At 73.1% G+C, this 57,671-nt stretch carries 45 protein-coding genes (2 of these 45 only partly in view); 11 read left to right on the top strand and 34 right to left on the bottom strand.

Translation table 11 applies throughout. The features are described from left to right. Both deoC and ACXJKF_RS07095 read right to left on the bottom strand, forming a co-directional pair. On the bottom strand, nt 1-630 hold the 5' portion of the coding sequence (gene deoC, locus ACXJKF_RS07100) for a deoxyribose-phosphate aldolase (RefSeq protein WP_456787027.1). Its footprint begins 375 nt before the window's first position; 630 of the gene's 1,005 nt are visible here — the first part of the coding sequence; the start codon lies at nt 628-630; the stop codon falls past the left edge of the window. Next, nucleotides 627-1,595 (bottom strand): sugar-binding transcriptional regulator, encoded by a 969-nt coding sequence (locus ACXJKF_RS07095; protein WP_456787026.1) that lies wholly within the window; start codon nt 1,593-1,595, stop codon nt 627-629. Before ACXJKF_RS07095 ends, deoC begins: the two co-directional genes overlap by 4 nt. A 223-nt stretch (nt 1,596-1,818) precedes the next feature. On the opposite strand from ACXJKF_RS07095, the gene ACXJKF_RS07090 reads away from it, so the two are divergent. Further along, entirely contained in the window at nt 1,819-4,134 is a 2,316-nt protein-coding gene (locus ACXJKF_RS07090) for a DUF6055 domain-containing protein (RefSeq protein ID WP_456787025.1), read from the top strand. On the opposite strand, the gene ACXJKF_RS07085 is transcribed toward ACXJKF_RS07090, so the two are convergent. The 5 genes from ACXJKF_RS07085 to ACXJKF_RS07065 all read right to left on the bottom strand — a co-directional run bounded on the left by ACXJKF_RS07085 (nt 4,131) and on the right by ACXJKF_RS07065 (nt 12,336). Continuing rightward, nucleotides 4,131-5,972 (bottom strand): phospho-sugar mutase, encoded by a 1,842-nt coding sequence (locus tag ACXJKF_RS07085; RefSeq protein ID WP_456787024.1) that lies wholly within the window; start codon nt 5,970-5,972, stop codon nt 4,131-4,133. The genes ACXJKF_RS07090 and ACXJKF_RS07085 overlap by 4 nt on opposite strands. A 13-nt stretch (nt 5,973-5,985) precedes the next feature. After that, on the bottom strand, nt 5,986-6,339 hold the full coding sequence (locus ACXJKF_RS07080; RefSeq protein WP_456787023.1) for a Rieske (2Fe-2S) protein: 354 nt from the start codon (nt 6,337-6,339) through the stop codon (nt 5,986-5,988). Continuing rightward, complete coding sequence (gene nirB, locus ACXJKF_RS07075) at nt 6,336-8,840, bottom strand: nitrite reductase large subunit NirB (RefSeq protein ID WP_456787022.1); 2,505 nt, start codon at nt 8,838-8,840, stop codon at nt 6,336-6,338. The genes ACXJKF_RS07080 and nirB overlap by 4 nt, the downstream gene beginning before the upstream one ends. Nucleotide 8,841: 1 nt before the next feature. Beyond that, nucleotides 8,842-11,430: a molybdopterin oxidoreductase family protein gene (locus ACXJKF_RS07070; protein WP_456787021.1), complete on the bottom strand. Its 2,589-nt coding sequence runs from the start codon at nt 11,428-11,430 to the stop codon at nt 8,842-8,844. A 66-nt stretch (nt 11,431-11,496) separates the two neighbouring features. Continuing rightward, the gene (locus ACXJKF_RS07065; RefSeq protein ID WP_456787020.1) at nt 11,497-12,336 is read right to left on the bottom strand and encodes a purine-nucleoside phosphorylase; all 840 of its coding nucleotides are present in this window, start codon (nt 12,334-12,336) and stop codon (nt 11,497-11,499) included. Nucleotides 12,337-12,390: 54 nt separating this feature from the next. Here ACXJKF_RS07065 and ACXJKF_RS07060 point away from each other — a divergent pair, with 54 nt between their 5' ends. The 4 genes from ACXJKF_RS07060 to ACXJKF_RS07045 all read left to right on the top strand — a co-directional run bounded on the left by ACXJKF_RS07060 (nt 12,391) and on the right by ACXJKF_RS07045 (nt 15,603). Next, the gene (locus tag ACXJKF_RS07060; protein ID WP_456787019.1) at nt 12,391-13,842 is read left to right on the top strand and encodes an NAD(P)H-quinone dehydrogenase; all 1,452 of its coding nucleotides are present in this window, start codon (nt 12,391-12,393) and stop codon (nt 13,840-13,842) included. Between the two features lie 126 nt (nt 13,843-13,968). After that, nucleotides 13,969-14,976 (top strand): S66 family peptidase, encoded by a 1,008-nt coding sequence (locus tag ACXJKF_RS07055; protein WP_456787018.1) that lies wholly within the window; start codon nt 13,969-13,971, stop codon nt 14,974-14,976. A 28-nt stretch (nt 14,977-15,004) separates the two neighbouring features. After that, entirely contained in the window at nt 15,005-15,274 is a 270-nt protein-coding gene (locus tag ACXJKF_RS07050) for a hypothetical protein (protein ID WP_456787017.1), read from the top strand. Beyond that, the gene (locus ACXJKF_RS07045; protein ID WP_456787016.1) at nt 15,271-15,603 is read left to right on the top strand and encodes a type II toxin-antitoxin system PemK/MazF family toxin; all 333 of its coding nucleotides are present in this window, start codon (nt 15,271-15,273) and stop codon (nt 15,601-15,603) included. The genes ACXJKF_RS07050 and ACXJKF_RS07045 overlap by 4 nt, the downstream gene beginning before the upstream one ends. A 103-nt stretch (nt 15,604-15,706) precedes the next feature. Here the strand turns inward: ACXJKF_RS07045 and ACXJKF_RS07040 are convergent, their stop codons facing one another. From ACXJKF_RS07040 to ACXJKF_RS07000, 9 genes are all read right to left on the bottom strand, one after another. Beyond that, nucleotides 15,707-18,046, bottom strand: a complete 2,340-nt coding sequence (locus ACXJKF_RS07040) for a TIM-barrel domain-containing protein (RefSeq protein WP_456787015.1) — start codon at nt 18,044-18,046, stop codon at nt 15,707-15,709. A 272-nt stretch (nt 18,047-18,318) separates the two neighbouring features. Further along, nucleotides 18,319-20,295, bottom strand: a complete 1,977-nt coding sequence (locus tag ACXJKF_RS07035) for an endonuclease/exonuclease/phosphatase family protein (protein ID WP_456787014.1) — start codon at nt 20,293-20,295, stop codon at nt 18,319-18,321. A gap of 23 nt (nt 20,296-20,318) precedes the next feature. Next, nucleotides 20,319-21,668 carry an iron uptake transporter deferrochelatase/peroxidase subunit gene (gene efeB, locus ACXJKF_RS07030; RefSeq protein WP_456787013.1) on the bottom strand — a complete coding sequence of 450 codons (1,350 nt, stop codon included), beginning with the start codon at nt 21,666-21,668 and terminating at the stop codon, nt 20,319-20,321. A 14-nt stretch (nt 21,669-21,682) separates the two neighbouring features. Continuing rightward, nucleotides 21,683-22,885 carry an iron uptake system protein EfeO gene (efeO, locus tag ACXJKF_RS07025; RefSeq protein WP_456787012.1) on the bottom strand — a complete coding sequence of 401 codons (1,203 nt, stop codon included), beginning with the start codon at nt 22,883-22,885 and terminating at the stop codon, nt 21,683-21,685. A gap of 31 nt (nt 22,886-22,916) precedes the next feature. Then, nucleotides 22,917-23,798 carry an iron uptake transporter permease EfeU gene (gene efeU, locus ACXJKF_RS07020; RefSeq protein ID WP_456787011.1) on the bottom strand — a complete coding sequence of 294 codons (882 nt, stop codon included), beginning with the start codon at nt 23,796-23,798 and terminating at the stop codon, nt 22,917-22,919. A 101-nt stretch (nt 23,799-23,899) separates the two neighbouring features. Then, nucleotides 23,900-24,406 carry an NUDIX domain-containing protein gene (locus tag ACXJKF_RS07015; RefSeq protein ID WP_456787010.1) on the bottom strand — a complete coding sequence of 169 codons (507 nt, stop codon included), beginning with the start codon at nt 24,404-24,406 and terminating at the stop codon, nt 23,900-23,902. A 7-nt stretch (nt 24,407-24,413) separates the two neighbouring features. Next, nucleotides 24,414-26,216 (bottom strand): acetyl/propionyl/methylcrotonyl-CoA carboxylase subunit alpha, encoded by a 1,803-nt coding sequence (locus ACXJKF_RS07010; protein WP_456787009.1) that lies wholly within the window; start codon nt 26,214-26,216, stop codon nt 24,414-24,416. Between the two features lie 207 nt (nt 26,217-26,423). Beyond that, nucleotides 26,424-26,900 carry an aromatic ring-opening dioxygenase LigA gene (locus ACXJKF_RS07005; RefSeq protein ID WP_456787008.1) on the bottom strand — a complete coding sequence of 159 codons (477 nt, stop codon included), beginning with the start codon at nt 26,898-26,900 and terminating at the stop codon, nt 26,424-26,426. 116 nt (nt 26,901-27,016) lie between these two features. Next, complete coding sequence (locus tag ACXJKF_RS07000) at nt 27,017-27,658, bottom strand: Maf family protein (protein ID WP_456787007.1); 642 nt, start codon at nt 27,656-27,658, stop codon at nt 27,017-27,019. 145 nt (nt 27,659-27,803) lie between these two features. On the opposite strand from ACXJKF_RS07000, the gene ACXJKF_RS06995 reads away from it, so the two are divergent. Next, nucleotides 27,804-28,499: a vitamin K epoxide reductase family protein gene (locus ACXJKF_RS06995; RefSeq protein ID WP_456787006.1), complete on the top strand. Its 696-nt coding sequence runs from the start codon at nt 27,804-27,806 to the stop codon at nt 28,497-28,499. Between the two features lie 49 nt (nt 28,500-28,548). Here the strand turns inward: ACXJKF_RS06995 and ACXJKF_RS06990 are convergent, their stop codons facing one another. From ACXJKF_RS06990 to ACXJKF_RS06975, 4 genes are all read right to left on the bottom strand, one after another. Then, the gene (locus ACXJKF_RS06990) at nt 28,549-30,201 is read right to left on the bottom strand and encodes a DUF885 domain-containing protein (RefSeq protein WP_456787036.1); all 1,653 of its coding nucleotides are present in this window, start codon (nt 30,199-30,201) and stop codon (nt 28,549-28,551) included. A gap of 117 nt (nt 30,202-30,318) precedes the next feature. Beyond that, on the bottom strand, nt 30,319-30,549 hold the full coding sequence (locus ACXJKF_RS06985) for an acyl-CoA carboxylase subunit epsilon (RefSeq protein WP_456787005.1): 231 nt from the start codon (nt 30,547-30,549) through the stop codon (nt 30,319-30,321). Beyond that, on the bottom strand, nt 30,546-31,130 hold the full coding sequence (locus ACXJKF_RS06980) for a hypothetical protein (protein ID WP_456787004.1): 585 nt from the start codon (nt 31,128-31,130) through the stop codon (nt 30,546-30,548). Before ACXJKF_RS06980 ends, ACXJKF_RS06985 begins: the two co-directional genes overlap by 4 nt. Then, nucleotides 31,127-32,728, bottom strand: a complete 1,602-nt coding sequence (locus ACXJKF_RS06975; protein WP_456787003.1) for an acyl-CoA carboxylase subunit beta — start codon at nt 32,726-32,728, stop codon at nt 31,127-31,129. The genes ACXJKF_RS06980 and ACXJKF_RS06975 overlap by 4 nt, the downstream gene beginning before the upstream one ends. Nucleotides 32,729-32,842: 114 nt before the next feature. Here ACXJKF_RS06975 and ACXJKF_RS06970 point away from each other — a divergent pair, with 114 nt between their 5' ends. From ACXJKF_RS06970 to ACXJKF_RS06960, 3 genes are read left to right on the top strand one after another with little or no spacing between them, the layout of a single operon-like run. After that, nucleotides 32,843-33,694: a biotin--[acetyl-CoA-carboxylase] ligase gene (locus ACXJKF_RS06970; RefSeq protein WP_456787002.1), complete on the top strand. Its 852-nt coding sequence runs from the start codon at nt 32,843-32,845 to the stop codon at nt 33,692-33,694. A 14-nt stretch (nt 33,695-33,708) separates the two neighbouring features. Next, on the top strand, nt 33,709-34,782 hold the full coding sequence (locus tag ACXJKF_RS06965) for an adenylate/guanylate cyclase domain-containing protein (protein ID WP_456787001.1): 1,074 nt from the start codon (nt 33,709-33,711) through the stop codon (nt 34,780-34,782). A 9-nt stretch (nt 34,783-34,791) separates the two neighbouring features. Then, on the top strand, nt 34,792-35,391 hold the full coding sequence (locus ACXJKF_RS06960) for a GrpB family protein (protein ID WP_456787000.1): 600 nt from the start codon (nt 34,792-34,794) through the stop codon (nt 35,389-35,391). Nucleotides 35,392-35,400: 9 nt separating this feature from the next. On the opposite strand, the gene ACXJKF_RS06955 is transcribed toward ACXJKF_RS06960, so the two are convergent. Further along, a complete protein-coding gene (locus ACXJKF_RS06955) occupies nt 35,401-36,150 on the bottom strand; it encodes an SOS response-associated peptidase (protein ID WP_456786999.1) in 750 nt (249 codons plus the stop codon). Between the two features lie 81 nt (nt 36,151-36,231). Between ACXJKF_RS06955 and ACXJKF_RS06950 the strand changes: the two genes are divergently transcribed. Next, nucleotides 36,232-37,533: a multidrug effflux MFS transporter gene (locus tag ACXJKF_RS06950; RefSeq protein WP_456786998.1), complete on the top strand. Its 1,302-nt coding sequence runs from the start codon at nt 36,232-36,234 to the stop codon at nt 37,531-37,533. A gap of 13 nt (nt 37,534-37,546) precedes the next feature. On the opposite strand, the gene ACXJKF_RS06945 is transcribed toward ACXJKF_RS06950, so the two are convergent. The 11 genes from ACXJKF_RS06945 to ACXJKF_RS06895 form a co-directional block, all read right to left on the bottom strand. Beyond that, nucleotides 37,547-38,770 (bottom strand): pyridoxal phosphate-dependent aminotransferase, encoded by a 1,224-nt coding sequence (locus ACXJKF_RS06945; RefSeq protein ID WP_456786997.1) that lies wholly within the window; start codon nt 38,768-38,770, stop codon nt 37,547-37,549. A 9-nt stretch (nt 38,771-38,779) separates the two neighbouring features. Further along, entirely contained in the window at nt 38,780-40,000 is a 1,221-nt protein-coding gene (locus ACXJKF_RS06940; RefSeq protein ID WP_456786996.1) for a glutathionylspermidine synthase family protein, read from the bottom strand. A gap of 2 nt (nt 40,001-40,002) precedes the next feature. After that, nucleotides 40,003-40,374: a hypothetical protein gene (locus tag ACXJKF_RS06935; protein WP_456786995.1), complete on the bottom strand. Its 372-nt coding sequence runs from the start codon at nt 40,372-40,374 to the stop codon at nt 40,003-40,005. A 106-nt stretch (nt 40,375-40,480) separates the two neighbouring features. Beyond that, the gene (locus ACXJKF_RS06930) at nt 40,481-40,609 is read right to left on the bottom strand and encodes a molybdopterin oxidoreductase (protein WP_456786994.1); all 129 of its coding nucleotides are present in this window, start codon (nt 40,607-40,609) and stop codon (nt 40,481-40,483) included. Nucleotides 40,610-40,750: 141 nt separating this feature from the next. Further along, nucleotides 40,751-41,266 carry a hypothetical protein gene (locus ACXJKF_RS06925; protein ID WP_456786993.1) on the bottom strand — a complete coding sequence of 172 codons (516 nt, stop codon included), beginning with the start codon at nt 41,264-41,266 and terminating at the stop codon, nt 40,751-40,753. Between the two features lie 128 nt (nt 41,267-41,394). After that, the gene (gene adhE, locus ACXJKF_RS06920; RefSeq protein ID WP_456786992.1) at nt 41,395-44,112 is read right to left on the bottom strand and encodes a bifunctional acetaldehyde-CoA/alcohol dehydrogenase; all 2,718 of its coding nucleotides are present in this window, start codon (nt 44,110-44,112) and stop codon (nt 41,395-41,397) included. A gap of 156 nt (nt 44,113-44,268) precedes the next feature. Then, nucleotides 44,269-46,689 carry a non-reducing end alpha-L-arabinofuranosidase family hydrolase gene (locus ACXJKF_RS06915; RefSeq protein ID WP_456786991.1) on the bottom strand — a complete coding sequence of 807 codons (2,421 nt, stop codon included), beginning with the start codon at nt 46,687-46,689 and terminating at the stop codon, nt 44,269-44,271. Between the two features lie 221 nt (nt 46,690-46,910). Further along, nucleotides 46,911-48,620, bottom strand: a complete 1,710-nt coding sequence (locus ACXJKF_RS06910) for a cation:proton antiporter (RefSeq protein ID WP_456786990.1) — start codon at nt 48,618-48,620, stop codon at nt 46,911-46,913. 40 nt (nt 48,621-48,660) lie between these two features. Continuing rightward, nucleotides 48,661-51,672 carry a hypothetical protein gene (locus ACXJKF_RS06905; protein ID WP_456786989.1) on the bottom strand — a complete coding sequence of 1,004 codons (3,012 nt, stop codon included), beginning with the start codon at nt 51,670-51,672 and terminating at the stop codon, nt 48,661-48,663. 218 nt (nt 51,673-51,890) lie between these two features. Then, complete coding sequence (locus ACXJKF_RS06900) at nt 51,891-53,156, bottom strand: serpin family protein (protein WP_456786988.1); 1,266 nt, start codon at nt 53,154-53,156, stop codon at nt 51,891-51,893. Between the two features lie 83 nt (nt 53,157-53,239). Next, nucleotides 53,240-54,166 carry a Ppx/GppA phosphatase family protein gene (locus ACXJKF_RS06895; RefSeq protein WP_456786987.1) on the bottom strand — a complete coding sequence of 309 codons (927 nt, stop codon included), beginning with the start codon at nt 54,164-54,166 and terminating at the stop codon, nt 53,240-53,242. Between the two features lie 98 nt (nt 54,167-54,264). Here ACXJKF_RS06895 and ACXJKF_RS06890 point away from each other — a divergent pair, with 98 nt between their 5' ends. Then, the gene (locus ACXJKF_RS06890; protein ID WP_456786986.1) at nt 54,265-56,487 is read left to right on the top strand and encodes an esterase-like activity of phytase family protein; all 2,223 of its coding nucleotides are present in this window, start codon (nt 54,265-54,267) and stop codon (nt 56,485-56,487) included. 48 nt (nt 56,488-56,535) lie between these two features. Here ACXJKF_RS06890 and ACXJKF_RS06885 read toward each other — a convergent pair whose 3' ends face one another. Both ACXJKF_RS06885 and ACXJKF_RS06880 read right to left on the bottom strand, forming a co-directional pair. Next, nucleotides 56,536-56,928 carry a hypothetical protein gene (locus ACXJKF_RS06885; RefSeq protein WP_456786985.1) on the bottom strand — a complete coding sequence of 131 codons (393 nt, stop codon included), beginning with the start codon at nt 56,926-56,928 and terminating at the stop codon, nt 56,536-56,538. 264 nt (nt 56,929-57,192) lie between these two features. Beyond that, nucleotides 57,193-57,671, bottom strand: partial view of a PhoX family protein gene (locus tag ACXJKF_RS06880; protein WP_456786984.1) — the end only. Its footprint extends 1,606 nt past the window's final position; 479 of the gene's 2,085 nt are visible here — the last part of the coding sequence; the start codon falls outside the window, past its right edge; it ends in the stop codon at nt 57,193-57,195.

Here is a 57,671-nt window from a genome sequence, read left to right as displayed (position 1 = left end):
GCCCGTCTCCAGGATGACCTTGAGGTGGGCGTAGGTGCCGTCCGCGCGGCGGCAGGCCTCCTTGACCGCGACGATCTCGTCGTAGACCTGGCCGTACCGGCCCGACAGGAACGCCCCGCGGTCGATGACCATGTCGATCTCGTCGGCGCCGGCGGCGACCGCGTCGGCGGTGTCCTCGAGCTTGATCGACCGCGAGGAGCGGCCGCTCGGGAACGCGGTGGCGACGGCGGCGACGGCGATCTTGCCCTGGTCGGGGTCGCCGTGCGCCGCGCCGAGCGCCTGGACCGCGTGCGGCACCATGTCGCCGTAGACGCAGACCGCGGCGACGCGCGGGCACGACGGGTCCGCGGCGTCGGGCGTCACCGCCTTGGCGACGAGCGAGCGCACCTTGCCAGGTGTGTCCGCGCCTTCCAGCGTCGTCAGGTCGATCAGCCCGATGATGCGGTCCAGCGCCCAGGCCTTCGAGGTGGTCTTGATCGAGCGCGTGCCGAGCCCGGCCGCCCGCTGCTCGAGCCCGACGGCGTCGACGCCGGGGATGCCGTGCAGGTAGCGACGCAGGTTGGCGTCGTTCGCCTCGCCGCCCAGGAGCGCGATCGCGCGCTCCCCGGGGACGATCTGGGTGCCTGTCATGAAGGGTCCTCGCTGTTCGTGTGCTTCTCGATGAGGTGCGTGGCGGTCTCCTCGTCGGTGACCAGCACCGTGCAGAGGCCGCTGGAGACGACCGCGTCGGCGACCGCGTGCTTCGCTGCGCCGGCGATGACCGCGATGCTGAGCCCTGCGGCGCGCAGGCTCTCCAGCGGGAGACCGATGGTCCGCTCGTCGAGCCGCTCGTCCACGATCGCACCGGCCGCGTCGACGTACCTCCCGACGACGTCCCCGACCGCGCCCCGGCGCACGAGCCCCGCGACGTCGTCGGAGGTCAGGTAGCCGCTGTCGACGAGCACCGAGCTCGCGTCTGCCGCGCCCGCGCTGAACAGGTAGGCGTCGGCGCCGGCCGCCAGGCCGAGCACCGCGGCGACGGCGCGGTCGGACTCGATGGCGCGCTTGGTCTCGAGCCGTTCGAGGATCGCCGGGCTGGGCAGCAGCGTGGCGTGCCCGCCGGCCTTCTGCGCGATGGCGACCGCGGTCGACGCCGCGGTGCCGGCCCGCCGGTTGAGGCTGACGCCGCCGTTGATCTGCACGACGTCGACGCCGCTCGCCCAATCGTCCTCGAGGTGCCGCGCGACGTCGTCCAGCGTGCGTCCCCAGCTGATCCCGAGCGTGCGCGGCACCGGGCGCAGCGTGGCGAGGTAGTCGGCGGCGGCCTGCGCGGTGCGCGACTGCAGCTCGTCCTGGTCCTCGACACCGGAGGTGGACACCACGACCGCGTCGGCCAGGCCGCAGGTCTCGCGCAGCCGGCGCTCGACGGGCAGCCGCCGTGCGCGGGGGTGCACGATCTCGATCCGGACGAAGCCGCTGGCCTTGGCCTGGGCCAGCAGCCGTCCGACCTTCCAGCGGGTGAGCGCGAGGATCGACCCGATCTCGTCCTGGGTCTTGTCCTCCTCGTAGTACAGCTCGGCGGCGCGGATGGACAGCAGCTCGTCCGACTCGATCATGCGGTTCCTCTCCCGTCCGTCCACTGTAGGCACCGCCCGCACGCGTAGCAACACTCGTTGCGATCTTTGCTCATATGAGCACGGAGGCTCTCGTGGACCCGAATCACCCGATTGGTGGTTGCGCTCGCGATTGACTCCCTCGGGACGGTCGGCGACAGTGGGGCAGCCATCCGGCGGAGCCGGAGCGCGCACCATGCGAGAGGCAGGCGAGGGGACAGCACGGATGGGACGGTGGGGACGCAGCGGGATCGCCGTCGTCGTCGTCCTCGGGTTCCTCGCCGCGGGGCTCGCCGCGGGCGCGGCCGTGCGGAACCTGCGGGCCGGAAAGGCCGTCGTGGTGCCGGCCGCGTGGGAGCAGCCCTGGCAGGACGCCCACGTGCGCGAGGGACAGGACGTGGTCCTGGCCTGGGGCGACCGGGCCGGCGCGGACCCCACGCGGGCGCCCGCCGAGCTGCGGTTCGACGCGGCCCGCGCCGTCGCCCAGCTCGACGCCCTGTACGCGCTCGACGTGCACGACCTCGACGTGGTGGACGAGGACGGCGCGATCGGCCGGCACAAGATCGTGGTCGTCGTCGACGGGACCTGGTCGACGGGTCCGGGTGCACCCGTGAGCACGGTGGTCGTCCCGGAGAGCGGAGGGCTGGCCGAGTCCGGGCGCGGGGCCACCGGTGCCGTGGTCGACGGGGTCGGTGTGCTGCGCGTGGACGTCCCGTCGCTGACCGCGCGCGGCCACGAGTCCGCGACCGCGCCCGTCACGGGGGAGCCCACCGTCGTCGGCGGCTCCGAGTTCGACCCGTCCTGGGAGCTGGCCCGCGGCTTCGCCGAGGTCGTGCAGGGCTTCGCCGTCCTCGATACGCCCGGCGGCTTCGCCTCGAACGACGCCGCGACGTTCTGGGCCGCGAGCGCCGCGTACCTGGCCACCGTGGCCGCGCCCGGGGGGATCGGGAACCCCGCGGACCTGGTGCGCAGCCCGCAGCTGCACTGGTCCAGCCCGCGCCTCGGCGACGGCAGCTGGCTGCTGCTGCAGTACCTGGCCGAGCGCGACGGCGAGCAGCTGCTCGGCAGCATGTGGCGCGAGGCCGAGGTCGGCGAGGACCCGCTCACCACGTACAAGCGGCTGACCGGCCTCACCCAGGAGGACCTCAACCGCCGCGTCGCGGAGTACGCCATGCGCACCGTGACGTGGGACTTCATGGACCGCAGCGCGATCGCCGCCGGGGTGGACCGGCTCGACCCCGTCCTGCTCGCGGACCGGACCACACCCGTCGAGGCCGTCGAGGGGGATCCCGGCCACTACCGGGTGCTCGACGCGTTCGCCCCGTCCGACTACGGCTTCACGATCGTGCGGCTCCAGCCCGACCCCGGCGTGCGGGACATCCGCGTGCGCGTGCGGGGGCACGACGACGTCCCCGACGCGGGGCTGAGCTTCGGGTTCGTCGCGATGAACGGGGACGTCCCCCGGTACAGCCCCGTCACCGAGAGCCTCGACGAGCAGGTCCAGCTCCGGCTGCGCACGGGGGAGAGCGAGGCGTACCTCGTGGTCGCGGGCACCCCGACGGTGAACCACAAGCACGGCGCCGGCGACGCGTACGGCGACCTTGCGCGCTACGCGTACGAGTTCCGGGTGTCGGGTGCGACCGTGGCCGACGAGCTGCCCGACCCGGCCACGATGGGCGGTCACTGGCACCCCAACGGCGGCGGGTTCGTGGACGACGCCGCGACGGTCGACGCCACCGCGTACGTCGGCCCCGACGCCGTGGTCCGCGGGGATGCGCAGGTCCTCGGGAACGCCCGCATCGAGGGCCGGGCGTGGGTCGAGGCCGGTGCCGTCGTCGAGGGCGACGCGGTGGTGCGGGACGTCGCCATCGTCAGGTCGGGTGCGCACCTGAGCGGCAGCACGGTGGTGGCCGGAGATGCCGTCGTCGGCTTCACGTGCGCGTCCGGGAGCTACACGACGCTCGACCCGGCGCGCTGGTGCGACGGCCGCCCGGAGCCCGTCGACCGCTTCCCGGCCCCCACCCCGTTCGCGGCGACCGACCTCCTGCTCAGCACCCTCGTCCCGCCGACCGCGGAGCCGACGCCCGAGCCGTCGACCCCGACCGAGACCCCCACGCCCACCCCCGCTCCGACTCCGACTTCGACGCCGACCCCGCAGCCGACCGTCGTCGTGCCGCCGCCCACCGCGGGTGGTGTCGAGCCCCCGGAGCCGCTCCCGGCGAGCGCGTGCACGGCGACCTACACGGTGACGAACCAGTGGGCCTCGGAGGGGCAGAACTGGTTCCAGGTGGAGGTGGTCGTCACCGCGGGCAGCACCGGCGTCGACGGGTGGGCCGTCTCCTGGGCGCTCCCGCAGGGCGTCCAGATCACCAACCAGTGGAGTGCCCGGATCGGGTCGAGCGGCTCCAACGCGACCGCCGAGAACATGAGCTACAACGGCACCCTGCGCGAGGGCGCCACCGCGACGTTCGGGTTCCACCAGACAGGGCCGGCAGACACCGGCGCGCTGGTCCCCGCGGTCAGCTGCAGCCGGACCCGCTAGATCCCCAGGGCCGCCCGCACGTCCGCCGCGACCGCGTCGAGCCGGGTGCGGGCGTCGTGCCGGGCACGTCCGACCGCACGGTGGTCGGCGGCCGGGTCGAGCGGGACGACGACCTCGAGGTAGCACTTGACCTTCGGCTCGGTCCCGCTGGGTCGCACGATGACGCGGGTCCCGTCCGAGGTGAGCAGCCGCAGGCCCTCGGTCGGCGGGAGCCCGTCGCGGTCGTCCTCGGACCCTGCGGCCAGGTCGACCACCTCGGTCACGCGCGACCCGCCCAGGGACGACGGCGGACGGCTACGGACCCGGTGGACGGTCTCGCCGATCTGCGCGAGGTCGGCGAACCGCGCGGAGACCTGGTCGGTCAGGTGCAGGCCGTGCTCGCGGGCGAGGTCGTCGAGGGCGTCGATGACGCTGCGGCCCTCCGCCTTGAGCCGCGCCGCCAGACCGGCGACCAGCAGCGCCGCCGAGATGCCGTCCTTGTCGCGCACGTGCGCGGGGTCGACGCAGTATCCGAGCGCCTCCTCGTAGCCGAACACCAGACCGTCGACGCGGGAGATCCACTTGAACCCCGTCAGCGTCTGCGCGTGCCGGTAGCCGCCGGCGGCGGCGATCTTGCCGAGCAGCCGTGAGGACACGATCGAGCTGGCGAACGCGGCCCCGTTCTGCGGCGCCTTCCCCGCCAGGCTCGCGCCCAGGAGCGACCCGGTCTCGTCACCGTGCAGGATGCGCCAGCCCTCGGCCTCCGCGGTGTCCGGCCCGCGGAACGAGCGGTGCCGCAGGTCCTGGATCCCGACGCCGCAGCGATCCGCGTCGGGGTCGAGGGCGATCACGAGGTCCGCGCCCTCGTCGCTGGCCAGCCCGATCGCGAGGTCGATCGCCCCCGGCTCCTCGGGGTTGGGGAACGCGACGCTCGGGAAGTCGCCGTCCGGCTCCGCCTGCTCCGGCACCACGAGCACGTCGGTGAACCCGGCCTGCTCGAGCACCCGTCGGGCGACCTCGCCGCCGACGCCGTGCAGCGGGGTCAGGACGATGCGCAGGCGCTTCGCGGCGGCGCGGGTGGCGTCGTCGGTGGGAGCCAGCGCGACGACCGACGCCACGTAGGCGTCGAGCACCTCGGGCCCGAGCACGGTCCACCCGTTCGCGGCACGCGGCACGGACGCGACCGACGGCACGTGCGCGATCTCGGCGGCGATCGCCGCGTCGGCAGGAGGCACGATCTGCGCGCCCTGGCCGGAGTCGGTGACCACGCGCCCGCCCAGGTAGACCTTGTAGCCGTTGTCCTGCGGAGGGTTGTGCGACGCGGTGACCATGATCCCGGCGTCGGCGGCGAGGTGGCGGACCGCGAACGCGAGGACGGGGGTGGGCAGGGGCGACGGCAGGACCAGCACCTCGATGCCCACCGCGGTCAGGACCGCCGCCGAGTCGCGCGCGAAGTCGACGGACTTGTGCCGGGCGTCGTACCCGATCACCACGCGCGGCCGCGGCTGCACCCCGTCCAGCTCGCCCAGCAGGTAGTCCGCCAGCCCCGACGCGGCACGGATGACGACCGCGCGGTTCATCCGGTGCGGGCCACCGCCCAGCCGTCCGCGCAGCCCCGCGGTGCCGAACTGCAGGAGGCCCGTGAAGCGGTCCGCGAGCTCGTCGCGCGCGGCGGTCCGGGCGTCGAGCGCCTGGCGCTGCGTCGGGTCGGGCTCGCGCCCCGGCGCGATCGTCGGCGGCGCGGCGCGGGCCACGTCCAGCAGGCCGCGCAGCTCGTCGGCCGTCTGCGGGTCCGGGTCGTCCTCGATCCACGTCTGTACCTGCGCCTCGAGGCCTGCCCATGCGTCGTCGCCGGTCATGGGGCCAACGTACTCAGCCGCTCGGGTCAGCGCTCCCCGACGTGCCCGGCACGACCACGACCACCCGGCCCTCCTCCACACGCACCGCGTAGGTCGCCACGTCGTCCTGCCCCGACCGGCACGCGCCGGTGCTCAGGTCGAACACGTGCGCGTGCAGCGGGCACACGACGACGTCGGCGTCGGTCTGCCCGTCGGCGAGGGGCCCTCCGCGGTGCGGGCACACGGCGTCGAGCGCCCGGACGGTGCCGTCGCGGAGCCGGAAGACGGCCACCTGGCGGTCCGCGACCGCGTACGCGCGGCCCTCGCCGGCGGGGATCTCGGACAGCGGCCCCAGCACGTGGGCCACGCCCAGCTCGACCGTGCTCATCGGACCGGCACCTGCGGCAGGACGGTCAGGGGCAGCGCGGTGCGGAACTGGCCGGGCTCGGCCGGGTCGTCGCGCTCCTTCCAGGGGTCCCGATAGGCGTCCACGGAGGCCTGCACGGCGGCGTCGAGCGCTGCCGCTATGCCCTCCGCGTCGTCGACGACGACCGCCCGGACGTGCTCGATCCCGAGGCGCGGCACCCACGCGTAGGTCCGCTCCAGCCAGTTCGCCGTCTCGCGGTAGTACTGGATGAACCGGCCGGTCAGGGTGGTGACCTCCTCGGGGGTGTCGACCGTGGTGAGCAGGTCGCCCTTGCGGATGTGCGCCCCGGCCGCGCCACCGACGTAGATCTCCCAGCGCCCGCCGTCGACGGCCACGACCCCGATGTCCTTGACGTAGGCCTCGGCGCAGTTGCGCGGGCAGCCCGTGACGGCGAGCTTGAGCTTCGCCGGGCTCTCCAGGCCCTGGTACCGGGTCTCGATGGCGATGCCCAGCGCCGTGGAGTCGCCGAGGCCGAACCGGCAGAAGTCGCTGCCGACGCACGTCTTGACGGTCCGGAACGACTTCCCGTACGCGTAGCCGGACGGCATGTCGAGGTCCGCCCACACCGTCGGCAGGTCCTCCTTGCGCACGCCCAGCAGGTCGATGCGCTGCCCGCCCGTGAGCTTGATCATCGGGATGCGGTGCTTGTCGGCCACATCGGCGATGCGGCGCAGCTGGTCGGCGGAGGTCACTCCGCCCTTCATCTGCGGGACGACGGAGAACGTCCCGTCACGCTGGATGTTGGCGTGCACGCGGTCGTTGATGAAGCGGCCGTCGCGCTCGTCGACGACGTCGGCGCCCCAGATCGTGCGCAGCAGCGACGTCAGCCCCATCTTCGAGCGTGCGTCCTCGACCCCGCCGGGCGCGAGGGCGGCGAACACGGCCGACACCGAGCGCAGCTCCTGCTCGCGGACGAGCGCCACGAGCTCGGCCTTGGCGTAGGGGACCCCGGGCACGTACCAGGACGCGGACTCGTCGACCACGAGGTCGCCGTCGGCGGCCCACTCGACGACCTGCGCGACGAGCGACTTGCACGACCCGCAGCCCTTGCCGGCGCGCGTCGCGTCCATGACGCCGGCCACCGAGGCGACGCCGCCGCGCACGCACGCCGCGATCGTGCCCTTGCTGACGCCGTTGCAGTTGCAGACCGTGGTCTCGTCGGGCAGCTCCGCGACGCCCACCGCGGCCGGCGCGGTGCCCAGGTCGAACAGCAGCGCGATCCGGTCCTCGGGCAGCGGCGAGCCCTGGTCGAACGCCTGGATCAGGGGTGCGACCTTCTCGAGGTCCCCGACGAGCGTCGCGCCGATGAGCCGGTCGTCCCGGACCACCACGCTCTTGTACAGCCCGCGGCGCGGCTCGGAGACGATGATGTGGTCGTCGTCGGGACGCTCGGGCGCCGTGACACCCATCGACGCGACGTCGATGCCCGCGACCTTGAGCTTCGTCGCGGTGCGGGAGCCGTGGTACTGCGCCGACGGGTCGGTGCCGGTGAGCACGTCGGCGAGCACCCGGGCCTGCTCCCACAGCGGCGCGACGAGGCCGTACACCTGGTCGCGGTGCTGCACGCACTCGCCGACGGCGAACACCGCGGGGTCGGGCGTGCCCTGGTCGTCGAGCGCGCGCATCTGGTCGTCGACGACGATGCCGCGCTCGACCAGGAACCCGCTCGTCGCGGCAACCGAGGAGTTGGCCCGGATGCCCGCGGCCACCACGACCATGTCGCACGGCAGCACGCGGCCGTCGGCGAGCTGCACGCCCGTGATCTCCGTGTCGCCGAGCACCCCGACGGTGCGCGCGGACGTCACGACCGCGATCCCGAGCGTCTCGACGCCGCGCCGCAGCACGTACCCGCCCGCGGCGTCGAGCTGCTGGTTCATGAGGTGCCCGGGACCGTGCACCACGGTGACGTCGACGCCGTGGGTCTGCAGCCCGCGCGCCGCCTCCAGCCCGAGCAGGCCGCCGCCGATGACCACGGCCCGCTTGTGGGTGCGGGCGTACCGGATCATGGCGCGCGTGTCGTCCAGCGTGCGGAACCGGAACACGCCCTGGTGGAAGCCGCGCCCGACCGTGCGCATCCCCGGGATGTCCGGGACGAACGCGCTGCTGCCGGTCGCGATCACGAGCGCGTCGTAGGGCGTGCGGCTGCCGTCGGTGGCGCGCACCGTGCGCGCGTGCCGGTCGATGCGACCCACCCGCACGCCCGCGTGCAGCGTGATCGCGTTCTCGTCGTACCAGGCCATCGAGTTGAGGAAGATCGCCTCCTCGCTCTCCAGCCCGGCCAGGACGTTGGACAGCATGATCCGGTTGTAGTTGCCGTACGGCTCCTCGCCGAACATCGTGATCCGGAACTGCTCGGCACCCCCGCGCTCGAGGATCTCCTCGACCGTGCGCGCACCCGCCATGCCGTTGCCGACGACGACGAGGTCGCGTCGCCCGTCGCCGTCGCGGGCCCGGCGCGCCACGTCACACCTCCACGAGACCGAGGTCGATGATGACGACACCCGAGACGCCCGCCGCACCGGCCGCGTGCACCTCGAGGGTGGTGCCCGGCTCCAGGTCCTCGACGACCCGCAGGGGGACGTGCACGTCGCTCTTGGCGCCGATGGGGAAGTACCGCATCGGCACCCCGTCGCGCACCAGCACCACCACGACGAGCTCGTCGGTGCTGTTCCCGCCACGGAAGTACACCGTCTGCGCGACCGCACCGTCGGGCACGGTGTAGCTCAGGCCCGGGTCCAGCAGCTCCGGGGCGGCGAGGCCCTTGCCGGTCAGCGCGTAGACGCCCTGCAGGAAGGTCGGGTGACTGTCCAAGGCAAGTCCCTTCGGTCGGGCCGGCGGCCACGGCGCACGGCTGCGCTCCGTGGTGGTGCCGGCCGGTGGCGTGCTGCGTGCGGGCAGAGGGGAGACGGCCACGGCGCAGGCCTTGAACGCCGGCATGCGGGACACCGGGTCCAGGGCGTCGCTCGTGAGGGTGTTCGCGCGGGACCGACCCGACCAGTGGAACGGGACGAACACGGTGTCGGTCCGGATGCCGGGGGTCAGCCGCGCCCGGAACACCGCGACGCCCCGGCGGGTGCGCAGCTGCACCGGCTCGCCCTCGACGACCCCGCAGACGCGGGCCAGGTCGGGGTGCAGCTCGGCGTGCGGCAGGACGGTGCCGTCGGTGCCCACCTCGTCTCCGGCGAGCGCGGCGACCCGACGGGTCTGCGTGCCGCTCTGGTACTGCCGCATGAGCCGTCCGGTGGTCAGGACGTAGGGGAACTCCGCGTCGGTCCGCTCCGCCGGCTCGCGGAACTCGGCCCGGGTGAACCGGGCGAGTCCGTCGGGACGCCCGAACCGGTCTACGAACAGCCGCGGCGTGCCCGGGTCCGCGGCGTCGGTGCACGGCCAGAACACGCCCTGCTCGTCGTCGATGCGGTCGTAGGTGATGCCGCCGTAGTCGGCCACGCCGCCCGCGCTGGCCCGGCCGAGCTCGTCGAACGCGGCCCCCGCGTCCGTCGTCATGAGGTGCCCGTGGCCCAGCCGGTCGGCGATGCCCGCGAGGACGTCGAGGTCCGTCCGCACGCCCGACGGTGGGTCGAGCGCGCGGCGGCGGCGCAGCACCCGGCCCTCCAGGTTCGTCATCGTGCCGTCCTCCTCGGCCCACATCGCCACGGGCAGCACGACGTCCGCGCGGGCGGCCGACTCGGAGAGGAACAGGTCGGCGACGACGAGGAAGTCGAGGGAGTCGACCCGGTCGGTCACCGTTCCGGCGTCGGGGGCCGAGACGGTGACGTTCGACGCGAGCAGCAGCAGCGTCCGCACCCCGCCGGGCGTGCCGAGCGCGCGCAGCATCTCCGTGGCGGACATCCCCGGACCCGGCAGCCGAGTGGGGTCCACGCCCCACACGCCCGCGACGTGCGCCCGGTGCGCGAGGTCGGTGATCTTGCGGTAGCCGGGCAGCTGGTCGGCCTTCTGCCCGTGCTCGCGGCCGCCCTGACCGTTGCCCTGGCCCGTGAGGGTCCCGTACCCCGACCCCGGCCGGCCCGGCAGCCCGAGCGCCAGCGCGAGGTTGATGAACGCCTGCGCCGTGGCCGTGCCCGACGCGTGCTGCTCCGCACCGCGGGCCGTGATCACCATCGCCGACGCCGCCGTGCCCAGCAGCTCCGCCACGGCTTCGAGGTCCGCCGCGGGGACGCCCGTGATGCGCTCGACCCGGTCCGGCCAGTACCCGGTGACCGCCTCGCGGACCACGTCGAACCCGGCCGTCCGGGCCGCGACGTACTCCTCGTCCACCCACCCCCGACGCACCACCAGGTGCAGCAGGCCGTTCGCGAGCGCGGCGTCGGTACCGGGCCGCGGCTGCAGGTGCACCTGCGCCGTCCGGGCCGTGGCCGTGGTGCGCGGGTCGACGACGACGTGGCGCGCACCGCGCTCGCGGCCCGCCTCCAGGTGGTGCATGAGCGGAGGCATCGTCTCCGCCGGGTTGGCGCCCACCAGCAGCAGCACGTCCGCGAGCGCCAGGTCCGCCACCGGGAACGGCAGCCCGCGGTCGATCCCGAACGTGCGCGTCGCCGCGGCGGCCGCCGACGACATGCACCACCGGCCGTTGTAGTCGATCGACCGCGTGCGCAGCACCGTCCGGGCGAACTTGCCCAGCAGGTACGCCTTCTCGTTGGTCAGCCCGCCGCCGCCGAAGCAGCCCACGGCGTCCCGCCCGTACCGGCGCTGCGTCGACCGGACGGCGGCGGCGACCGCGTCGAGCGCCTCGTCCCACGTCGCGGGCCGCAGCGGCGACGAGCGGTCACCGGCGACCGTCCGCACCAGGGGAGCGGTGAGCCGGTCGGGGTGGGTCAGCAGGTCCGCCGCCGACCAGCCCTTCGCGCACAGCCCGCCGCGGTTGGTCGGGAAGTCCGTCGGGGCCAGGCGCACGTCGGGCCGCTCCGCGTCCGTGCGCGGCGTGACCGACAGGGACATGCCGCACTGCAGCGCGCAGTACGGGCAGTGCGTCGCGACGGTCCGGGCCGCGGCCGAGCCCGGTCCGGCGGTCGGCGACGCGAGCTCCTGCCTCATCGCTCGATCGTGCGGTGCGCCCGTTACGTGCAGCCTGCCGCCGGGTTACCGCCGGGTTTCCCCTGGCTAGAGGCGTCGCACGATCTGGGCGAGCAGCGCGCTGATCCGCGGGCCCGCCGCGCGACCGGCCTCCAGGACCTCCGCGTGGGACAGCGGCTCGGGGCTGATGCCCGCGGCGAGGTTGGTGACCAGCGAGATGCCGAGCACCTCGATGCCCGCCTGACGTGCCGCGATCGCCTCCAGGGTGGTGGACATGCCGACGAGGTCGCCGCCGAGCGTGCCGGCCATCCGCACCTCGGCCGGTGTCTCGTAGTGCGGGCCGCGGAACTGCACGTAGACACCCTCGTCGAGCGTCGGGTCGACCTCGCGTGCGACAGCCCGCAGGCGGCTGGAGTACAGGTCGGTGAGGTCGACGAACGTCGCTCCCTCCAGCGGGGAGGTCGCGGTGAGGTTGAGGTGGTCGTTGATCAGCACCGGCGTCCCCGGGCCCCACGCCGGGTTGAGGCCGCCGCAGCCGTTGGTCAGGACGATCGTCGACGCGCCCGTCGCGGCCGCGGTCCGGACACCGTGCACCACGCGGCGCACCCCGCGGCCCTCGTACAGGTGGGTGCGGGAGCCGAGGACCAGCGCGTGCCGGTCGGTGCCCTCGATCCGGATGGACCGGATGGTGCCGACGTGCCCGACGACGGCCGGTGCGGCGAACCCGGGGACGTCGTGGCTGGGCAGCTCCGCGACCGTCTCGCCCAGCAGCTCCGCGGCGCCGCCCCATCCCGACCCGAGCACGAGGGCCACGTGGTGACGCTCCACGCCCGTGGCCTGCGCGATGTAGGCCGCCGCCTCGCGGGCGACGTCGAACGGGTCGGTCGCGGGGTCGTCGAGGTCAGGGGCAGGTGTGACGTCGCTCATGGACCGAGGCTAACGCGCTGGCCGTCGGCCGCCGGACGGGCAGAATGGATGCTCGTGAGCACCCCCGCAGCAGAATCGCCCGCCGCCCGCGTCGTCATCGTCGGCGGCGGACCCGGAGGCTACGAGGCGGCCCTCGTCGGCCGTCGGCTCGGGGCGGACGTCACCGTCGTCGAGGCCGCCGGGCTCGGCGGCGCCGCGGTGCTGACCGACGTGGTCCCCTCCAAGACGCTCATCGCCACCGCCGAGTGGATGACGATCGCGGACCGCGCGCCCGAGCTGGGCATCCGGCTCGACGGCACGCCGCTGTCGGGCGCCGTCGGCGGGACGCTCGAGCAGCTGCGTCACCGCATCGACCTGGCCGCCGTGAACACGCGCGTCAAGGCGCTCGCGGCCGCGCAGTCCGCCGACATCCGCGCGCGCCTGGAGCGCGAGGGCGTGAAGATCGTGATCGGCCGGGGGCGGCTCGACGGCCCGTCGCGCGTGGTCGTGACGCGGCAGGAGGGGGTCGAGGACCTCACGCTCGACGCCGACGTCGTGCTGGTCTCCACCGGGGCGACGCCGCGCACCCTGGACACCGCACGGCCCGACGGCGAGCGGATCCTCACCTGGACCCAGCTCTATGACCTCGACGCCCTGCCGAAGCGGCTGATCGTGGTCGGCTCGGGAGTCACGGGCGCCGAGTTCGCCGGGGCGTACACCTCGCTCGGCGCCGACGTCGTGCTCGTCTCCAGCCGTGACCGCGTGCTGCCGGGCGAGGACGCGGACGCCGCCCAGCTGCTGGAGGACGTGTTCAAGACCCGCGGCATGACGGTCATGTCCCAGTCCCGCGCCGCGGGCGCCCAGCGGACCGCCGACGGCGTCGAGGTCACCCTCGCCGACGGCCGCGTCGTCGAGGGGTCGCACGTCCTGTTCGCGGTCGGCTCCATCCCGACGACCGACGGGCTCGGTCTGGAGGAGGCCGGTGTCCGGCTCACCCCGTCCGGGCACATCGAGGTGGACAAGGTGTCCCGCACCAACGTCCGCGGGATCTACGCCGCCGGTGACGTGACCGGCGTGCTGCCCCTGGCGTCCGTCGCGGCCATGCAGGGCCGGCTCGCGATGGCCCACGCGCTCGGTGACGCCGTCAAGCCGCTGTCCCTGCGCGGGGTGTCCGCCAACATCTTCACGTCGCCCGAGATCGCGACCGTCGGCTCCTCCGAGGCGCGGCTGACGGAGCAGGGCGTGAAGTACTCGGTCAGCATGCTGCCGCTGGCCCGCAACCCGCGCGCCAAGATGCTCGGCGTGCGCGACGGGTTCATCAAGATCTTCGCCCACGCCGGCACCGGGACCGTGCTGGGTGCCGTGGTGGTCGGCCCCCGGGCCAGCGAGTCGATCTACCCGCTGACGCTCGCCGTGACGCACCGCCTCACCACCGACCAGCTGGCCGAGACCGCGACGGTCTACCCGTCGATGTCCGGCACGATCGCCGAGGTCGCCCGCATCCTCCACCACCGCATCGACGACTGACGAACCGCCGTCGCACTCGCCCGTTGTCGCGTTCGAACCGCCGATGAGTGCCGCGAGCCGGTAGGTTCGCGGCACTCATCGCCGGTTCGGCGCGGATGACCGGTCCGACAACGAGAGAGGTCACTGATGCGCTACCCCGCACCCCTGCGACCCGGTGACGTCATCGGCGTCACCTCGCCGTCGTCGGGGGTGCCCGACAGCCTGCGGCCGCGGCTCGACTTCTGCGTCGCGGACCTGCGCCGCCGCGGGTTCGAGGTCGAGGTCGGGCAGTGCATGGACGGGTCCGGGCCGACGAGCGCCCCGGCGCCCGAGCGTGCCGCCGAGCTGACGGCGATGCTCCTCGACCCCCGCATCCGCGCGGTCGTCCCGCCGTGGGGTGGTGTGCTCGCCATCGACCTGCTGCCGCTCCTCGACTTCGGCGCGATCGCGAGGGCGGAGCCGACGTGGCTCGTCGGCTACTCCGACACCAGCACGCTGATGGTCCCGCTGACGCTGCTCACCGGCTGGGCGACCCTGCACGGGCCGGGGCTGATGGACACCCCGTTCCGCGTGCCGTCGCCGCTGCTGCACTGGCTGGACGTGGCGACGGCCCCCGCCGGCGCGACGCTGACGCAGGGCTCCGCGAGCCACCGTCAGGAGCGGTGGCCGGACTTCGCGGCGGAGCCGGGGGTGACCGAGCAGGTGCTCTCGCAGCCCGCGCGCTGGCGCAGCCTGGGGGGCCGCGAGGTCGGCACCCTGCGCGGACGCCTGCTCGGCGGCTGCCTGGAGACGATCTCGATGCTGCCGGGCACGCCGTACGGGAACCTCGACGCGTTCGCTCCGGAGGACGACCTGCTCGTCTACGTCGAGGTCGGGGAGGTCGGCGCGTACGCCGCCGCACGGATGCTGCACCACCTGCGGCTCGCCGGCTGGTTCGACCGCGCGACCGGCGTCCTGGTCGGCCGGACAAGCGCGCCGGACGAGCCGGACTACACGCAGGTCGACGCCCTGCGGGACGCGCTCGGCGCGCTGGACGTGCCGGTGCTCTACGACGTGGACCTCGGCCACGTCCCCCCGCAGCTCGCCCTGGTCAACGGCGCCCCCACGGAGGTCACCCTCTCGGGCGCGGGCACGCTGGTCCAGCACCTGGTGTAGTCGGTATACCTCTGGGTACCCTCTCGGTATGTCCACGATGACTACCATCAAGGTGCCGAAGGACGTTCGTGACCGGCTGGCTGCGCTCGCGGCGCTGGAGGGCACCTCGCTGGCGGGGGCGCTGGTGCACGCGCTCGACCGGGCGGACGAGCAGACGTTCTGGCAGCAGGTGCACGAGGCGAACGCGTCTATGACCGACGAGCAGCGCTCGGTCCAGCGGGACGTCGGGATCGCCACGCTGCGCGAGAACCTCGCCGACGACGCCGACGAGCAGATCAGCGCTGCGGGCGACTGGTGAGGCGCGGCGACATCTACCTCGCTGACCTCGGACAGCCCGTCGGGCACGAGCAGGGCGGCACCAGGCCCGTCCTCGTGCTCAGCGCACAACCGTGGCTGGACTCGAACCCGCCCGTGGTCACGGTCGTCCCGATCACCAGGACGCCCTGGCTCTCCCCGACCCGGATCGAGATCGAACCAGGCAGCTCAGGGCTGAAGGCGACGAGCTACGCACGGTGCGAGGACGCCGCCGCGATCTCGCCGCAGCGCCTTGTGTCGCGCTTCGGGTCCGCCGACCCGCTCGTCGTCCTGGGCGTGGAGCAGGCCGTCCGGAGACTGCTCGGCCTCTGAGCCCGGGCGATGCACCTGACATGCGTGTCGCCATCAACCGCTGAACGGCACCCCGTCGGGTTCGACGGGCGAGCGAGCCCAGGGTGTCGCGTCCGGGTCGACGTCACGTGCGGGCCAGGAGGAGCTCGCCGACGGCGGTCGCGAGCGGGGTGGGCAGGTCGAGGGACTGCAGGTGGGAGACGCGGACCGACAGGGGCGCGTCCGACGTGGCGATCTGCTGGATGCGGGACTTCAGGTCGTAGCCGATCTGGGCGCGGTCCAGCAGCGTGAACAGGTGGCCGGCCACGTCGTTCGGGGCGAGCTGTGGGTCCGGTCCGAGCTCGACCGTGAGCGTGGCGTCGACCGGGACGTCCTCGACGGTCACCGACACGCGCCCGTCGTGACGCTCCAGCCGGGCGGCGAACCCGGGAACCACGGGTGTGCCGTCGAACGCCAGGAACGTCACGGTCCAGGAGCGCGTGGGGGGCAGGGCGCCGACGAGCCCGTCGGCCGGGTGCACCGTGAACACCCCCGCGGAGTACGTGAGCTCCGTACGGACGACCCCGTCGGCGGTGCCGTCGTCCTCGACCAGGGTGAACCACCCGTCGGCACCGACGACCACCAGGACCTCCAGCGACGACGGGTTCACCGGGTCGTTGCCGGGCACCGGGGCGCCGTCGAGCGGGACGATCGCGCCGGCCGCAGCCAGCACGGGGATGCTCGTCAGGTCACGGTGCAGCAGCAGCTCGCGGCCGCCGTCGTAGACCAGGCCGGTGAGCACGTCGACCCAGGTGCCCGCCGGCAGCCACGCCCGGACGGAGGCGAGCCGCGTGCGCAGGTCGGCGGGGGCCGTCACGGGCGCGACGACCAGCTGGCTGCCGAACAGGAACTGGTTCGGCTGGTCGTACGCCTCCTCCGCCGACGGCCACCGGTGGTAGAGCGGCTCGACCAGCGGGCGGCCGTCGGTCGCGGCCCGGTGGTTCATCGTGTGCAGGTAGGGCAGCAGGCGGTGGCGCAGACGCAGGTGCTCGGTCATCACCGCGCGTGCCGCCGGCTCGAACGTCCACGGCTCCTTGGCGGTGAACGGGTTGGCGCCGGAGTGCAGCCGCAGGATCGGCGAGAACACCCCGAGCTGGACCCAGCGGGTGGCCAGCTCGTCGTCCTTGCCGCCGAACATGTGCCCGCCGATGTCGTGGCTCCACCAGCCGTAGCCGATGTTCGACGCGGTCGAGGTGAAGTACGGCTGGAACGCCAGCGACGCCCACGAGATGACGGTGTCGCCGCTGAACCCGACGGGGTAGCGGTGGCTGCCGGGCCCGGCGTAGCGGGAGAACGTCAGGGGCCGTCGGCCGTCGCGCGCGCTGTCGAGGAAGTGGAAGTGGTTGAGCATCCACAGGGGGTCGATGCCGGCGACGCGCGAGTGCGGCCCGGACTGCCAGTCGAGCCACCAGAAGTCGACGCCGTCGTCCTCCAGGCCGCGGTGCAGCACGTCGAAGTACGCGTCGAGGAACGCGCGGTCGGTCACGTCGAACGGGATGGGGTCTCCGTCCTGCGTCCCGAGCGCCGCGGCCATCGCCGGGTAGGCGTCCTCGTGGGGGCGGACCCCGTCGGCGGGGTGCACGTTGAGCGTGACGCGCAGCCCGCGCTCGTGGACGGAGGCCAGGAACGCCGCCGGGTCGGGGAACAGCGACCGGTTCCAGGTGTAGCCGGTCCAGCCGCTGCCGAGGGCCGGGTCCACGTCGGTGACGTGCCAGTCCATGTCGATCACGGCGACGGAGAACGGGATCCCCTCGGCGTCGAACCGGTCCAGGAGCGCCGCGTAGCTGTCGGCGGTGTAGCGGTGGAACCGGCTCCACCAGTTGCCGAGCGCGAACCGGGGGAGCAGGGGCGTCGGGCCGGAGACCGCGTAGAACGCCTGGACTGCCGCCGGGTAGTCGTGGCCGTAGGCGAAGACGTAGAGGTCGGTCCGGGACCCGTCGCGGGGGGAGACCCAGCCCTCGTCGCCGAAGACCATCGAGCGGGAGTCGTCGAGGACGGCGAAGCCCTCCCGCGACACGACGCCGGGCTCCAGCGGGATCGCGCCGTCGGCCAGGTCGAGGGTGCGCGCCGTCCCGCCCAGTCCGGCCGGCTCCTCGCCGTACCGCCACACGGAGTGGTAGGAGCTGACGCCGCCGAGCACGGAGAGGCTGAGGCCGCTGGTGCTGAACGGGCGGCGGTCGTAGACGAGGTGGAACCGGTCCGTGACCACCTCGACGTGCGTCGCCGTCTCGATGACCCGGAAGTCGGGCACGGGCAGGTCACGGTGCAGCGCGAACGTCGACGCCCGGTCCTCGAACACCCCGTCCGCCGAGTGCTCGAGCCGCACCAGCCCGTCGGTGAGCACAGTGATCCGGTACGTCGGCCCGACGACGACGGCGCGCGGGTCGGCGACCGGACGGGAGGGCAGGGGCTGGCGTGACGTCATGCGATCGAGTGTCCTCTCGGGTGTGCTGCAGGGCGCGGCCGGCCGGCGGGGGAGTGATTACCCCCGACCGGCCGCGCCGGTCCGGGGTGGGCGTCAGCCCTGGTCGAGCAGGCTCTGCACCTGGGTCTGGGCGGCGGCGAGCAGCGCGTCGACGTCCGCGTCCTCGATGGTCAGGATGCTCTGCACCACGGGGTCCAGGGCGGCGTACAGGTCCTGGGTGGCCCGGGCGGGCTCGGCCAGCAGCGGCTCGCACGTCGGAGTAGGTCGGACGGTCAGTCGTCGACCTCGAAGGTCGCGACCAGCGGAAGGTGGTCGGACTGCTGCGGTCGGGTGAGCACCGTCGCCTGATCGAACGTCACGCCCTGACCGAACACCCAGTCGATGCGGTACTCGGGGGCGTCGGCGGGTGACGTGGGCGTCGCGGGGTCGCCCGCGGGGACCCAGCCGGCCGCCTCCAGCAGCTCGATCTCCGGCCAGCCCGGCTCGGCGTTGACGTCGCCGGCGAGGATCGCGGGCGGGGTGACGGGCTCCGCCGCGGCGAGTGCCTCGAGCTGCTCCAGCCGGGTCGGGGTGTTCGACTCGCGGTGCTGGGTGTGGATCGACGTCACGCGCAGCGGCGTCCCGTCGGCCGTGGTCAGGGTGGTCGACAGGGCGGACCGGCTCTGCGGGCCGGCACCGTACGGGAGGGGATGGACGACGACGTCGGTCAGCTCCGAGCGCGCGAGCACGGCGTTGCCGAACTGGTGGTCCGCCGCGGGCGCGAAGTGGATGGTCATGCCCAGCCGGTGGGCCAGCCACGTCGCCATGTCGGAGCCGCCGCCGAACACCCAGCCGCGCTGGACCTCCTGCAGCGTGACGACGTCGGGGTCCTCCGCCTCGATGGTCGCCGCGATGCCCTCCAGGTCCACCGCGGTCAGGGGCGAGACGCCGTAGTGCAGGTTCCAGTCGACGAGCGTCAGGGGCTCGTCGGCCGCGCGCGCGGGGACGTCGGACCCGGTCGTGCTCGTGGTCGACGGCACCAGCCCGATCACCGCGAGGACGACCGCGGGCAGGATCAGGAGACGCACGGAGCTGGTGCGGGCGGGCAGCCGGTCGGGGCTGGTGAGCGCGGGGACGGCCCCGGGGGTGCGGCGGCGCAGGCCGGACAGCGCGAGGCCGAGCGCGGCGAGGACGATCACCCAGACGTTGTCGACGGGCAGCGGGACGTCGTAGTCGAGCATGTAGAGCAGGAGCGGGCCGATGGTGCCGAGCCCCACGACGAGCGTCGCCGCGCCCGTCCGCGGGATCCCGCGCGGGGCGGGCCGGTGCGCGCTGAACGCCGTGGACAGCACGATGCCGAGCGTCAGCTGGAGCACCACCACGGCCGCCAGCGCGGCGATCCCGGTGAGCCACAGTGCGCACCCGACCCCGGCGACCAGCAGCACCGCGGCACCCACGCGCACCCCGCCGGGCCACGGGTCCGGGCGCAGCAGGGACCAGGCGCCGAGCGCGTTCGCCACGACGACCACGAGCCCCGCCCAGCCGAGCGCGACCCCGGACTGCGAGGCCACGAAGGCGGGGTTGGCGACGATCATCGCGGCGAGCGCCAGGAACAGCCCGAGCACCCAGAGCCGGCGGGGGCGGCCGGTCGCCTCCGACGACGACGCGGCGGTGAACGCGACGAGCCCGCGCGCGGTCACGACGACGCCGAGTGCGAGGACCACGGCGACCACCCAGCCGGTCCAGCCGTCCCGCCACACCGCGTCCCAGGTCCCCAGGACCAGCTGGAGCCCGACCGACAGGCCGCAGCCGACCATCAGCCCGATCGCGGCCTGACGTCCCCCGGCGGGGCGGCCGGCGACGAACGCGACCGCCAGGGTCAGGACACCGACGGCCACGGCGACGGTGACGAGGCCGACGACGAACAGCGCACCACCGTCGAGGGCCTGGATCACCAGGCGGAGGGTCCCCAGCACGGCGGCGCCGATCAGCAGCGTGCGGGCGTCGGGGGTCCCCGACGTGCGACGAGCCGCGAGCAGGAGGAGCGCCGCGACGAGCCCGGCGGCCGCGTAGGTGCCCAGCGCGGTCAGCGCGGCGTTCACGACGCCCGCCGCGAACGCCCGGTCCAGCAGCGGGCCGCTCGCGCGGATCATCTCGATGCACATCACGGTCAGCAGCGCGACGAGCCAGACCCGGGTCGGGGTGCCGGCGTCGGGGGGCGTCCGGACGGCAGTGACGTCGGGGGGAGCAGCGGGCGGGGTGGACGTCACGCGCGCGAGATTACCCCGCGGGGTCAGGCGAACAGCTGCTGCCCCACGAACGGGCTCTCGTCGGTGGTCACCGGCGTGCCGTCCTCGCCGGTGACCAGCGCGCCGTCCGGCACGCCGGGCGGCACCGCGAACAGCCCGGAGCCGGTGTGCGTGAGGTACTCCATGAGGACGTCGTCGCGCGACAGCATCGCCTGCACGGGGATGTAGTGGGTGCGCGGGTCGCGCACGAACGCGAGGAAGAACAGCCCGGCGTCGAGCCGGCCGAGCGCGTCGTTCCCGTCGGTGAAGTTGTAGCCGCGGCGCAGCATCCGGGCGCCGTCGTGGGTCGACGGGTGCGCCAGGCGGACGTGCGAGTCGACGGCGATGAGCGGTGCACCGTCGCGACCCTCCTTCGCGAAGTCCGGCTCGGTGAACTCGGTCCCGCCGGACAGCGGCGCGCCCTCGCCCTTGGTGCGGCCGACGAGGTTCTCCTGCTCGCGCAGCGAGGTGCGGTCCCACGTCTCGATCCGCATCCGGATCCGGCGGGCGACCAGGTACGAGCCGCCGGCGAGCCAGCCCTGGTCGGACGACGCCGGAACCCAGATGTGCTCCTCCAGCGCGTCGGTCTCCTCCGCCTTGACGTTCGCGGTGCCGTCCTTGAACCCGAACAGGTTGCGCGGGGTCTTCTGCGCGGTGCTCGTCGACGACGTGCGGCCGTAGCCGAGCTGCGTCCAGCGGATCGTCGCGGACCCGAACGCGGCCCGGGACAGGTTGCGGATCGCGTGCACCGCCACCTGCGGGTCGTCCGCGCACGCCTGGACCACCAGGTCGCCGTCGCTGCGGGCGGGATCGAGGTCGTCGGCGGCGAAGTGCGGGAGCGCGACGAGCCCGTCGGGCAGCCGGTCCGCGAGGCCGAACCGGTCCTCGCCGGGGGTCCCGTCGGGTCCGGGGGTGCCGACGAACATCGACCGGCCGAACCCGAACGTGATCGTCAGGCCCGCCGGGGGGAGGTCCGCGGCCTCGCCGGTGTCGTCCGGGGGAGCGTCGTACGGTCCCGACGCCGGCCCGAACGGTCCGGCGGACAGACCCTGCGTGAGCCGCGCGGCGATCGTGGTCCAGCGCCGGAGCAGCGCGACCAGCTCGTCGCGCGACGTCGTCGTGAGGTCGAACGCCGCGAGGTACAGCCGGTCCTGCGCAGGCGTGACGATGCCGGCCTGGTGCACGCCCGTGAACGGGTACGTCCCGGCGGCCGTGCTCGCCACCGCCGGCTCGGGCGCGGTCGCGCGACCGACGCCGAAGCCCGCGACGACCCCGGCGGCGGCGAGGCCGCCACCGAGGCCGAGCACGGCGCGCCGCGAGATGCCACTGCTCCCGGGGCCTGTCCCGTCCTGCACGTGCGCTCCTTCGGTCAGGCGCCCGTCACCGTGGTGGTGAGCTGGGACAGGGGCTCGGACAGCGCGTCGACCGCGGCGGCGAGCTCCTTGACCTGCGCGTCCGTGAGCTCGTCGTAGTACGTGAAGCCGGTCTCCAGCGACCCCTGCTCGGCCAGCAGCGCGTCGATCTCCTCGAACCGGGTGGCCAGTGTGTCAGCCAGCTCGGGGTTCTCGGCCTCGACCACGTCCGCGAGCACCTCGTAGCCCACGCGCGCGCCGTCGACGTTGGCCTGGAAGTCCCACAGGTCGGTGTGCGACCAGATCTCCTCCTCGCCGGTGACCTTGCCGGTGGCGACCTCGTCGAGCAGCTCCTTGGCGCCGTTGGCGATCTGGAAGGCCTCGAACGTGAAGTCGGGGGAGGTGACCTCGTCGACCAGCTGCTGCGTGTACGTCACCAGGTCGGCTGCGGCGGCCTCGCGCTGCTCCGGCGTCAGCGGCACGTAGGCCACCCCGCCGTTGGCGTCGGGCGCCGGCTGCCACAGGTCCTTCTCGATGAGGTGCCAGCCGCTCCAGGTGGCGCCCTCCTCGACGTCCGCCTCGCGCAGGTCGAGCAGCGGGTCCAGGTCGCCGAACGACTCCGCGACGGGCTCGACCCGCTCCCAGTGCGCGCGGGTGTCGGCGTACAGCGACCTGGCGGTCTCGTCGTCGCCCGCGGTGTACGCGGCGGCGAACTCCTCCGTGCCGGCGATGAGCGAGCCCACCTGGTCCTTCACGTACGCGACGTACGACGCCTCGGCGGCCGCGAGCTGGTCGGCGGTGTCACCGGTGGGCCCCACGTCGGCACCGCTGTCGTTCACGGTGAACTCCGCGCGGATGCCGTCACCGACCATGCCGGGCTTGCACGCCGTGTAGTACGTGCCGGGCTTGACCTGGACGACGAGGTCCCGGGTCAGGCCGGGGCCGACGTTCTCGACCTCGGAGATCACGCGCAGCCCGTCCTCGCCGAGCAGGTAGAACTCGGTGACGTCGTCGCCGTCGTTGGTCACCGCGAACCGCACGGTGCCGGAGTCGACCTCGGCCGCGGACACCTCGCACGCGTCCGCCGTGGAGGTCACCGTCAGCACGCCCGCACCGCCGGATGCGCTGGCCGCCGCCGGGTCGTTGGGGACGCACGCCGCGACCAGCGGCAGGACGAGCGCGGCCAGGGCGGCAGCGACGAACGTGGGGCGGCGGGACATGGGTCTCCTCGGAGAACGGTGCTGGTGGGGGTCAGGCGGCGGAGGCGCGCACGGCGGGCTGCACGGCGGGGGCCGTCGGCCGAGCGGGCGCGGAGCCCCACGTGGTGCGGATGAAGAAGTACATGGTCGGGACGAGGTAGGCCGTCCAGGCGACCAGCTGGAGCCACGTCGTGGCCGGCGAGAAGTTGAAGACGCCCTTGAGCACGGTGCCGTACCAGCTGCTCGGGGGGACGGTCGCGGAGACGTCGAACGCGAGGTTGTTCAGGCCGGGCAGGATCCCGGCCTCCTGCAGGTCGTGGACGCCGTACGCGAGCACGCCCGCGGCGATGACCACGAGGAACAGGCCGGTCCAGGCGAAGAACACGCGCATGTTGAGGCGCAGCGCGCCCCGGTAGATGAGCCAGCCGAACAGCACCGCGGTGCCGAGGCCGAGGGCCGCACCGACCAGCGGGGCGAGGTTCGGGCTCGCGTTCACGGCCGTGCCGCTGGTGGCCTGCGCGCTCGCCCACAGGAACAGCGCGGTCTCCAGGCCCTCCCGCCCCACGGCGAGCATCGCGACGACGACGACGGCCTTCTTGCCGGCGGAGAGGGCGTCGTCCAGCCTGTGGTGCAGGTCGGACTTCATGTGCCGGGCCGTGCGCGCCATCCAGAAGATCATCCACGTGACCAGTCCGACCGCGACGATCGACAACGTCCCGCCGATGGCCTCCTGCGCCTCGAACGACAGCCCCGAGGGGCCGAAGGTCAGCAGCGCACCGAACCCGAGCGAGACGGCGATCGCGATGCCGATGCCGGCCCACAGTGCGGGCAGGTGGTCGCGGCGACCGGTCTTGACCAGGTAGGCGACGAGGATGCTGACGACCAGCGCGGCCTCGAGGCCTTCGCGCAGACCGATCAGGTAGTTCGCGAGCATGGGGGGCTTTCGGCTGGGGATGATGAGGCGAGCCTTACCTCACCAGCGGACAGTACTCCCCAGGACGAGTCGGGCGCGAGACGGTCCCAGGGTGACGCGGGTCACCGGTCGCCGAGGGCCACGATCCGGGTGAGCAGCATCGGCCACGCCGCGGCGAACGCGGGGAGCAGCGGGAGGTCGACCACCTCGCCGACCGGCACCCAGCGCAGCTCGACGCTCTCGGCGTCGGTGACGGTGGGGGAGACGGGGCCGACCTCGTCGGCGATCACGGTCGTGTAGGACCAGTCGTCGTGCTGCAGCACGCGCGACTCGCACAGCCGGACGCTCGCGCGGTCGATGCCGGCCTCTTCCTCGGCCTCTCGCAGCGCCGCGTGCTCCGGGGACTCGTCGGGCATCCGGGCGCCGCCCGGCACGCCCCAGGTGCCGCCCTGGTCGCTCCACAGCGCCCGGTGCTGCAGGACGACGGCGACCGGGGTGCCGTCGGGGTCGCGGCGCACCAGCAGCAGCCCCGCGGCGCCGTGCAGACCCCAGTGCCGACGGCCGCACGCGCACTCGACCCAGCCGTCGCCGGGCTGGCGCTGGCGGTGGGCGGGGGGCGCGTCGCTCACGCGCGGGTCAGCCGACGATCTCGCAGATGGCCGTGCCGGCGCTCACGCTGGAACCGACGCCCGCGGACAGCGCGGTGACCGTTCCGGCGCGGTGCGCCACCAGCGGCTGCTCCATCTTCATGGCCTCGAGCACCACGACCAGGTCGCCCTCGGCCACGGTGGCACCCTCGGCGACGGCGACCTTGACGATCGTGCCCTGCATCGGCGAGCTCAGCGTCGTGCCGTTGCCGTTGCTCGCGGCGCGCGCCACCCGGCGGACGGGCCGGCGCGCGGACGGACCGGACGAGCCGCGACCGGCGTTCCCGGGTCCACGGCCGAGACCCGCCAGCGCGGCGGGCAGGACGACCTCGAGCCGCTTGCCGCCGACCTCCACGACCACGCGCTCGAGCGCGGCGGGCTCGTCGTCCTCGTCCTGCTCCGACTCGGGGGCCGCACTGAGCGCCGCGACGGTCTCGGCGAACTCCGTCTCGATCCAGCGCGTGTGCACCGAGAACGGCTGCGCGGGGTCGCTCGGGGCGAACGCCTCGGCGTCGAGCACCGCGCGGTGGAACGGGACCACGGTCGGGATGCCGACGACCTCGAGCTCGGCCAGCGCGCGACGGGCGCGCGCGAGGGCCTGCGGGCGGTCGGCGCCCGTCACGATCACCTTCGCGATCATCGAGTCGAACAGGCCGGAGACGCTGTCGCCCTCGACCACGCCGGAGTCGACGCGCACCCCGGGACCCGACGGGAACCGCAGCCGCGTGATGCGGCCCGGCGCGGGCAGGAAGCCCTTGCCCGGGTCCTCGCCGTTGATGCGGAACTCGATCGAGTGGCCCCGGGACTGCACGTGGTCGTAGCCGAGCGGCTCGCCCGACGCGATGCGCAGCTGCTCGCGGACCAGGTCCACGCCGCTGATCTCCTCGGTGACCGGGTGCTCGACCTGCAGCCGCGTGTTGACCTCGAGGAACGAGATGATCCCGTCGGCGGAGACCAGGAACTCGCACGTCCCGGCGCCGACGTAGCCGGCCTCGCGCAGGATCGCCTTCGACGACTCGACCAGCTGCGTGTTCTGGGCGTCGGTGAGGAACGGTGCCGGGGCCTCCTCGACCAGCTTCTGGTGCCGGCGCTGCAGCGAGCAGTCGCGGGTGGACACCACGACGACCGTGCCGTGCTGGTCCGCGAGGCACTGCGTCTCGACGTGCCGCGGACGGTCGAGGTACCGCTCGACGAAGCACTCGCCGCGCCCGAACGCCGCCACGGCCTCCCGCGTCGCCGACTCGAACATCTCGTCGATCTCGCTGGACTCGCGGGCCACCTTCAGGCCGCGGCCGCCGCCGCCGAACGCCGCCTTGATGGCGACGGGCAGGCCGTGCTCCGCGACGAACGCGTGGATCTCCTCGACGCCCTGGACGGGGTCCGGAGTGCCGGCGACCAGGGGCGCTCCGGCCCGCTGCGCGATGTGCCGTGCGCTGACCTTGTCCCCGAGCGCGTCGATGGCCGCGGGCGGGGGACCGATCCAGACCAGCCCGGCGTCGATGACGGCCTGCGCGAAGCCGGCGTTCTCGGCGAGGAAGCCGTAGCCGGGGTGCACGGCGTCGGCTCCGGAGCGCCGCGCGACGTCGAGCAGCTTGGGGATGTCGAGGTACGTCTCCGCCGCGCGGGCGCCGTTCAGGGCGAACGCCTCGTCGGCGACGCGGACGTGCAGCGCCTCCCGGTCGGTGTCGGCGTAGACGGCGACGGAGCCGATCCCGGCGTCGCGACAGGCACGGGCGATGCGGACGGCGATCTCACCGCGGTTGGCGACGAGGACCTTGGAGATGGCGGGCACGGCTCACCGTAACGCCCTCGACGATTCCCACCGACGCGCGCGCGGCGTGCCCGCACAAGATTGTCGATCCGGCCAAGGCCGTCGGTGCCTCCTTGTAGGGATCCTCAGACGGCGTGTCCGTCACGAGCGTTCTGCGCGCGCCGGGTTGTCCGGTCACCACAAGTGACGAGCCCGGTCCCGCGCGGGACCGGGCTCGTGGAGCGTGCGTCAGACGCGTGCGAGAAGGTTCTCGTCGGCCGGTGCGGGGGCCGGTGCCGTCGCGGGCGCCAGGCGCCGCAGGGCGAACCCGATCATGCCGAAGACCACGCCGATGCCCATGACGAGGGCGGCGACACCGAAGGCCACCACCGACGTGAACAGCGAGGCCCGCAGGAAGGAGCCGTTCATCGCGACGGCGCGCAGCGGGTCGTCCTTCTCGAGCTCGGCGTACGTCTTGCCGTCCGTGGCCTCGAGGGCGTGGTGGTTGATGATCTCGGCCTGCGCGTACGCCTCCCACGGCGTGTCGACGGTCTGCCCGCCGAAGGCCGCGGCGTCCTCAGAGACCGTGATGTTCTCGGCCGCGAGGTGGGACGAGACCGCACCCCACGTCACGCCCCCGGCGATGACGAACACGGCGCCGGCGATGATCGCCAGGAGGCCGGAGATGCGGACGAAGCGGTTGGTCGGTGCAGGGAGAGTCGACATGAGGTGTCCTCGGGCGCCCAGAGCGGGCCCGGCCTACCCGGGCTCCGATGGGCCTCTCGGGCTGGCCCACGACTTGATCGTTCCGTGTGGACCAGGCCTCCCATCAGGGACTTTGGTCACTGATCCCGCCAGAGGTCGGGGATGCTCACGCCCACCTCGCCGAGCAGCTCGCGCAGCAGGGGCAGGCTCAGGCCGACGACCCCGTGGTGGTCGCCCTCGATCCGCTCCACGAACGGGCCACCCAGACCGTCGACCGTGAACGCACCCGCTACCGCGAGCGGCTCACCCGTCGCGACGTACGCGTCGATCTCCGCGTCGGACAGGTCCGCGAACCGGACCGTCGTCGACGACGTCGCCCCGAGCATCGCGGGCACGTCGCGCTCGTCCATCAGCCAGTGCCCGGTGTGCAGCACACCCGTCCGCCCGCGCATCGCACGCCAGCGGGCCGTCGCGTCGGCGGCGTCCACGGGCTTGCCGTAGATCTGACCGTCCAGCTCCAGCATCGAGTCGCAGCCCAGCAGGAGCAGGTCGTCGGCGTCCTCGAGCTCCTCGGGCAGGGTGCGGGAGACGTCCTCCACCTTGGCCTGCGCCAGCAGGAGCACGGCATCGGCCGGGTCCAGCTCCCCGAACCGCTCGCGGGCCGCGGCGAGGACGGCCTCCTCGTCGACGCCCGACACGGCGACGAGGGGCTCGATCCCCGCGGCGACGAGGGTGGCGCGACGGGCGGGCGAGGCGGAGGCGAGCAGGAGACGGGTCACGGAGGGGCAGCCTAGTTCGACGGGACCTCCCGGGACCTCCGACCCGTGCCCACGGCACAGGGCGTCAGGGCACAATGGGCGCGCTGTGTCCGGGTGCGGCGGGCGGTACCGCCGGTCCGGGTCACGAGGGACGCGAGGAGACACCGTGGGTGACGCGACGAGGTCGTCGGCGAACGAGCTGGACGGCGACGACCTGGACGACTTCGACGAGGTCGACCCCGACCCCGACCCCGACCTGCTGGAGCCGCCGTCGCAGGCGTGGCGGGCGCGGACCGCGATCGAGATGATCATCTCCGGTGCGCTGGGGCTGCTGGCGTCGTTCGTGCTCTCGATCGAGGCGCTCACGCTCGCGGCGGACCCGGACGCGACGTTGGGCTGCGACCTCAACTCGGTCATCAGCTGCGGCGTCGTGGCGAAGAGCTGGCAGGCGGAGCTGTTCGGGTTCCCCAACGCGTTCCTCGGCATCGCCGCCGAGGCGGTGGTCATCACGGTCGCCGTGGCCGTCCTCGGACGGGTCGTGTTCCCGCGCTGGTTCATGCTCGGCGCGCAGGCGATCTACACGCTCGGCTTCCTGTTCGCGTGGTGGCTGTTCTTCGAGGCGTACTTCGTCATCAAGGCGCTGTGCCCCTGGTGCCTGCTCATCACCGTCACGACGACCCTCGTCTGGGCCGGACTCACGCGCCTGAACGTGCGCGAAGGTGTCATCACGTTCCCCGGCCGATGGGGTCCCGCCGCCCGCCGGTTCGTGGACCACGGCAACGACTGGTTCGTCACCATCGCGCTCATCGTGCTGCTGGCCGTCGCGATCCTGGTCAAGTACGGCTCGATCATCCTCGCCTGACGCGCACGTGCACGACGGGCCGGTGGCAGCAGCCACCGGCCCGTCGTCGTCAGCCGGCGAACGCCGTCCGCAGCACGTCCAGCGGCAGGGCGCCCATGCTCAGCGCGCGGGCGTGGAAGGCGCGCAGGTCGAACTCCTCGCCCTTCGCCTCCGCCTCGGCGGCCGCGGCGTCGCGCGTCTGCTCCCAGAGCCGCTGGCCGATCTTGTACGAGGGCGCCTGGCCCGGCCAGCCCAGGTACCGGTTCCACTCGAACCGGATGAACGCCTCGGGCATGTTGATGTTGGCGATGAGGAACTCCCAGCCCTTGTCGGCGTCCCACGTCCCGCCGCCCCACTCGTCGGGCGCCTCCAGGCCGAGGTGGACGCCGATGTCGAACACCACCCGGGCGGCCCGCATCCGCTGGCCGTCGAGCATGCCCAGCCGGTCGCCCGGGTCGTCGAGGAAGCCCAGGTCGGCCATGAGGCGCTCGGCGTACAGCGCCCAGCCCTCGCCGTAGCCCGACGTCCAGCACGCCAGCCGGCGCCACGTGTTCAGCGTCGCCCGCTGGAACACCGCCTGGCCGATCTGCAGGTGATGGCCAGGGACGCCCTCGTGGTAGACCGTCGTCTTCTCGCGCCACGTGTTGAAGGTGGTGACCTCCGGGGGGACCGACCACCACATGCGGCCCGGACGGCTGAAGTCGTCGCTGGGCCCCGTGTAGTAGATGCCGCCGTTCTGCGTCGGGGCGATGCGGCACTCGAGGGTCAGCACCGGGACCGGGATGTCGAAGTGCGTGCCGTCCAGGGCCTCGATCGCCGCGTCCGACGTCTCCTGCATCCACGCCTGCAGCGCGTCGGTGCCGTGCAGGGTGCCGGCCGGGTTCTCGTCGAGCTTGGCGACGGCGTCCGCGACCGTGGCACCGGGTCCGGCGATCTGCGCGGCGACGGCCTCCTGCTCGGCGACGACCCGGGCGAGCTCCTCGAGCCCCCACCGGTACGTCTCCTCCAGGTCGACCGTGGCGCCCAGGAACGCGCGTGACCACAGGGCGTACCGCTCGCGGCCGGCCGCGTCCGCCTGCGGGGCCTGCGGCGACAGCTCGTCGCGCAGGAACGCCGCCAGGGTCGCGTACGCGCCGCGGGCCGCGGTGGCGCCGTGCTCGAGCTCGGCGCGGACCAGGGAGCACGCGGCCGACTCGTCCAGGACCGCGTCCACGTCGGCACCGGTGATGAAGGTCGTGAAGAACGACGTCGCCGGGTCGGCCAGCTCGGCGGCCTGGCGGGCGGCCTCGTCGACCTGGCGGACCGCGGCGATCCCACCCGTGCTCGCGGCGAGGCGCAGCGACTCGATGTAGCCGTCGACCGCGAACGGCAGCGCGTTCAGGCGGGCGGCGATGTTGGACCAGGCCTCGACGTCCCCGGTCGGCATGACGTCGAAGACGTCGCGCAGGTTCTGGACCGGGGACGCGATGTTGTTCAGGTCCCGCAGGAACTCGCCGGCCTCGTGCAGCTCGAGCTCCAGGCCGAGCCGCTCCCGCATCGCGGCCAGCGTGATCTGGTCGATCTCGTCCGTCGGAGAGGCGCCGTCCAGGGCCTGCAGGGTGCTCCGGGTGAGCTCCGCACGGGCCTCGAGACCGGCCGGGGAGTGGTCGGTCATCTCGTGGTCGTGCCCGGCGATCCCCATGCTGGTCGCCGCCAGCGGGTCGAGGGTCGCGTACTGGGTCATGTACGCCTCGGCGATCGTGTCGATCGGGGAGGGCGGGCGCTCGGTGAGCGCGTCCGGGGTGGTGGGCGTCGTCGTCACCCGCTCGACCCTACTCGCGGGTACCCACGAGTCGAGCGCTCAGGCGCGCAGGCTCCAGCGCCACGCGTCCGGGCCGGGACGCAGGCCCACGCGGGTGCCGCGCATCGTTCGGCGCCGGTCCGCCCAGGGTGCCGAGACCGCATGGTCCCGCTCCTCGGCGAGCCGGGCGCGCTCGGAGGCCGCCGCCATCAGGCCCGCCACCAGGGCGGCCAGCTCCAGGTCGTCCGGGGTGCCGCGGACCACCTGCACGTCCGCGTCGCGCGTGCTCATGAGCTCCCCGTCACGTCGTCGCCGTCGTCGTCCTCGTCGTCGTCCTCCTCGAACGCGACCGCCGCTCCGCGCGACGCACCCCACTCGCCGACCTCGAAACCGGCGTCCACGAGCCGCTGCGCCAGGTCCGCGCCGCCCTGCTCGACGACGTCCAGCACGGACTCCAGGGACAGGTCCGACGTCCCCGGCGGCGGCCCGACGACGAACCCGAGGTGGAACGTGTCGAGCTCGGCGTCGCTGCGGGGTCCGTCGGCGTCGCCGTGCTCGTCGTCGCCCCACGACATGCCGGTGAGATCGGCGTGCAGGCCGAGCCGCTCGTGCAGCAGGTCGTACAGCTGCGCGTTCAGGCCGCCGATCTCCGACTCCAGCACGAGGATCCGGGGGTCCTCGTCGGCCTCCCGCGACCCGAACTCGGCGCGAACGCCCACCGCGGCGTCGACGTACCCGTGCAGTGCGGTCGCCAGGGCGGCGACGGCGGCGTGCAGGTCGGTCGCGTCGACGCCGACCAACGGCTCCGGGCCGTGCGAGAGCGGATCATGACCGCTCTGCTCGTCATGCTCGTCGTGCTCGTGGTCGCTCACAGCGGGATGTTCCCGTGCTTCTTGGGCGGCAGGCTCGCGCGCTTGGTGCGCAGCAGGCGCAAGGCCTTCGTGATCTCGGTGCGGGTCTGCGACGGCGGGATCACCGCGTCGACGTAGCCCCGGTCCGCCGCGTCCCACGGGTTCACGATCGCCTCCTCGTACTCGGCCGTCAGGCGCCGGCGCTCGGCCTCGACGTCGCCACCCTCGGCCGCGACGGACTTCAGGGCGCCGCGCTGCAGGATGTTCACGGCGCCACCGGCACCCATGACGGCGATCTGCGCGGTGGGCCAGGCCAGGTTCACGTCGGCGCCGAGCTGCTTGGAGCCCATGACGATGTAGGCGCCACCGTACGCCTTGCGGGTGATGACGGTGACGAGCGGGACGGTCGCCTCGGCGTACGCGTAGATGAGCTTGGCGCCGCGCCGGATGATGCCGTTCCACTCCTGGTCGGTGCCCGGCAGAAAGCCCGGCACGTCGACGAACGTGAGGACCGGGATGTTGAACGCGTCGCACGTCCGCACGAAGCGCGCGGCCTTCTCGGCGGCGTTGATGTCGAGCGTGCCGGCCATCGCCAGGGGCTGGTTGGCGACGATCCCGACCGGGTGCCCCTCGACGTGCCCGAAGCCGATCAGCACGTTCTTCGCGTACAGCGGCTGGACCTCCAGCAGGACCCCGTCGTCCAGCACGTGCTCCAGGACGGTGCGCATGTCGTACGGCTGGTTGTCCGAGTCGGGCAGGAGCGTGTCGAGCTCCTCGTCGGCCTCGCTGACCTCCAGGTCGGCCTCGTGGTCGAACGTCACCGGGTCGGTGAGGTTGTTCTGCGGGAGGTAGATCAGCAGGGAGCGCACGTAGTCGAGCGCGTCGTCCTCGTCGGACGCCATGTAGTGGGCGACCCCGGACCGGGTGTTGTGCGTCGTCGCGCCACCGAGCTCCTCGAACCCGACGTCCTCGCCGGTGACCGCGCGGATGACGTCGGGGCCCGTGATGAACATGTTGGAGGTGCCGTCGGCCATGACGATGAAGTCCGTCAGCGCGGGGGAGTACACCGCCCCGCCCGCCGACGGGCCCAGGATGAGGCTGATCTGCGGGATCACCCCGGACGCGGCGACGTTGCGACGGAAGATCTCCGCGAACTGCGTCAGCCCCGCGACACCCTCCTGGATCCGGGCGCCGCCGCCGTCGCTGATCCCGATCAGGGGGACGCCCGTGCGCAGCGCCAGGTCCATCACCTTCGTGATCTTCTGGCCGTGCACCTCGCCCAGGCTGCCGCCGAAGACCGTGAAGTCCTGCGAGTAGATGCACACCGGGCGGCCGTCGACCGTGCCGTGCCCGACGACCACGCCGTCGCCGGGGATGCGCTTCTTGTCGAGGCCGAAGTTCTGGGACCGGTGCCGGACGAACGCGTCCAGCTCGGTGAACGAGCCCGGGTCGAGGAGCTGCTCGATGCGCTCGCGGGCGGACCGCTTGCCGCGCGCGTGCTGCTTGTCGACGGCTCCCTGCTCGGCGGCCTCGGCCGCCTCGTAGCGGTCGGCGAGGTCGGCCAGCTTGGCGGCCGTGGTGCGCGGGGCCGTCTCGACGGGCTGTTGCGTGTCAGTCACTCGACCGAGGCTAGTTGTCGGAGCCCGACATGCACGTGCAGGCCGATCACGGTTCTGGTCGCGTCGGGGTGTCGGGTTCCCACAACGCGCGCCATCATGGGCGCTGTGTCTTTCATGCCCTCCCTCCGCGTCGCCGAGCTCCGCGACCTCCTCCTCGCCCCCGCCGGCCCGCTCACCCGGGTCGAGGTGGTCGACAGCACCGGGTCCACCAACACCGACCTGGCCGACGCCCTGCGCGCCGACCCGGCCTCGTGGCCGGACGCCAGCGTGCTCGTCGCAGAGCACCAGACCGGCGGCCGCGGCCGTGCCGGACGCTCGTGGGAGACGCCGCGCGGGACCGCGCTGACCTGCAGCTTCGTGGTCCGCCCGCCCGTCCCCGCCGCGTCGTTCGGCTGGATCTCGCTGCTCGCCGGGCTCGGCGCCGTCAACGCGCTGCGGGCCACCGCGGGCGTCCCCGCGACCCTGAAGTGGCCCAACGACCTGCTCGTGCCCGCCGGGACCGAGGTCGAGGGCTGGGGGGCCGCGCGCAAGGTCGGCGGGATCCTCACCGAGGTCGTCGCACTGCCGGCCGGGCAGCCGCCCGCGGTCGTCATCGGGATCGGGATCAACGTCCTGCAGGGTGCCGACGAGCTGCCCGTGGACAGCGCGACGTCACTCGCGCTCGCGGGCGCGCAGCACGTCGACCGGGAGGGGATGCTCGTCGCCCTCGTCGCCGCGCAGCTCGAGGTGGCCCAGCGGTGGCGCGACTCCGGCGGGGACGCCGTCGGCTCCGGGCTCGCCGACGAGGTCGCCGCCGTGTGCAGCACCCTCGGCACGCGGGTCCGGGTGGAGCTGCCGGGGGACGGGACCGTCAGCGGCCTCGCGGCGCGGCTCGACGACGACGGCGCCCTCGTGGTCGTCGACGACGACGGGGTGACCCACCGCGTGCTCGCGGGTGACGTACGCCACGTCCGCTCGGCCCGGTGAACTACCCTCGTCCCGTGCCGGACGATCGATCGCAGGACCTCGACTTCCTCGAGTCGACGGTGGGGGAGCTCGACGCCGAGCTGCTCGGCGGCCCCCGCACCCTCAGCGCGCACGACCTGGCCGAGCGCGCCGGCATCGACATCGACGTCGTCCGCGGCTTCTGGACCACGATGGGCCTGCCGCACGCCGACCCGGACGACCCGATCTACACCGAGCGCGACGCGGAGGCCATCGACCGCGCCGCGGCCCTGGTCCGCGAGCACGGGCTCGACCTGCGCACCGTCATCACCGTCACGCGCGCGCTGGGCCACACCTCCGACCGGCTCGCCCTGTGGCAGGTCGAGGCCCTCGTGGAGGACATGGCCGGCCGGTACGAGCTCGACGACACCTCCGCACGGCTGCTCGTCCTCGACCGCCTCGCGTCCCTCGCGCCCGTCCTCGAGGCGCAGCTGGTGCACTCCTACCGGCGCCAGCTCGCCGCGATCGCCGGCCGCTACGCCGGGGAGTTCGGCCAGCTCCGCGACCCCGGGCCCGACCGGACCGCCCTGCCCCTGGCCCGTGCCGTCGGGTTCGCCGACATGGTCTCGTTCACCCGCCGCACCGCAGGCCTCGGCTCCACCGACCTCTCGCAGTTCGTCCAGCGCTTCGAGGCGGCCGCCCGGGACATCGTCTCGGCCAACGGCGGCCGCGTGGTCAAGACCATCGGCGACGCGATCCTGTTCGTCGCGGACAGTGCCGCGACCGGTGCCCTGATCGCCCTCGACCTCGCGGACACCCTGGGCAAGGAGCTGGACGTCGACCGCGAGACCACGACCGGCGGGCTGTTCGAGGGTGCGCGTGGCGTGACGCCCGTGCGGGTCGGGCTCGTGTGGGGGCGGGTGCTGTCGCGGTTCGGCGACGTCTTCGGTCCGGATGTGAACCTGGCCGCGCGGCTCACCGACATCGCGGACCCCAGCACCGTGCTCGTCGACGAGGCGACCGCGGCCGTCCTGTCGGCCGACCCGCGCTTCGCGCTCGAGCCGCGCCCTGCCCGGCGGCTGGCCGGGATCGGGTCGGTGGCGCCGGTGCGGCTGCGGGCCGCGGACTAGTTTCGGACGGTGGCCAGCGCCGAGGAGATCGTCCGCTCCTACCCGTTCGACCCCGACGTCGCCGAGTGGCTCGTGCCACCGCAGTCGGGCGCCATCGTCGTCGCCGAGTACGACCCTGCCTGGCCCGACGCGTACGCGCGGCTCGCCGGCCTCGTCACGCAGGCGCTCGGCGACGAGGTGCTCGCACTGGAGCACGTCGGGTCGACGTCGGTCCCGGGCCTGGCCGCCAAGCCGGTGATCGACCTCGACCTGACCGTGGCCGACTCGGCCGACGAGGACCGGTACCGGCCGCAGCTGGAGGCCGCCGGCTTCACGCTCAGCCTGCGCGAGCGCGCCTGGCACCAGCACCGCCTGCTCACCCACGACGTGCCGCGCGCGAATCTGCACGTCTGGAGCCCGGGCTGTCCCGAGGTGGTCCGGCACGCCCTCCTGCGCGACTGGCTGCGCGAGCACCCCGAGGACCGCGCGGCCTACGCGGAGGCCAAGCGCGCGGCCGCGGACCGGCTGCGGACCGGTGGCGGTGGCCTGGTGTCGGACTACAACGACCTCAAGGCGCCGGTGATCCACCAGATCCTGGACCGCGTCTTCCGGGCCAACGGCCTGCTCTGACCCCGACCCCTACCGGGTGTCGTCCTGCGGGTCGACCTCGTCGACCAGCGACGTGCCGTTGTTGGCCACGCTGTTGACGGCCGTGGACACCGGGGTGGCGACGATGTCCGGTCCGGGCGTCTCCAGCAGCTCGCGGGCACCGTCGGCGCCGACGGCCGGGTCGAGCCAGGCCGACCAGGCGTCCGACCGCAGCATCAGCGGCTGGCGGTCGTGGATGTGGGCGAGCTCGGCAGAGGCGGGCCGCGTGATGACGGTGGCGCTGACCACCCAGCGGGCGGGGTCGTCGTCGGCCTTGGTGGGGTCCTTCCAGAACTCGTACAGGCCCGCGAGCGCGACGACGTCGCCGTCGGCGGGGTGCAGGTAGAAGGGCTGCTTGCGCTTGCCTGCAGGCCCGGGCGCGCCGGGTGCAGCCTTCTTCCACTCGTAGTAGCCGTCGGCGGGCAGGAGGGCGCGGCGGACGGCGAACGGACGGGCGAACGACGACTTCTCCTCGATCGACTCCACGCGGGCGTTGATCATCCGGCTGCCGACGGAGATGTCCTTCGCCCACGACGGCACCAGGCCCCAGCGGGCGACGCGCAGCTGCCGGGTGATCTCCCCGGTCTCCTTGTCCGCGCGCTCCACCACCATGCGGACGCCGTCGGTGGGCGCGACGTTCCAGGACGGGCCCAGCAGCCGGACGTCGTCGGCGACGGTCGCGATGGCGAACTCGTCGGCCAGCGCCTGGTCCTCACGGAAGGAGGCGTATCGACCACACATGGGGGCCAGCCTGCCAGGTGCGTGTGACATCACACCGCGCTGAGATCGAATCGATTCGTTATCTGTGGGAGAATCGTGCCAATGAGCTCGCGCACCACCTCCACCGCCCCGACCGGCCACGCGCCGGCCGCAGGCGTCGTACCCCCCGGGGTCGTGCCGGTGGTCGACGCCGCACCCGCCCCGCAGTACCGGCCGAACGCCAAGTACGTGCTGCTGCTGGGGCTGATGTGCGCCCTGCCGGCCATCTCCACGGACATCTACCTGCCGTCGCTGCCGGACGTCGCGAAGGACCTGAACACCTCCGCCACGGCGGCGCAGCTCACGATGACGGCGATGCTCATCGGCGGCGCCGTGGGTCAGCTGGTGATCGGGCCGCTGTCGGACCGGTTCGGGCGTCGCAAGCCCGTGCTGGTCGGTGTCTCGCTGCACGTCGTGACGTCGCTGCTGTGCGCGGTCGCCCCCGCGATCGTGCCGCTGATCGCGCTGCGCACCATGCAGGGGTTCTTCAACGCGTCGGCCACGGTCGTGGCCATGGCGGTCATCCGGGACCGGTTCGTCGGCTCGGACGCGTCGCGCCTGATGTCCCGGCTGATGCTCGTGATCGGGGTGGCGCCGCTGTTCGCGCCGTCGATCGGCGGCGTCATCGCAGGTCAGTGGGGCTGGCGCGGGGTGTTCGCGGCGCTCGCCGTGTTCGGGGTCGTGCTGTGGGTCGTGGTCTGGCGCCGGCTGCCCGAGACGCTCCCTCCGGGACGGCGTCGCGAGGGCGGGCTGGGCACCGCGCTGGCGGGCTACAGGAACCTGCTGCGCGACCGCCACTTCGTCGCCCTCGCGATCCTGCCGGGTCTCGGGGTCGCGGTGCTCATGAGCTACGTGGTGGCGTCCCCGTTCGTGCTGCGCGAGGGCTACGGGCTGTCCGCGCAGCAGTTCTCGCTGCTGTTCGCCGTCAACGGGATCGGTCTGGTCGCGGGCGCGCAGGTGAACGCCTCGCTGGTGCGGCGGGTGGCTCCGATCCGGATCGTGCGCGTGGTCCTGCCCGTCTCGGTGGTGCTCACGCTCGTGCTGCTGGCCATCGCGATCACCGGCTGGGGCGGGCTCGTCGCGCTGCTGGTGGTGCTCTGGCTCATCCTCGCGATGGTCAACTTCGTGCCGCCCAACGCCTCCGCGCTGGCCCTGAGCCGGCACGGGGAGGTCGCCGGCACGGCCGCCGCCGTCATCGGCGCGACGCAGGCCGGCGTGTCCGGCATCGTGAGCCCGCTGTCGGGCCTGCTGGGTGGCGACGCGGTCGCGATGGCGGCCGTCATGGTCGGCGCGTCCGTCGCGGCCCTGCTCGTGCTCGCGCTCGCGACGCCCGCGTACCACCGCGACGGCGCCTGGTCGGGCTGACCAGAGGCCCGGGTCAGCCCCGGTGCAGCCGGTGCAGGCCGGTCACGGCCTGCGTCAGCACCTCGTCGCGCTTGACGAACGTGAACCGCACCCAGGACCGCAGCGCGCGGTCGACGTCGGAGCCCGCGTGCGTGAACGCGGTGACGGGCACCCCGACCACGCCGGCCAGCCTGGGCAGGTCCCGGCACAGCGCGGCACCGTCGGTGTACCCGAGGGGCGCCGCGTCGGCGAGCACGAAGTAGGTGCCCTGCGGCCGGACGACCGCGAAGCCCGCATCCTCGAGCCCCGCGCAGAGCAGGTCCCGACGCCGGGACAGCGAGTGCGCCAGCTCGACCACCCAGGCGGCGACGTCCGGGTCCCGGAGGGCGAACGCGACCGCGGGCTGGAACGGCGCGCCGTTGACGTAGGTGAGGAACTGCTTGACGGTGCGGACCGCGGTGACCAGCGGCTCCGGCCCGGTCACCCAGCCGATCTTCCAGCCCGTGAACGAGAACGTCTTGCCGGCTGAGGAGATGGTCAGCGTGCGCTCGGCCATGCCGGGCAGCGTGGCGATGGGCACGTGCACGGCGCCCGACCCGTCCAGCACCAGGTGCTCGTACACCTCGTCGGTGACGACGAGGGCGTCGTGCTCGACGGCGAGCCGGGCGATCGCGGAGAGCTCGTCGCGGGTCAGCACCGTGCCGGTGGGGTTGTGCGGGGTGTTCACCAGGACCAGGCGGGTCCGCGGGGTGAACGCGGCGGCCAGGGCGTCGAGGTCGAGGCGGAAGCCGCTGTCGGTGGCGACCAGCGGGGCGGTCGTGTGGGTGGCACCCGCGAGCGCGACGACGGCCGCGTACGAGTCGTAGAAGGGTTCGAGGGTGAGCACCTCGTCGCCCGGTCCGGCGAGCGCGAGCACGGTGGCCGCGAGGGCCTCCGTCGCGCCGGCGGTGACCAGCACCTCCCGGTCGGGGTCCCAGGTCAGCCCGTACCGCGACGACTGGTGCTCGGCCACCGCCGCACGAAGCTCGGGGATCCCCGGGCCGGGCGGGTACTGGTTGGCGCCCGCCGCGATCGCGTCCGCGGCGGCCCGGGCGACCGACGCCGGTCCGTCCACGTCGGGGAAGCCCTGACCGAGGTTGACCGCCCCGGTACGGGCGGCGAGCGCGGACATCTCGGCGAACACCGTGGCCCGCGGGACGCCGTCGTCGCCCATCAGCCCGGTCGCGCGCGCGACGTCCTGCCAGCGGGGTGGGGTCATGGGTGAAGGCTAACGACGCGCGACTGTCAGGTCCTCGACGAGCCACTCCTCCCGCTGGGCGAGGGTCGGTGCCGGGGTGGTCATGGCGTGCGGGACGAACCGTGCGTAGAAGTCGGTGACCCAGCCGTCGGACTCCCGGATGCCGACACCCGCGGCGTGCTCACCGACGACCCAGGACCCGACGACGGCCTTGTTCCCGTCGAAGTCGGGCAGCGGGCACCACTGCTGGTAGAGGTAGCCCTCTCCGCCGTAGGGACCGGGCTGCGTGGACTCGATGCCGGCTGCGTGGATGCGGATGGCGTCGCCCTCGCGGCCGTGCAGCGGCTTGGCCACCCAGTCCACGAGGGTGCCGGGTGAGCCCAGGTACGACGGCAGCAGGTTCTCGTGGTGCGGGTAGAGGTGCCACAGCGCCGCCAGGAGCGCCTTGTTCGACAGGACGACCTTCCAGAGCGGCTCGATCCACGTGACCCTGCCCGGGTCGGCCGCGACGTGCCTGCCGAACTCCTCGCGCAGCATGTTCTCCCACGGGTAGAGCTTGAAGCAGGTCTCGATGCGCTCGTCGGCGAGGTCGACGAAGTCACCGGTGGCCGCGGCGAACCCGATGTCGCCGACGGTCAGGCCCACGGTCTCCAGACCGGCCTGCTGGGCCGTGTCCATGACGTACACGATCGTCATCCACTCCTCGTAGGCGGTGTCGTGGTCGATGTGCGCGAAGTGCACCCGGTTCGACGGGAGATCGGGACCGAGGAGCTGCCACCGGCGCACGAGCCGCTCGTGCAGCGAGTTGAACTGGTCGCGCTCGGGCAGCACGTCCTGCAACCAGAACCACTGCACGACGGACGACTCGATCAGGCCGGTCGGGGTGTCCGCGTTGTACTCGAGGAGCTTGGCCGGGCCGGTCCCGTCGTACGCGAGGTCGAACCGCCCGTACAGCGACGGGGGCCGCGCGGCGAGGCTCTCCCTGACCAGGTCGAACGTCCCCGCCGGCAGGCCCAGGGTGCCCATCGCACCCGTGGCCAGGAAGCGGGCCGCCTCCACGCACATCTGGTGCAGCTGCTCCGTGACGCTCTCCAGGTGCTCCACCTCGGGACCCGTGAGCTCGTAGTAGGCGCCCTCGAACCAGTACGGCACCTCGCCGCCGTCCTCGAGCCGCGTCGTCGGGTACGTCAGGCCCTGCGAGCGGACCGCGTCGAGGAACCCCGCACGGGGAGTGCACGCCAGTCGACGCACGGTCAGCCTCCGACGTGGCCGCTGGAGTGGAAGCCGAAGCCGCCGCGGGTGGTCGAGCCGGAGACCGTCCCCCCGTCGGCCGACACGCCACCCCTCACGGACGACGTCCCCACCGGCGGGATGCCCGAGCCGCTGGCCACGGTGTCGCCGACGGCGGGCGCGCTCGTGCCGCGCGCGAGGAAGAACCAGCCGTGCGAGCCGCCGACGTAGCCGGGGTCGGAGTCGTCGCAGCTCTCGTCGTCCAGCCGCGTCTGGGTGTCCTTGTCGATGCACACGCCCTGGTAGTCGGTGTTCGAGGCGCAGCCGGACAGCAGGAGGGCGACCGCGCTGGTGACGCCGAGAGTGATCGCCGTGGAGCGGCGGGGTGCGTGCATGGCGCACATCGTGCACGATCCGGCGGCCGTCGCGGAGGTCGTCGTCGAGAGACGGACGGCGTCGCCCCGACCGGGCCGGTCGATGACCGGCCCGACGTGCGTCCGCTCAGACCACGAGTCCGGCCGCGGCGCTCAGGCCCGCGACCACGACCAGTGCGAGGGACGCCCAGGCTCCGACGATCCACCACTCCACGTGGTGTCGCCGCAGAACCCGCTGCGCCTGTCGTTCGGCCATGCTCTGAAGATCGGCACGGGACCGCTCAGGTACAACATCCCGCGCCGACGAGCGTGGAATTCACCCGATCACCACGCAACGGATCGCCGTCCGGGCACAACCGGACGGCGATCGTTGCTGTGACGGGCCTGCCGCCCGCCGTCAGCTGTTCGCGGCGCTCTCGAGCTTGTCGCCGAGCGTGGTCAGCTGCTGCGCGAGCTGGTCGAGGGAGTCGGCGGCCTCGCCGGCGGCGTTCGACTTGGCGGCCTCGAGCTCGGCCTGGGCGTCGGCCACCTGTGCCTCGGCGTCGGCCAGCGCCTGCTTCGACGCGGCGTCTCCCTGGGCCCCGGCCTGCTCCAGCGCGGCCTGCGCGTCCGCCACGGCGGTCTGCGCGTCCGCGACGGCCTGGTCGGCCTGCGCCTTGGCCGTGTCGTCGAGGGAGCCGAGCTGCTCCTTGACGTCGGCGATCTTCTGCTCGGCGGCATCGGCCTCCGCCTTGGCGTCGTCGACCTGTGCCTTGAGGTCGTCGATCGCGCTGCGGGCCTCGCTCGCGGCGTCCTTGGCCTGCTGCGCGGCGTCGTCGATGTCCGCGTCGGAGCACGCGGCGAGGCCGAGGGCGAGGAGGGCGGCGACGACGGGGGCGCCGACTCGGGCCAGTCGAGGGCGGGTCGAGCTCATGTGTCCTCCGGGTGGGTCGTCGGGAGCGGGGTTCGGGCCCACAGTCTGCCCGGGGTCACGCCGACGCGCCCATCGGAGACGCGCCGACGCCCCGCCCGATGTCGTGGCGGGGCGTCGGGGGCGAGCAGCTACGCGACGGGGGAGGGGACCCGGTCGGTCGTGGGCTGCTCGCTGCGGCGGCTGCGGACGTCGGTCAGCGACGTGCCGTAGTAGGCCGCGGTCATCAGGTCCTTCATGTCCTCGATCATCGGCATCCGCGGGTTCGCGGGGGCGCACTGGTCCTCGTAGGCGCCCATCGCGACCTCGTCGAGCCGGGCGAGGAACTCCTGCTCGTCGACGCCCTGCGCGTGGAAGGACGCGGGGATGCCGACGCGGGCCCGCAGGGACTCCACGGCCAGCGCGTACGACTCGACGCCCTCCGCCGGCGTGGACGCGGGGAGCCCGAGCATCGCGGCGAGCTGCTGGAACCGCTCGGGTGCGACGTAGTGCTCGTACTTGGGCCAGCTGGTGAGCTTGGTGGGGACCGTGCCGTTGTAGCGGATGACGTGCGGCAGCAGGGTCGCGTTCGTGCGGCCGTGCACCAGGTGGTACGTCGAGCCGACGACGTGGGCCATCGCGTGCACGATGCCGAGGAACGAGTTGCCGAAGGCCATCCCGGCGATCGTGCCGGCGTTGTGCATGGTCTCGCGGGCGTCCTGGGTGGCCGGGTCGGCCGGGTCGCCGTTCACCGACGTGGCGAGGTTCTCGAAGATCAGGCGCACGGCCTGCATCGCCATGCCGTCCGTGAAGTCGTTGGCGTAGACGCTGACGTACGCCTCGGTGGCGTGCGTGAGGGCGTCGAACCCGGAGTCGGCGGCCAGCGACGGCGGCATCTTCGACGTGAGGACGGGGTCGATGATGGCGACCGACGGGGTCAGCGCGTAGTCGGCCAGCGGGTACTTCTTCCCGGTGGACGGGTCGCTGATCACCGCGAAGGGCGTCACCTCCGCGCCCGTGCCCGAGGTCGTCGGGATGCACACGAGCTGCGCCAGCTCGCCCAGCACGGGGAACTTGAAGGCGCGCTTGCGGACGTCGAAGAACTTCTGCTTGAGGTCGGAGAAGTGGATCTCCGGGTGCTCGTACAGCAGCCACATGACCTTCGCGGCGTCCATCGGCGAGCCACCGCCGAGCGCGATGATCGTGTCGGGCCGGAAGTGGCGCATCTGCGCGGCGCCCGCCTGGACGGTCTGCACGGACGGCTCGGGCTCGACCTGGTCGATGATCTGCAGCGCGACCTTGGACGACCGGCGGTTCAGGACGTCGATGATCTTGTCGACGAACCCGAGGGTCGTCATGGTCGCGTCGGTCACGATGGTCACGCGCTCGACGTCGGGCATGTCCGCGAGGTAGCGGATGGCGTTCGGCTCGAAGTACGTCTTGGCCGGCACCTTGAACCACTGCAGGTTGTTGTTCCGGCGGCCGATCCGCTTGATGTTCACCAGGTTCACCGCCGAGACGTTGTTGGACACCGAGTTGTGGCCGTAGGAGCCGCAGCCGAGCGTGAGCGACGGGATGAACGCGTTGTAGATGTCGCCGATGCCGCCCAGCGACGAGGGCGCGTTCGCGATGACCCGGACGGCCTTGACGCGGCTGCCGAACTCCTCGGTGAGGGCGTCGTCCTGCGTGTGGATGGCGGCGGAGTGGCCGAGGCCGTCGAACTCGACCATCTGCTCGGCCAGGCGGATGCCGTGCTCGGTGGACTCGGCGCGCAGCACGGCCAGCACCGGGGCCAGCTTCTCGCGCGTCAGCGGCTCCTGGGGGCCGACGCCGCTGACCTCGACCAGGATGATCGAGGTGTCCGCGGGGACCGTGAAGCCCGCCTGCTGCGCGATCCACTGCGGGGTCTGTCCGACGACGGACGCGTTGAGCCTGGCCTCGCCGCAGTTCTTGCCGTTGGCCTTGACCCCGAAGATGAACGACTCGAGCAGCGCCTTCTCCTTGGCGTTCGCCCGGTAGGCGTGCAGGACGGCGAACTCCGCGAGCGCGGCGTCGTAGATGACGTCGTCGAGGATCACGGCCTGCTCGGACGCGCAGACCATGCCGTTGTCGAACGCCTTGGACAGCACGACGTCGTTGACGGCCCGCTTGAGCTTCGCGGTCTTCTCGATGTACGCAGGCACGTTGCCCGCCCCGACGCCGAGCGCTGGCTTGCCGCACGAGTAGGCCGCGCGGACCATGGCGTTGCCGCCGGTGGCCAGGATGAGCGCGACGCCGGGGTGGTTCATGAGGGCCGTGGTCGCCTCGATCGACGGCGTCTCGACCCACTGGATGCAGTGCTCGGGCGCCCCGGCGGCCACGGCCGCGTCGCGCACCACGCGGGCGGCGGCGACGGAGGACTCCTGGGCGCTCGGGTGGAACGCGAACACGATCGGGTTGCGGGTCTTGAGCGCGATGAGCGACTTGAAGATGGTCGTCGAGGTCGGGTTGGTCACCGGGGTGACGCCGCAGACGACGCCGACGGGCTCCGCGATCTCGGTGATGCCGGTGAGGTCGTCACGGGAGATGACCCCGACCGACTTGAGGTTCGCCATCGAGTTGGTGACGTGCTCGCACGCGAAGATGTTCTTCACGGCCTTATCCTCGAACACGCCCCGGCCGGTCTCGTTCACGGCGAGAAGCGCCAGCTCGCCGTGCTTGTCCAGCGCGGCGACGGACGCCTTCTTGACCAGGTGGTCGACGTCCTCCTGCGTGAAGCGCGCGTACTCGTTCAGCGCCTTCGCGGCCTGGGCCACGAGCTGGTCGATCGCCGTGTCGATGTCGCTGCCTGTCGTGCTGACGGTCGTGCTGACGGTCCTGCTGGAGGTCACCGTTCATCTCCCTGTCGAGGCTGTCGGGCCCCCTTCGACCCGCTGACCTCGACGTTACGGAACGCGTGTGGCGCCCGTGATGGGCCGAAGGTCCTCGGGACGCACGACGGGCCGGTCCCCGGGTGGGGGCCGGCCCGTCGTACGCGAGCGTGCTGGTTACCGCTGGAGGGTCAGCAGACCTGGGCGGTAGGGCAGGTCGTTGTAGGCGGGGTTCTGGTTGGGGTCACGACCCTGGTAGAGCAGCTGCAGGTTGCAGGGGTCGATCGTCTTGGTCTGGTCAGGGTTGGACCGGACCAGGTCACCGTGGCTGATGTCGTTGGTCCACGTCGCACCGCTGTTGGCCTTGCCCGCGAACGGGTTGCTCTCGCTGGCGGCCTGCGGCGTCCAGGTGCCGTCGAGGCTGGAGGACGTGAACGAGCGGAAGTACCGCCCGCCCGAGCCCATCGCCTCGACGATCATCAGGTACTGGTTCTGACCGGCGACCTTGTAGACCTCCACGCCCTCGAACAGGTTGGCCTGGGTGTCGCTCATGATCGTCGTGTAGTTCGACCCGAAGCTGCTCGGGAAGTTCCCGATCGGCATGCTCGCCCGGTAGATCTTCCCGTTGTCGCCGGCGAAGAACAGGTACATGTTCTGCCCGTCACCGATGAGCGTCTGGTCGATCGGACCGGTCCCGGACCCGGAGATGCTGCCCGTGAACAGCGGCTGCGGCGACGACCACGAGTTCACGTTCGTCGGGTCGGTCGAGGTCCGGTAGATGAACGGCCACTGACCCCACTGGTAGGCCAGCACCCAGATGTTCTTGGGCGCGAAGTAGAACAGCGTGGGAGCGACCGTGCCCGACGGGAGCGCGTTCTGGCTCGCGCTGGCCATGTCCGACCAGTTCGTGAACGGGCTGAACGCCATCGAGCCGTAGTTTCCGTTCGCGACGTTCGACGCGTACACGATGTGCTTGCCGTTGTAGACGACGTTCGTGAAGTCCTTCAGCGACGTCCAGCCCGACTTCGGCTGGGCCAGGACGCCGGAGGAGGTCCACCGGTAGCTCGACGGCAGGGAGCACGTCGGGGTGCTGGTGGGTGTCGGGGTCGGGGTGACGGTCGGGGTCGGCGTCGGGTTGGTGGTCGGGCTCGTCGTCGGAGTCGGAGTCGGGGTGGGTGTGACACCCCCGTTGCACACGGTTCCGTTCAGGCTGAAGCTCGTCGGCGACGGGTTGGTGCCGCTGTACGCGCCGTTGAACCCGAACTCGATGGTCCCGCCCGCGGGGATCTGCGGGTTGTAGCCGACGTTCTTCGCCGTGACCTGGTTGCCGCTCTGCGTCGCGGTCGTGCTCCACGCCTGCGTGATGGTCTGGTTGCCGGGGAAGGCCCAGGTGAGCGTCCACCCGTTGATCGCCGACCCCAGGTTGGTGATCTTGACGCTGGCGGTGAAGCCGGTGCTCCACGAGGTCGCGGTGTAGCCGACCGAGCAGCCCGTGCCGGGTCCCGAGGTCGGGGTCGGTGTGGGGGTGGTCGGCGTCGGGTCGGGTGTGGTGGGAGTCGGGTTCGGCGTCGTCGGGTTCTGGGTCGGCGTCGCCGCGTTCAGGGCGTTCAGGACCGAGGTGTAGGCGGCCTTCTTGTTGCCCGAGGAGTCGAACAGCAGGGGGTTGGCGCCGGTGCGCCACGAGTCGTTGTCCCGGACGCCCCACACGGTGATGCCGGTGCAGCGGGCGACGGCCAGGCACGCGCGGGTGACGGTCTGGTAGATGTTCGCCTGGTTGCCACCCTGCTCGACGTCGAGCTCGGTGATCTGCACGTCCACGCCGAGGTCCGCGAACCGCTGGATGTTCGCCTGGTAGTCGCTCGCGATGGTGGTGCCCAGGTGGCTCTGCAGACCGACGCAGTCGATCGGGACGCCACGGGACTTGAAGTCCTTGACCATGTTGTAGATGCCGGTGGACTTCGCGTTGATGCCGTCGGTGTTGTAGTCGTTGTAGCAGAGCTTGGCGCCGGGGTCGGCGGCACGGGCGGCGCGGAACGCGGCCTCGATCCAGTCGTTGCCGGTGCGCTGCAGGGCGGAGTCACGACGCCCGCCGGAGCCTCCGTCGGCGAACGCCTCGTTGACCACGTCCCAGGCGTAGACCTTGCCCTTGTAGTACGTCGCGACCTTGGTCACGTGGTTGATCGCGGCGTTGCGCAGGGCGGTGCCGGACAGGCCCTGGGCCCAGCCGGGCATCTGGTTGTGCCAGAGCAGGGCGTGGCCGCGGACCTGCTTGCCGTTGTTGCGGGCCCAGTTCACGATCTGGTCCCCGCGGCTGTAGCTGAACGAGTTCTGCGAGGGCTCGGTCGCGTCCCACTTCATCTCGTTCTCGGCCGTGATCATGGTGAACTCACGGTTCGCGACCGTCGTGTAGGTCGAGTCGCTCAGCTTTCCCGCGGCGATCGCGGTGCCGTAGTACCGGCCCGACTGTGCGGCGGCCGCGCCGAGCGTGCTGGCGGCTGCCTGTGCGGGGAGAGCCGCGGCCAGGCCGGCCGCGGCCACCGCGAGGCTCAGGGATGCGGCGACGAGGGAGCGTCGCCCTCGTCGTGGTGTCGTGGTCATGGAGCACCTCTCTGGGAGCACCGCCCGGGGGTCCGGCGGTGTGTGCTGTCGGCCGGGGAGCTCGCGGACGGACGGCATCGGGCGCCCACGAAGCTGCAGGTCGCATGGCTGGGTACCGTGAGATCAGCCGTGTGAGCGCTCACATTTGCACGACGGTGGGTGGGGGACCAGGGGTAAAACGTTTCGCCTTTTAACGATCCAAGGTGGGCGCCGCAGGGTGGCTAGCGCCGCTGCACGCGGGTGACCCACGACGACGACAGGCTCTCGTCCTCCAGGTCGAGCTCCCGCATCATCCGGCGCATCACGGCCTCGTCGAGCTCCCCGGAGTCCCGGCGGTCCATGAGGACCTCGCGCTGCGCGGCGACGATCTCGCGGCGCAGGCGCTGCGTGCGCAGGCCCTCCTCGGCGGTGGGGACCTGCGACGGGCTGACCTGGCGCATCACGCCGGTCAGCCCCGGCGGCTCGACGGGCTCGTCGGGCAGCAGCTCGTCGGCCGAGTCCGGGTCGAGCATGACCGCGGCCGCGGTCGCGCGGGCACGCCAGGCCGCAGACATGCGTTCGATGAGCTCCTCGGCGCGCTCCGGTCCGAGGTGCTTGCCCCAGTCGTCGCGCTGCCGTTCCAGCACCTCCTGCACCGCGTCGGCCGTCGCGACGCGGACGGCCGCTTCCTGCGCGGCGTCGCGCACGGACTCGTCGGCCGACCCGACACCGAGCCGCCGGATCACCCACGGCAGGGTCAGTCCCTGGATCAGCAGCGTGCCGATGGCCACCGTGTAGGCGGCGAGCTGGATCGTGGCGCGCTCGGGGAAGGGCGCGCCGTTGCTGGTGAGCGGGATGGCGGCGGCGGCGGCCAGCGTCACCACGCCGCGCATCCCCGCCCACGACACCACCGCCGACTCGCGCGTGCTCAACGCGTCCCCGGGTGGTCGGTGGCTGCCGCGCAGGCGCAGGAGGTCGAACCGTGCGGTGACGAAGATGTAGGCCGGCCGCACCAGGATGGCGACGAGCAGGACGAGGAGCGAGACCGCGATCCCGTGCCGGAGCCCCTGGTCGGAGGCGATGACGTCGCGCACCACCCACGGGAGCTGCATGCCGATGAGCGCGAACGTGAACGCCTCGAGCAGGAGGTCGACCGTCGACCAGATCGGCTCCTCGTAGAGCCGCGTCGCGTAGCCCGCGCGCGGCGAGGTGTGGCCGAGGTAGAGGCCCGCCGCGACGACGGCCAGCACGCCCGAGCCGGCCAGGGCCTCCGCGGACCAGTACGCGGCGAACGGCGTGAGCAGCCCGACCGCGGAGGCGACCACGGGGTCGTCGAGGCGCAGCCGGACCAGGTGCACGACGAACGCGATGGCGAGCCCGACCGCCACCCCGGCGCCCACCGCGAGCGCGAAGATCGTCAGCCCCTCGGCGAACGCCCACGCGCCCGTCGCGACGCCGGCGAGGGCGACCTTGTAGAGCGTGAGGGAGGTGGCGTCGTTGATGAGGCTCTCGCCGGACAGCAGCGTCATGACGCGGCGGGGGAGCCCCAGGCGCTTGCCGACGGCCGCTGCGGCGACCGCGTCCGGCGGCGCGACGACCGCACCCAGGACGAGCGCCGCCAGGAACGGGACGGCGGGCTCCGTCCACCAGAACACCAGCGCGACAGCCGCGGCACTCACCACCACGAGCCCGACGCCGAGCCGGGTGATCGAGTTCAGCGACGTCCGGAAGTCGCGGTAGGAGCTCGACAGCGCCGCGGAGTAGAGCAGGGGCGGGAGCACGAAGTCGAGCAGGATCTCCGGCTCGATCTCGAAGCGCGGGATCGCCGGCACGAACGAGACGACGATCGCGGCGGCCACGAGGACGAGCGGTGCCGGCCACCCGCGCCGTCGGCACACCGCGGTGACCGCGACCGCGCCCGCGACCAGCAGGAAGACCTCGACGCTGTGCACGCAGAGCCCCTCCGTCCGCCGGTGTCGCTCCTCGCCGACCCTACAAGCGCAGTCCGTTCGAACGTCGCCCGAGCAGCGCCAGGCCCACCCCGACGGCCGCGACGACGACCCCGACCACCGCCAGGACGCCCGCCGACGAGGGCGGGATGCCGAGGTGCACGGTGATCCCCAGGATCCGCGACAACCCCCAGGGCAGCAGCGCCATCTGGTCGTTCCAGATGGTCAGCGCCTTCTCGAGCCCGATGGCCGCGACACCGCCGGCCACGACCGCGAGCGCGGTCCCGCCCGCCGCGAGCGTCACGCCGAGCGAGCCGGTGCCGCCGAGGCCGTACGCACGCCGGAGCACCAGCCCGACGACGACGAACAGCCAGCAGAACGCCGCGAACGCCACGGTGACGTAGGCGGTGCGTGCCGTGGGGTCGGTCCAGAAGCCGAACCAGTAGTGCCCGGGTCCGCGGACCACGAGCGCGACGAGCAGGATGACCGTGCGCAGCAGCACGACGCCGCCCAGGGCCGCCCACAGGGGGAACGGGTCGCGGCCGCGCACCACCCAGCGCAGCACGACGGCGAGCACCAGCCAGGCGCCGAGCGTCGCGACGAGGTGCGCCGGGGCTGCGAACCAGGTGAGCACGCAGCGGCTTGCCACCAGGACGACCGCGGGCAGCGCCCAGACGACGACCCGGTCGGTCCGCGTCGTCGGGGCAGTGACCTCGCCGAGCCGCCAGGGACGGGTGGCCGCGAGGGCCAGTGCCCGGAGCGCCACCGCGCCGGGGAACCGCAGCGACGTGAACCCGAGCACGAGGACGACCGCGACCGCGAGGAGCAGCACGCGCGCGAGCCACGCCATCGCGGGGTCCCGGTCGGCGCGGTCGCTGCCGAGGTCGGCGGCGGTGAAGCTGTACGCGGGCAGGTCCAGGTCGCCCGCGTACCGCTCGACGTGCGCCGTGCGTGCCGCGCGGTACTCGTGCTCGGCGGTCCGCCACTGGTCGTGCGCGGTCGCGCTGCCCGTGTCGAGCCACTCCGCGTGCCGCAAGACCGTCGCCCGGTAGGCGGCGAGCGTGCCCAGCAGGTCCGTCTCGTAGTCGAGCGCGTCGACGAACGACTGGTACAGCTCGGGGGAGTGCCAGGAGCCGGGAGACGTCGACGCGACCTGCTCCCGCATCCCTGCGGACACCTCCGCCGCCCCTGCGCCGTCCGCGATGGCCTCGTCGAGGGAGCCGCGGCTGACCTCGTAGATGCTGTCCAGCGCGGCCGAGTCGCCGGTGACGATGTCCCACTCGAAGATCCACATCATGGGCGGCGGCTCGAGGCCCAGCGCCTTGACGGACTGCTCCGCGAACGGCTGGATGTACAGCCCGCGCGTGATCGCCTCGCGCGACCGTGCGAGCGCCTCGGTGATCGCGGTGGCGGTGCCGGGGTCGTCCGAGAGGGTCTGCCGCACCCAGTCGCCGGTCACCTGCGACGGCTCGGCTTCCGGGTCCCACGCGAGCCGCGCCGTCCCGTAGGTGTTCAGGTCGTACAGCTGCCAGAACCCCGTCCGCAGGTACAGCGACATGGGCCCCGCACGCAGCGGACCGCCGTCCTGCGTCCAGTTCCACACGCCCTCCACGTGCGGGTTCGCCGCGAGGAACCGCCGCAGGGCCTGGGCCTCGTCGGCCACCAGGTCGTTGGGCAGGGCGCCGAAGCCCTCGAACTCGCGCCGGGCCTGGAACTCGACGATGCGGCGGTGCGCGCCGACGTCGAGCGTCGGGTTGAGGGGCAGGTGGCTGTAGAAGTCGCCGCTCGTGTACTTGGTGGACACGATCAGGTGCGGGTCGTCGATCCCGCCCAGCACGGCCTCGTAGGACTCCGGGTTGGTGTGCAGGTCACCGACCGCCCCCACGCCCACGGTCCAGGTGCGGAAGATGATCTCGCGGTCGTGCGCGCCCGCGGTCTCCAGCAGCGCACGCAGCATGGCCTGCACCGAGCTCTGCGACGTGACCGCCAGCTTCGAGGAGTAGTCCCAGCCGGCCTGGTAGACCGCGCCGCCCTCACCGACGCGGATCATCAGCCCGTCGACGAACGGCATGCTCTCGAACAGCTCGGCCAGGCCCGCCTGGTACACGGACCACAGCGCCGGGTCGTCGACGTCGAGCCCGCCGACCGTCCGCTCCAGGTACGCCTCCAGCGGCGGGGACACCGCGAGCATGTCGGTCAGCAGGTAGACGTGCATCCCGAGCTCCTGCGCGTACGCGAAGACCGGACCGAACGCCTCGACCATCGCCTCCGCCCGGGCCACGTGCGGGTCGCCCTCGGGGTACACCTCGTGCCCGTCGCCGACACCGCTGAACGTCACGTACTCGAGGAACCCGGGCACGACGACGCCGTTGTACCCCTGCCGCAGCGCGTGCTGCACCAGCTCACGGAACTGCCCGTCGATCTCGTCGACGACGTCCTGGTCGACCCACGGCGCCTCCGGCAGCACCGCACCGGCGACGACGTCCGTGTTCAGGGAGTAGTCGTCGCCGTCGGCGAACGCGGCCGGGTCGGCCTCGCGGCCCACCGAGCCGGAGTCGACGAGCCGCAGGCCGAGCCGGGGCTCGACGGTCGCACCGTCCGCCGGAACGGCGGCACCGGAGCGGATCCGGTCCGCCAGCGCGTACAGCCCCGCGGCCGCGCCGGCCGGTTCCGACGCCTCCAGCACGAGCCCGCCGTCCGTCCGCAGGCGGTACGCCTCGGCCGAGCCGGCGAAGGTCGGCACCAGGCTGACCGTCAGGTCCGCGTCGCCCGTCCCGACCCCGACGGTCGGCGCCGGCAGCCCGCGCGCGGTCAGGGCGTCGCCCACGGCCGCGGCAGCGAGCCCCACCTGCTCTCCGGCAGGGACGTCGATCGTGGCGATCGCCGGGGCGGGCACCACCGGGTCGAGGGCGACGGCCGACCGCGCGGCCGGCGGGGTGTCCGCCGGCTCGTAGCTCAGCCCGAGGGCCTCGCCGACGCCCACGGCGACGGCGGCGCCGAGCGCGAGGACGACGAGGGCCGCGACGAGGGACGGCCAGGCACGGGAGCGGGACACCGGCGCAGTGTAGGAACGCTTCCTGAGTCCTTGTGGCCGCGGTCACAACCGCCGCAGGAGCAACCGGACGGAACGGACTGCCACCGTCACCCGATCGGCCCAGCGGCGTCTCGACGGGGGAGTCCGCATGGTGAGCAGTCCGGGCGAGGCATTGACCGAGGTCGGAGCGGCACCTCCGGTGCGCCGGATTCCTGCAGGTCGCGAGGCGGGTGGACCGGTCAGGCCCCGGCGGTGGGGTCCTGGATCACGGCGGTGAACAGCGGCGAGCCGGTGGCCGTGTCGGTCAGGAGCAGGAGGAACGGCCGGTCCAGGACGACCGCGACCGGCGGCGGCCACGGCGCCGAGACGGGCACGGCGACGATGGCCGTGGCGGCGGCCGCCTCGGTGCCCTGCTCGTCGACGTCCAGAGTGGTCTTCTGCACGACGGCGTCGATGGCGAGGTTCGGCCCGAGGCGTCGGAAGTCGCCCGTCAGGGGCAGACCGAGGGCTTCCAGCGTGTCCCGCAGGTCGTGGCTCTGCGCCACGTGCAGGCGGGGAAGCACCACGTCAGCCGTCTCGGCCTCGGCGTCGGCGAGTGCGTCGAGCGTGCCGGTCGTCACCCCGCACGGGTCCACGTCCTGCGGGGGCAGCACCGCCGTGGCCTGGAGCGTCCCGTCCCGGTAGGGCAGGTCGACGGCCAGCCAGCCGTCCGCGGCGCGAGCGGTGCCGTCGGCGCCGTGCATCATGTCGACGTCGCGCTCCCCGGCGGGAGTCGTGAAGGGCTCACGTTCCGTGGAGACGAACGGGCTGCGCCACGAGGCGTCGAGGTGCAGCGCGTTGGTCAGCACCGCGTAGGTGTCCTCGGGCACCGGCTCGTCGAGGAGCGTGGGGATGAGCCCCGCGGTGTCCTCGCTGGTCTGCTCGTTGATCCGGACGGTCGAGCCGACGGGGTCGTCGCCGAAGTCCAGCGTCTCGACGCTCGCCTCGTAAGCGGTCGCGAGGTCGTCCAGGTACTCCGGCGCCGGGGTGGCGTAGGTGGAGGGCCAGAGCCGGTTGCTCATCCGCAGCGAGTCGGGCGCGTCCTCGGCCGTCAGGTCGGTGCCCGCCGGCGCCGCGAGGCCGGCCAGCGCCCGGGTGTGCTGCTGGACGGCAGCGGTCACGTCCGGGGACCACGCCGGCAGGTGCAGCAGGTCCGCGATCCGGGTGGCCGTCCCGCCACCGGCGGACGCGTAGAGCAGCCCGAGCGCCTCGGCGGCCGAGGTCGGGGAGAGCACGACGTTGTCCTGCGGGCTCTGCGCGCAGACCGCGTGCAGCAGGTCGATGCCGAACGCGGTCTGCGCCGCGGCGACGTCCCGCGCGGTGAGCGTTCCGAGCTCGACCGTCCGCACGTCACCGCGGTGCACGGCGGGCGGTCCGGCGGGACCGGTGGGACCCGTCGCGCAGCCGGTCAGGGCCAGGAGCGCGCCGGTGGCCAGCAGGACCGTGGCGGGGCGACGTCGGATCATGACGGACTCCTTCACGGCGGCGGACCGCGGGCGCGACCGGTCTCGACAGGTATGTGTCGTCGGGCCCGCCGCCCTTGCGCCGCTCAGGCCAGACCGTCGAGGTACCGCAGGATCAGCCCCTCGCGTAGCGCCCACGGCGACACCTCGAGCTCCGCGAGCCCGAACGTGCGCATGGTCTCCGCCAGCACGATGCCGCCCGCGACGATCTGGAACGTCCGGTCGGCGGTGATGCCGGGCAGGGCGGGGCGCGCGTCGGCGGGGATGCGCGCGAGCCGCGGCACCCAGTCCTCCAGCTCGGTGCGCCGCAGCAGCCGGCGGTCCTGCGGGCCGACGCCGTCCGCGCGCGACCCCGCCAGCCGGGCGAGCGAGCGGATCGTCTTGGACGACCCGACGACGTGCGCGGGGTCGGGTCGGTCGGCGAACCGCGACCGGGCCTCGCGCAGCTGCTCGCGCGCGTGCTGCCGGAGCGCCGCGACCTGCTCGGCGGTGGGCGGGTCGTCGTGCAGGAAGCTCACCGTCGAGCGCCCGGCGCCCAGAGGGAGCGAGACGGCCACGTCGGGGTACTCGCTGCCGCCCGCGGCGAGCTCGAGCGAGCCCCCGCCGATGTCGACGAGCAGGATCTCGCCGGCCGACCAGCCGAACCAGCGCCGGACCGCGAGGAAGGTCAGGCGTGCCTCGTCGTCCCCGGTGAGGACCTGCAGGCGGACCCCGGTGGTCGACTCGACGAGGGCGAGGACCTCGGGTCCGTTGGCGGCCTCGCGCACGGCGGAGGTCGCGAAGGGGAGCAGCTCGTCGATCTCGGCGGCCGCACCGGCGGCGACGGCGGCGGCCACCGCGGTGACGATGGCGTCCACCCCCTCGTCGCTGATGGCGCCCGACGGTGTCAGGTACCGCATGAGCCGCAGCACGGACCGGTCCGAGGACTGGGCGACGGGCGGCCCGCCGCGGTGGGCGTCCACGACGAGCAGGTGGACGGTGTTCGATCCGACGTCCAGCACCCCGAGTCGCATGCTCCGCACGGTACGGCCTCCCGAGATTCACCGGCTGGTCATCGGGACGTGTCCGGGATGCCTGGCGGGTGTCGCCGGGCGGGAGTTCCCTGGGATGCATGAGACGCACCGCAGCACTCTCTGTCCTCGCGGCGGCCGTGACCGTCGCGCTGCTCGCTCCGATCCCGGCGACGGCGGGTGACCGCGAGCGCGCCCCGCAGCACGTCGTCCAGCCCACTCTCGTCGCCCGCGCGACGCTGTCCGCGGACTTCGTCGCTCCCGGGCCGCCGTCGGGTGCACTGGCGACGCCCGCCAACGGACGCCAGGGCCCGTTCCCCGGGCAGGTGATCCCGGGCTTCTCCGGCATGGTCGACGCCGGGGACGGCACGTTCTGGGCGCTCCCCGACAACGGCTTCGGCACGAAGGCGAACTCCGCCGACTTCCTCCTGCGCCTGTACCGCGTGACGCCCGACTGGCAGACGGCCCGCGGCGGAGCCGGTGCGCTCGGCATCGGGGAGTTCCTCTCCCTGAGCGACCCCGACCACCGGATCGACTTCCCGATCGTCAACGAGACCACGGCGGACCGCCTGCTGACGGGTGCGGACTTCGACGTCGAGTCGGTGGTCCGCGCGAAGGACGGCAGCTTCTGGATCGGCGAGGAGTTCGGCCCCTTCCTCCTGCACGTCGACGGGACCGGGAAGCTGCTCGCGGCGCCGGTGCCGTTCGTCGGCGGGAAGTCCCCGCAGAACCCGTCCCTGCAACCGGGCGAGACCCCGAACGTGCGGGCGAGCCGCGGGTTCGAGGCGATGGCGGGGTCGCGCGACGGGCGGTTCCTCTACCCGATCACCGAGGGCGCGTTCGTCGACGACCCCGACCAGCGCCGCCGGACCGTCTACGAGTTCGACACCACCGCCGGGGCCTACACGGGCCGCACCTGGGCGTACCAGACGCACCAGGACGCGAACGTGATCGGCGACGCGTTCCTGACCGGCAAGGGCGAGCTGCTCGTCATCGAGCGGGACGACTTCCAGGGCCCCGCGTCGGTCATGAAGCGCGTCTACCGGGTCGACCTCGACCGGACCGACGCCGACGGCTACCTGACGAAGACGCTGGTCCTCGACGCCCTGAAGATCGCCAACCCCGACCACCTCGGCTCCGGCGACGGCTACGGCACGGACGACCCGTTCGCCCTGCCGGTGCAGTCGTTCGAGACGGTGGTGCAGCTGCGCGACGGCCGGCTGCTGCTGGCCAACGACAACAACTACCCGGGCAACGCGGCGCGCATCGCGGGCACGCCGGACGACACGGAGGTGCTCCTCGTCGACCTGCGCCGGGTGCGCGCACCGCGGGCCGGGGACGTGACCGTCGTCGGGCACCGCGGCGCCAGCGGCTACCGCCCGGAGCACACGCTCGCGTCCTACGAGACGGCGATCCTGCAGTGCGCCGACTACATCGAGCCCGACCTGGTCCCCACCAAGGACGGCGTCCTCGTCGCCCGGCACGAGAACGAGATCGGCGGGACCACGAACGTCGCCGACCGCCCCGAGTTCGCCGACCGCCGCGCGACGAAGGTCATCGACGGGCGCTCGGTCACCGGCTGGTTCACGGAGGACTTCACGCTCGCCGAGCTCAAGACGCTGCGCGCCAAGGAGCGGCTGCCCGCCGTCCGGCCGGCGAACACCGCGTTCGACGGGCTCTACGAGGTGCCGACGTTCGACGAGGTGCTCGACCTCGCGCGTCACTCGGTCACGTGCGACGGCAGGCCCGTCGGCGTCTACCCCGAGACCAAGCACCCGACGTACTTCGACTCGATCGGGCTGTCGCCCGAGGAGCCGCTGCTGGCCCAGCTCGCGGCGAACGGGCTCGACGACCGCCACGCGCCGGTGATCATCCAGAGCTTCGAGACGACCAACCTGCGCCAGCTGGACCGCGTGACGGACGTGGACCTGGCCCAGCTGGTCGACTGCTCGGGGGCGCCCTACGACCTGGTGGCCGCCGGCGACCCGCGCACGTACAAGGACCTGGTGACGCGGGAGGGCCTCCGGCAGGTGGCCCGGTACGCGGACGGCGTGGGTCTGTGCAAGGACGTGATGATCCCGCGGGACCCGGACGGGACGCTCGGCGCGCCCACCTCGGTGATCCGGGACGCCCACAGGGCCGGTCTCGAGGTCCACGGGTGGACGTTCCGGCGGGAGAACCAGTTCCTGCCGGCAGAGTTCCGCAGCAGCGCGGACCCGAACGCGGTCGGCGACCTGGCCGGGGAGATCCGGGTGTTCGTCGACGCGGGCATGGACGGCCTGTTCAGCGACAACCCGGACGTCGCTGCGGCGACCGTGGGCTGACGCGACGAGCGACGAGGCCGGCCGCCCGGGACAGGGCGGCCGGCCTCGTCAGCCGTCCTCGCCGCCGGTGACCTGCTGGCCGACGGCCAGCGCCATCGCCTCCAGGTCGTGCCGGGCCCGACGGTGCGCGGCCGACGCGTGCGCGGTCGACCGCACGCCGTGCGGTTCCTCGAGAGCCTCGGCAGTGAGCAGCACCAGCGTGCGCTCGGCGCCCATCGGGACGAGGTGCGCCGCGATGCGGAAGTCCAGCTGCTCCCAGCGCCCGGACCCGCCGGCTGCCTCGCCCGCGGTCGCGGAGTCGAGGGCGACGTCGGTGTGCCCGAAGTGCCAGACGGTGGCGCCGTCCACCTCGGTGGCTCCCGCCGCAGCGCTCAGCGCGCGCCAGGCGGCGTCCTTCGCCACGGGCAGCTCGATGCTCGCGGACGTCTCCTTCGGGATCATCGGACCGCCTTCGCGCATCGGGCACCTGTCCCGCCATCATCGGCCGCGGGCCCGGCACTTCTCTACCGCCGCCGCCCCAACGGTTGGTCAAGCCCGGGCGAAGAGGGCGGGTGAAAGGCCACGCGCGTATCGACTCGTCGCGTCGGCGAAACCCGGCGGAAACGACTCAGGTGGCACCCTGGGAGCCGCTCCCGAGGCCCCGGTTCGAGCAAGCTCCCGGGCCTCGGGCGCTCGCAGGCGCCCGAGGCCTTGGCCCGGCTCCGGTCAGGCCTTCCAGACCTGGACGACGCTCGGCCGCGGGCCGCCCCACCTGCCGCCGGTGAGCGTGCCCGGCGCCGCGTAGTCGGGGAAGTACGAGTGCTGCTGGGCCCAGGTCCCGTTCTCGCCGGGGTGCTGCACGGCGACGTAGACCATCCCGTCGTCGTCGCGGACCACCGGCCCGCACGTCTCCGACTCCGCGGGGACCGAGAGGAACTGCTGGACCCGGCCGCGCTCGGGACCCTCGAGCGGCACCTTGAACAGGCCGTCGCAGTAGCCGATGACGCTCGGGGCCCCGTCGGTGGCGAGCCACATGTTCCCGGCCGAGTCGAACGTGACGTTGTCCGGGCAGGAGACGGGGGAGACCTTGTCGGCGGGGAAGCCCGCGAAGTAGGTCGCGGTGTTCGTCGCCGGGTCCCCGCACACCAGGAGGATGCTCCAGCCGAACGTGGTCGCCGCGGCGTCGTCGCCCGCCTCGGTGATCT

The sequence above is a fragment of the Cellulomonas sp. P5_C5 genome, from assembly GCF_054049655.1.
Note: the sequence above shows the minus strand (reverse complement) of the source record. Positions and strands in the feature narration are given on the sequence as shown.

Bases quoted from the DNA above. Each gene is read 5' to 3' on its own strand.
- ACXJKF_RS07095 (WP_456787026.1), bottom strand. From the start codon at position 1,595: ATGATCGAGTCGGACGAGCTGCTGTCCATCCGCGCCGCCGAGCTGTAC.
- ACXJKF_RS07090 (WP_456787025.1), top strand. From the start codon at position 1,819: ATGGGACGGTGGGGACGCAGCGGGATCGCCGTCGTCGTCGTCCTCGGG.
- ACXJKF_RS07085 (WP_456787024.1), bottom strand. From the start codon at position 5,972: ATGACCGGCGACGACGCATGGGCAGGCCTCGAGGCGCAGGTACAGACG.
- ACXJKF_RS07080 (WP_456787023.1), bottom strand. From the start codon at position 6,339: ATGAGCACGGTCGAGCTGGGCGTGGCCCACGTGCTGGGGCCGCTGTCC.
- ACXJKF_RS07070 (WP_456787021.1), bottom strand. From the start codon at position 11,430: ATGAGGCAGGAGCTCGCGTCGCCGACCGCCGGACCGGGCTCGGCCGCG.
- ACXJKF_RS07065 (WP_456787020.1), bottom strand. From the start codon at position 12,336: ATGAGCGACGTCACACCTGCCCCTGACCTCGACGACCCCGCGACCGAC.
- ACXJKF_RS07055 (WP_456787018.1), top strand. From the start codon at position 13,969: ATGCGCTACCCCGCACCCCTGCGACCCGGTGACGTCATCGGCGTCACC.
- ACXJKF_RS07050 (WP_456787017.1), top strand. From the start codon at position 15,005: ATGTCCACGATGACTACCATCAAGGTGCCGAAGGACGTTCGTGACCGG.
- ACXJKF_RS07040 (WP_456787015.1), bottom strand. From the start codon at position 18,046: ATGACGTCACGCCAGCCCCTGCCCTCCCGTCCGGTCGCCGACCCGCGC.
- efeO (WP_456787012.1), bottom strand. From the start codon at position 22,885: ATGTCCCGCCGCCCCACGTTCGTCGCTGCCGCCCTGGCCGCGCTCGTC.
- efeU (WP_456787011.1), bottom strand. From the start codon at position 23,798: ATGCTCGCGAACTACCTGATCGGTCTGCGCGAAGGCCTCGAGGCCGCG.
- ACXJKF_RS07005 (WP_456787008.1), bottom strand. From the start codon at position 26,900: ATGTCGACTCTCCCTGCACCGACCAACCGCTTCGTCCGCATCTCCGGC.
- ACXJKF_RS06990 (WP_456787036.1), bottom strand. From the start codon at position 30,201: ATGACCCAGTACGCGACCCTCGACCCGCTGGCGGCGACCAGCATGGGG.
- ACXJKF_RS06985 (WP_456787005.1), bottom strand. From the start codon at position 30,549: ATGAGCACGCGCGACGCGGACGTGCAGGTGGTCCGCGGCACCCCGGAC.
- ACXJKF_RS06970 (WP_456787002.1), top strand. From the start codon at position 32,843: ATGCCCTCCCTCCGCGTCGCCGAGCTCCGCGACCTCCTCCTCGCCCCC.
- ACXJKF_RS06955 (WP_456786999.1), bottom strand. From the start codon at position 36,150: ATGTGTGGTCGATACGCCTCCTTCCGTGAGGACCAGGCGCTGGCCGAC.
- ACXJKF_RS06950 (WP_456786998.1), top strand. From the start codon at position 36,232: ATGAGCTCGCGCACCACCTCCACCGCCCCGACCGGCCACGCGCCGGCC.
- ACXJKF_RS06945 (WP_456786997.1), bottom strand. From the start codon at position 38,770: ATGACCCCACCCCGCTGGCAGGACGTCGCGCGCGCGACCGGGCTGATG.
- ACXJKF_RS06935 (WP_456786995.1), bottom strand. From the start codon at position 40,374: ATGCACGCACCCCGCCGCTCCACGGCGATCACTCTCGGCGTCACCAGC.
- ACXJKF_RS06930 (WP_456786994.1), bottom strand. From the start codon at position 40,609: ATGGCCGAACGACAGGCGCAGCGGGTTCTGCGGCGACACCACGTGGAG.
- ACXJKF_RS06925 (WP_456786993.1), bottom strand. From the start codon at position 41,266: ATGAGCTCGACCCGCCCTCGACTGGCCCGAGTCGGCGCCCCCGTCGTC.
- ACXJKF_RS06915 (WP_456786991.1), bottom strand. From the start codon at position 46,689: ATGACCACGACACCACGACGAGGGCGACGCTCCCTCGTCGCCGCATCC.
- ACXJKF_RS06900 (WP_456786988.1), bottom strand. From the start codon at position 53,156: ATGATCCGACGTCGCCCCGCCACGGTCCTGCTGGCCACCGGCGCGCTC.
- ACXJKF_RS06895 (WP_456786987.1), bottom strand. From the start codon at position 54,166: ATGCGACTCGGGGTGCTGGACGTCGGATCGAACACCGTCCACCTGCTC.
- ACXJKF_RS06890 (WP_456786986.1), top strand. From the start codon at position 54,265: ATGAGACGCACCGCAGCACTCTCTGTCCTCGCGGCGGCCGTGACCGTC.
- ACXJKF_RS06885 (WP_456786985.1), bottom strand. From the start codon at position 56,928: ATGATCCCGAAGGAGACGTCCGCGAGCATCGAGCTGCCCGTGGCGAAG.